General features: G+C 62.3%; 43 protein-coding genes, 2 tRNA genes and 1 pseudogene (1 of these 46 cut by a window edge). 24 read left to right on the forward strand and 22 right to left on the reverse strand.

The features are described 5' to 3' along the window. From Q0974_RS00310 to Q0974_RS00335, 6 genes are all read left to right on the forward strand, one after another. Window positions 1–364 carry the 3' portion of a hypothetical protein gene (locus Q0974_RS00310; protein ID WP_299321312.1) on the forward strand. 167 nt of this gene lie to the left of the window's left edge, so only the last 364 of its 531 coding nucleotides appear in the window; its start codon lies beyond the left edge, outside the window; the stop codon is at window positions 362–364. A gap of 104 nt (window positions 365–468) precedes the next feature. Next, window positions 469–1,338: an MBL fold metallo-hydrolase gene (locus Q0974_RS00315; protein ID WP_299321313.1), complete on the forward strand. Its 870-nt coding sequence runs from the start codon at window positions 469–471 to the stop codon at window positions 1,336–1,338. Beyond that, complete coding sequence (locus Q0974_RS00320) at window positions 1,317–2,090, forward strand: DUF4230 domain-containing protein (RefSeq protein ID WP_299321314.1); 774 nt, start codon at window positions 1,317–1,319, stop codon at window positions 2,088–2,090. Before Q0974_RS00315 ends, Q0974_RS00320 begins: the two co-directional genes overlap by 22 nt. Window positions 2,091–2,452: 362 nt before the next feature. After that, on the forward strand, window positions 2,453–3,463 hold the full coding sequence (gene nadA, locus Q0974_RS00325) for a quinolinate synthase NadA (protein WP_299321315.1): 1,011 nt from the start codon (window positions 2,453–2,455) through the stop codon (window positions 3,461–3,463). Further along, on the forward strand, window positions 3,463–4,311 hold the full coding sequence (gene nadC, locus Q0974_RS00330; RefSeq protein ID WP_299321316.1) for a carboxylating nicotinate-nucleotide diphosphorylase: 849 nt from the start codon (window positions 3,463–3,465) through the stop codon (window positions 4,309–4,311). Before nadA ends, nadC begins: the two co-directional genes overlap by 1 nt. Continuing rightward, entirely contained in the window at window positions 4,311–5,030 is a 720-nt protein-coding gene (locus tag Q0974_RS00335; protein ID WP_299321317.1) for a ribonuclease T, read from the forward strand. The genes nadC and Q0974_RS00335 overlap by 1 nt, the downstream gene beginning before the upstream one ends. Before the next feature lie 219 nt (window positions 5,031–5,249). Here Q0974_RS00335 and Q0974_RS00340 read toward each other — a convergent pair whose 3' ends face one another. From Q0974_RS00340 to aroA, 11 genes and pseudogenes are all read right to left on the reverse strand, one after another. Further along, window positions 5,250–5,684: a DUF4112 domain-containing protein gene (locus tag Q0974_RS00340; RefSeq protein ID WP_299321318.1), complete on the reverse strand. Its 435-nt coding sequence runs from the start codon at window positions 5,682–5,684 to the stop codon at window positions 5,250–5,252. 80 nt (window positions 5,685–5,764) lie between these two features. Next, on the reverse strand, window positions 5,765–7,234 hold the full coding sequence (locus tag Q0974_RS00345; protein ID WP_299321319.1) for an ABC transporter substrate-binding protein: 1,470 nt from the start codon (window positions 7,232–7,234) through the stop codon (window positions 5,765–5,767). Further along, window positions 7,231–8,778: an ABC transporter substrate-binding protein gene (locus Q0974_RS00350; protein ID WP_299321320.1), complete on the reverse strand. Its 1,548-nt coding sequence runs from the start codon at window positions 8,776–8,778 to the stop codon at window positions 7,231–7,233. The genes Q0974_RS00345 and Q0974_RS00350 overlap by 4 nt, the downstream gene beginning before the upstream one ends. 44 nt (window positions 8,779–8,822) lie before the next feature. Then, window positions 8,823–10,241, reverse strand: a complete 1,419-nt coding sequence (locus Q0974_RS00355) for an alkaline phosphatase PhoX (protein ID WP_299321321.1) — start codon at window positions 10,239–10,241, stop codon at window positions 8,823–8,825. Between the two features lie 142 nt (window positions 10,242–10,383). Continuing rightward, window positions 10,384–10,470 (reverse strand) — tRNA-Leu (locus Q0974_RS00360). A gap of 56 nt (window positions 10,471–10,526) precedes the next feature. Then, the gene (locus Q0974_RS00365; RefSeq protein ID WP_299321322.1) at window positions 10,527–10,805 is read right to left on the reverse strand and encodes an integration host factor subunit beta; all 279 of its coding nucleotides are present in this window, start codon (window positions 10,803–10,805) and stop codon (window positions 10,527–10,529) included. 295 nt (window positions 10,806–11,100) lie between these two features. Further along, window positions 11,101–12,801 carry a 30S ribosomal protein S1 gene (gene rpsA, locus Q0974_RS00370; RefSeq protein ID WP_299321323.1) on the reverse strand — a complete coding sequence of 567 codons (1,701 nt, stop codon included), beginning with the start codon at window positions 12,799–12,801 and terminating at the stop codon, window positions 11,101–11,103. Between the two features lie 206 nt (window positions 12,802–13,007). Further along, window positions 13,008–13,637 carry a d(CMP) kinase gene (locus tag Q0974_RS00375; RefSeq protein ID WP_299321325.1) on the reverse strand — a complete coding sequence of 210 codons (630 nt, stop codon included), beginning with the start codon at window positions 13,635–13,637 and terminating at the stop codon, window positions 13,008–13,010. Beyond that, window positions 13,634–14,578: a proline iminopeptidase-family hydrolase gene (locus Q0974_RS00380; protein WP_299321327.1), complete on the reverse strand. Its 945-nt coding sequence runs from the start codon at window positions 14,576–14,578 to the stop codon at window positions 13,634–13,636. The genes Q0974_RS00375 and Q0974_RS00380 overlap by 4 nt, the downstream gene beginning before the upstream one ends. Window positions 14,579–14,848: 270 nt before the next feature. After that, window positions 14,849–14,950, reverse strand: a pseudogene (locus tag Q0974_RS00385) ((d)CMP kinase); the annotation flags it as partial. Further along, window positions 14,947–16,290, reverse strand: a complete 1,344-nt coding sequence (gene aroA, locus Q0974_RS00390; RefSeq protein ID WP_299321328.1) for a 3-phosphoshikimate 1-carboxyvinyltransferase — start codon at window positions 16,288–16,290, stop codon at window positions 14,947–14,949. The pseudogene Q0974_RS00385 and the gene aroA, both read right to left, overlap by 4 nt. Window positions 16,291–16,472: 182 nt before the next feature. Here aroA and Q0974_RS00395 point away from each other — a divergent pair, with 182 nt between their 5' ends. From Q0974_RS00395 to Q0974_RS00410, 4 genes are all read left to right on the forward strand, one after another. Next, window positions 16,473–16,823: a TIGR02300 family protein gene (locus tag Q0974_RS00395; protein WP_299321330.1), complete on the forward strand. Its 351-nt coding sequence runs from the start codon at window positions 16,473–16,475 to the stop codon at window positions 16,821–16,823. Between the two features lie 61 nt (window positions 16,824–16,884). Continuing rightward, window positions 16,885–16,960: transfer RNA gene (locus Q0974_RS00400), tRNA-Ala, on the forward strand. Window positions 16,961–17,380: 420 nt separating this feature from the next. After that, window positions 17,381–18,037 (forward strand): DJ-1/PfpI family protein, encoded by a 657-nt coding sequence (locus Q0974_RS00405; protein WP_299321331.1) that lies wholly within the window; start codon window positions 17,381–17,383, stop codon window positions 18,035–18,037. A 205-nt stretch (window positions 18,038–18,242) separates the two neighbouring features. Next, window positions 18,243–18,794: a PadR family transcriptional regulator gene (locus Q0974_RS00410; protein WP_299321333.1), complete on the forward strand. Its 552-nt coding sequence runs from the start codon at window positions 18,243–18,245 to the stop codon at window positions 18,792–18,794. A 97-nt stretch (window positions 18,795–18,891) separates the two neighbouring features. On the opposite strand, the gene Q0974_RS00415 is transcribed toward Q0974_RS00410, so the two are convergent. Then, window positions 18,892–21,846, reverse strand: coding sequence for a TonB-dependent siderophore receptor (locus tag Q0974_RS00415; RefSeq protein WP_299321335.1), 2,955 nt, complete (start codon window positions 21,844–21,846; stop codon window positions 18,892–18,894). Window positions 21,847–22,172: 326 nt separating this feature from the next. On the opposite strand from Q0974_RS00415, the gene Q0974_RS00420 reads away from it, so the two are divergent. From Q0974_RS00420 to Q0974_RS00430, 3 genes are all read left to right on the forward strand, one after another. Next, window positions 22,173–22,871 carry a TetR/AcrR family transcriptional regulator gene (locus Q0974_RS00420; RefSeq protein WP_299321336.1) on the forward strand — a complete coding sequence of 233 codons (699 nt, stop codon included), beginning with the start codon at window positions 22,173–22,175 and terminating at the stop codon, window positions 22,869–22,871. 130 nt (window positions 22,872–23,001) lie between these two features. Continuing rightward, window positions 23,002–23,766, forward strand: a complete 765-nt coding sequence (locus Q0974_RS00425) for a hypothetical protein (protein ID WP_299321338.1) — start codon at window positions 23,002–23,004, stop codon at window positions 23,764–23,766. A 113-nt stretch (window positions 23,767–23,879) separates the two neighbouring features. Then, on the forward strand, window positions 23,880–24,962 hold the full coding sequence (locus Q0974_RS00430) for a hypothetical protein (protein WP_299321339.1): 1,083 nt from the start codon (window positions 23,880–23,882) through the stop codon (window positions 24,960–24,962). Between the two features lie 9 nt (window positions 24,963–24,971). On the opposite strand, the gene Q0974_RS00435 is transcribed toward Q0974_RS00430, so the two are convergent. Continuing rightward, window positions 24,972–25,949 (reverse strand): nitronate monooxygenase family protein, encoded by a 978-nt coding sequence (locus Q0974_RS00435; RefSeq protein ID WP_299321341.1) that lies wholly within the window; start codon window positions 25,947–25,949, stop codon window positions 24,972–24,974. A 161-nt stretch (window positions 25,950–26,110) separates the two neighbouring features. Between Q0974_RS00435 and Q0974_RS00440 the strand changes: the two genes are divergently transcribed. The 3 genes from Q0974_RS00440 (at window position 26,111) to Q0974_RS00450 (ending at window position 31,380) form a co-directional block, all read left to right on the forward strand. Next, window positions 26,111–26,416, forward strand: coding sequence for an antibiotic biosynthesis monooxygenase (locus Q0974_RS00440; protein ID WP_299321342.1), 306 nt, complete (start codon window positions 26,111–26,113; stop codon window positions 26,414–26,416). 77 nt (window positions 26,417–26,493) lie between these two features. Continuing rightward, window positions 26,494–27,741, forward strand: a complete 1,248-nt coding sequence (locus Q0974_RS00445; protein WP_299321344.1) for an aspartate aminotransferase family protein — start codon at window positions 26,494–26,496, stop codon at window positions 27,739–27,741. Window positions 27,742–27,945: 204 nt separating this feature from the next. Beyond that, the gene (locus Q0974_RS00450) at window positions 27,946–31,380 is read left to right on the forward strand and encodes an autotransporter domain-containing protein (protein ID WP_299321346.1); all 3,435 of its coding nucleotides are present in this window, start codon (window positions 27,946–27,948) and stop codon (window positions 31,378–31,380) included. A gap of 46 nt (window positions 31,381–31,426) precedes the next feature. On the opposite strand, the gene Q0974_RS00455 is transcribed toward Q0974_RS00450, so the two are convergent. The 4 genes from Q0974_RS00455 to Q0974_RS00470 all read right to left on the reverse strand — a co-directional run bounded on the left by Q0974_RS00455 (window position 31,427) and on the right by Q0974_RS00470 (window position 36,198). Next, complete coding sequence (locus Q0974_RS00455; protein ID WP_299321347.1) at window positions 31,427–32,740, reverse strand: NAD(P)/FAD-dependent oxidoreductase; 1,314 nt, start codon at window positions 32,738–32,740, stop codon at window positions 31,427–31,429. Between the two features lie 122 nt (window positions 32,741–32,862). Continuing rightward, a complete protein-coding gene (locus tag Q0974_RS00460; protein ID WP_299321349.1) occupies window positions 32,863–33,579 on the reverse strand; it encodes a CPBP family intramembrane glutamic endopeptidase in 717 nt (238 codons plus the stop codon). Between the two features lie 77 nt (window positions 33,580–33,656). Continuing rightward, on the reverse strand, window positions 33,657–35,210 hold the full coding sequence (locus Q0974_RS00465) for an NAD(P)/FAD-dependent oxidoreductase (RefSeq protein ID WP_299321351.1): 1,554 nt from the start codon (window positions 35,208–35,210) through the stop codon (window positions 33,657–33,659). Between the two features lie 226 nt (window positions 35,211–35,436). Continuing rightward, window positions 35,437–36,198, reverse strand: coding sequence for a crotonase/enoyl-CoA hydratase family protein (locus tag Q0974_RS00470; protein WP_299321352.1), 762 nt, complete (start codon window positions 36,196–36,198; stop codon window positions 35,437–35,439). 249 nt (window positions 36,199–36,447) lie between these two features. On the opposite strand from Q0974_RS00470, the gene Q0974_RS00475 reads away from it, so the two are divergent. Then, entirely contained in the window at window positions 36,448–37,299 is an 852-nt protein-coding gene (locus tag Q0974_RS00475) for a CoA ester lyase (RefSeq protein ID WP_299321354.1), read from the forward strand. 139 nt (window positions 37,300–37,438) lie between these two features. After that, window positions 37,439–37,633 carry a hypothetical protein gene (locus Q0974_RS00480; RefSeq protein ID WP_299321355.1) on the forward strand — a complete coding sequence of 65 codons (195 nt, stop codon included), beginning with the start codon at window positions 37,439–37,441 and terminating at the stop codon, window positions 37,631–37,633. A gap of 17 nt (window positions 37,634–37,650) precedes the next feature. On the opposite strand, the gene Q0974_RS00485 is transcribed toward Q0974_RS00480, so the two are convergent. Continuing rightward, window positions 37,651–38,952, reverse strand: coding sequence for an MFS transporter (locus Q0974_RS00485; protein ID WP_299321357.1), 1,302 nt, complete (start codon window positions 38,950–38,952; stop codon window positions 37,651–37,653). 145 nt (window positions 38,953–39,097) lie between these two features. On the opposite strand from Q0974_RS00485, the gene pgsA reads away from it, so the two are divergent. The 3 genes from pgsA to Q0974_RS00500 are packed head-to-tail and all read left to right on the forward strand — an operon-like array spanning window position 39,098 to window position 40,367. Then, the gene (gene pgsA / locus Q0974_RS00490) at window positions 39,098–39,661 is read left to right on the forward strand and encodes a CDP-diacylglycerol--glycerol-3-phosphate 3-phosphatidyltransferase (protein ID WP_299321358.1); all 564 of its coding nucleotides are present in this window, start codon (window positions 39,098–39,100) and stop codon (window positions 39,659–39,661) included. Window positions 39,662–39,666: 5 nt separating this feature from the next. After that, window positions 39,667–39,924 carry a molybdopterin converting factor subunit 1 gene (moaD, locus tag Q0974_RS00495; RefSeq protein WP_299321360.1) on the forward strand — a complete coding sequence of 86 codons (258 nt, stop codon included), beginning with the start codon at window positions 39,667–39,669 and terminating at the stop codon, window positions 39,922–39,924. After that, window positions 39,921–40,367: a molybdenum cofactor biosynthesis protein MoaE gene (locus Q0974_RS00500; RefSeq protein ID WP_299321362.1), complete on the forward strand. Its 447-nt coding sequence runs from the start codon at window positions 39,921–39,923 to the stop codon at window positions 40,365–40,367. The genes moaD and Q0974_RS00500 overlap by 4 nt, the downstream gene beginning before the upstream one ends. A gap of 60 nt (window positions 40,368–40,427) precedes the next feature. Here Q0974_RS00500 and Q0974_RS00505 read toward each other — a convergent pair whose 3' ends face one another. Together Q0974_RS00505 and Q0974_RS00510 are read right to left on the reverse strand one after the other, a co-directional pair. Further along, window positions 40,428–41,069, reverse strand: coding sequence for a fasciclin domain-containing protein (locus tag Q0974_RS00505; RefSeq protein WP_366943533.1), 642 nt, complete (start codon window positions 41,067–41,069; stop codon window positions 40,428–40,430). A gap of 102 nt (window positions 41,070–41,171) precedes the next feature. After that, complete coding sequence (locus tag Q0974_RS00510) at window positions 41,172–42,074, reverse strand: hydrogen peroxide-inducible genes activator (RefSeq protein ID WP_299321363.1); 903 nt, start codon at window positions 42,072–42,074, stop codon at window positions 41,172–41,174. Between the two features lie 174 nt (window positions 42,075–42,248). Between Q0974_RS00510 and cysE the strand changes: the two genes are divergently transcribed. Both cysE and Q0974_RS00520 read left to right on the forward strand, forming a co-directional pair. Further along, on the forward strand, window positions 42,249–42,947 hold the full coding sequence (cysE, locus tag Q0974_RS00515; RefSeq protein ID WP_299321365.1) for a serine O-acetyltransferase: 699 nt from the start codon (window positions 42,249–42,251) through the stop codon (window positions 42,945–42,947). Next, window positions 42,947–43,300, forward strand: a complete 354-nt coding sequence (locus Q0974_RS00520) for a DUF2794 domain-containing protein (protein WP_299321366.1) — start codon at window positions 42,947–42,949, stop codon at window positions 43,298–43,300. Before cysE ends, Q0974_RS00520 begins: the two co-directional genes overlap by 1 nt. Window positions 43,301–43,446: 146 nt before the next feature. Here the strand turns inward: Q0974_RS00520 and Q0974_RS00525 are convergent, their stop codons facing one another. Continuing rightward, window positions 43,447–44,499 (reverse strand): hypothetical protein, encoded by a 1,053-nt coding sequence (locus Q0974_RS00525; RefSeq protein WP_299321368.1) that lies wholly within the window; start codon window positions 44,497–44,499, stop codon window positions 43,447–43,449. A 393-nt stretch (window positions 44,500–44,892) separates the two neighbouring features. Between Q0974_RS00525 and Q0974_RS00530 the strand changes: the two genes are divergently transcribed. Then, a complete protein-coding gene (locus Q0974_RS00530; RefSeq protein WP_299321369.1) occupies window positions 44,893–46,740 on the forward strand; it encodes a GGDEF domain-containing protein in 1,848 nt (615 codons plus the stop codon). On the opposite strand, the gene Q0974_RS00535 is transcribed toward Q0974_RS00530, so the two are convergent. Next, a complete protein-coding gene (locus Q0974_RS00535; protein WP_299321371.1) occupies window positions 46,737–47,642 on the reverse strand; it encodes an SDR family NAD(P)-dependent oxidoreductase in 906 nt (301 codons plus the stop codon). The genes Q0974_RS00530 and Q0974_RS00535 overlap by 4 nt on opposite strands. Between the last annotated feature and the right edge of the window lie 246 nt (window positions 47,643–47,888).

The following is a 47,888-nucleotide window of genomic DNA, read 5'->3' on the forward strand; positions in this document are numbered from 1 at the left end:
TCGCGCCATGATCCCCAGCGAAGCCGAGATACGCGCGATGATTCCGAGTGAGGCTGCGATCCGGGCGATGGTGCCCAGCGAGGCGGAAATCCGCGCGATGATCCCGGACATCCAATCGGTCGAGCAATGCCATGCGAGCGGGGAGGCCGTGTATAGCGAGGAAAGCACCGATCCGGCGACGGGCCGGGAACGGGTGCGCCTGATGATCTGCCGGGATCGGCTGGTCGAGGATGCGCGCAGCGGCGCGCTTGAGGGGCTGCGCGAGGCACGCGCAGAAGTCGCGGCGGATGCCGATATCCCGGATTCCGTCCGCGTCGACGTTCTTGCTACGCTCGACGACCGTATCGCCAGTCTGAGCCACTAGACGCGCCAAGTCCCCGCGGCGAGGAAAGGTACGGGAGCGCTTTTCCGCCCCTTTTTCGCAGCCGGCCCTTTCGCGACGCGCGCCAACTTGCCACATGGGTGGGCATGGAATTGCCCGAAGACCTGCCGACCGGCCTGACGATGGAGCTGCACCCGCAGGTGCGCCGCGTGCTCGCGCCGAACCCGTCGCCCTTCACCTATACTGGCACGCAGACTTACATCGTCGGCCATGGCGATGTCGCGCTGATCGACCCGGGGCCGAAGGACAAACGCCATATCGACGCCATCCTCGCTGGGACCGAAGGCGAGACGATCCGCTATATCATCTGCACCCACACCCATCGCGATCACAGCCCGGCCGCCGCACCGCTTAAGGACGCGACGGGCGCGGAAATTACCGGTTGCGCTTTTCTCGCGATCGAGGATGGCGGTCCGCGTGCGGACGCGGCATTCGACAAAAGCTATGCGCCCGATCGCGTCCTCGAAGACGGCGACATCCTGTCCGGCGACGGCTGGACCTTGGAAACGGTCGCGACGCCCGGCCACACCTCAAACCATCTCTGCTTTGCGCTGCACGAGGCCGAGGCGATCTTCACCGGTGATCATATCATGGGCTGGTCGACGACCGTGATCGCGCCGCCGGATGGCGACATGAAGGCCTATATGGAAAGCCTCACCAAGCTGCTGGAGCGCGAGGAAACGCTCTATTATCCGGCCCATGGCGAGCCGATCCAGAAGGCGCGCCGCTATACGCGCGGCCTGATGGGCCATCGCAAGCAGCGCGAGGGCCAGATACTGCGCGCCATCGACGAAGGGCTGACCGCGATCCCGGATATGGTGCAGAAAATGTACAAAGGCATCGATCCGCGGTTGCACGGTGCAGCCGGCCGGTCGGTCCTCGCGCATCTGATCGACCTGCGCGACCGGGGTATGGTGAAAGAAAAAGACGAGACATGGTCGAAGACAGCCGCATAGAAATCGATCCACCCGGCGGGCCTAACGAGCCGCCGCCGCGCGAGCCGCCGGTGATCATGATCCGGCAGGGGTCGGGCAAGTGGTTCGCGCTCGGCTGCCTGCTGTCCATTGTCCTGATTATCACCGTCTTCGTTGTCGGCGTTGGTAGCATCACGCGCAGCATCTTTGGCAGCGGGCCCGATCCCGAGACCATTGCCAGCGCCAGCCTAGAGGGCTTGCGCGAGCAAAATGTGCTGATCCCGTTCGAGGCGCGTTTCGTGGCGGTCATCACCTCGACCCAGCGGCGCTTCGGTCTGTCTGCCCGCAAGACGCTGATCATGCCGGGCAATGTCCGCTATGAACTCGATCTCGGCGCGCTCGGCGATGACGATGTGGACTGGGACGCGTCGACCAATACGCTGACCGTCACCATGCCTGACCTCACAATCTCCGACCCGGATATCGATATCGACGGACTCCGCGAATATGACAGCGGCGGCATCCTGATCGCCGTGACTGATGCCGAGGAGGCGCTGGACGCGGCCAACCGCGCCGAGGGGCAGCGCTCGCTGATGCGCCAGGCGCGTGCTGCGCCGACGATGCGGCTCGCGCAGGATGCGGCGCGCCGGGCGGTCGAGAATAATTTCGAGCTACCGCTGCGCGCCGCCGGCATCGACGCGACCGTCCGCGCGCAATTCCGTAACGAGGTCAATCCCAACCAGATGGACCGCTCGCGAGACGTGCTGGGCGAAAGGCGGGAGGGAGAGAATTAGAAAGTAGTGGAACTAGTTCGTCATCCCAGCGAAGGCTGGGATCTCAGGCGGATAGGCAATGCGCCAACAGCCAGAGATCCCAGCCTTCGCTGGGATGACGCCCTGGGGCTGTCGAGCGCACTGTTTGGACGAAAGCTCTTCCAGAATAGGAAAAACGCGGCGACACTCCCACTCAGCTCGATTGCTCAGCCGACCGACTTGTAATTATATTACGCGAATAGGAAATGATCTGCTTCGACACGCCGTAAGCCGTGTCATCTTTGAGCGGCGGAAAGCCGGGATACGCCAATCGCGCTGCACAGGCCGCCCCGACCGAGACATTCGCCGTCCGAGTTCCTATATTACCTCAAAGGAGCAGAATCATGGACGCACGCAAGGGGATCGGCGGGTCGCTCGCCGGGGTCGATATCAAGGAAGAGATTAACCGGCTGCGTAAAGAGCGCAACGCGGTGATCCTCGCCCATTATTATCAGGACCCGGAGATTCAAGACATTGCCGATTTTGTCGGCGACAGCCTTGATCTTTCGCGCAAGGCGGCGGAGACGGATGCGGATGTGATCGCCTTTTGCGGCGTTAAATTCATGGCGGAAACGGCGAAGATTCTCTCGCCGGACAAGATTGTCGTGTTGCCGGACCTCAACGCCGGGTGCAGCCTCGAAGACAGTTGCCCACCCGACAAGTTCAAGGAATTCCGCGACGCGCATCCCGATCATATCGCGCTGACCTACATCAACTGTTCGGCGGCCGTGAAAGCGCTGTCGGATATCATCGTCACCTCGTCGTCGGCGGAAAAAATCCTCAACCAGATTCCCAAGGACCAGAAGATCATCTTCGCGCCCGACAAGCATCTGGGCGCCTATATGGCGCGCAAGACGGGGCGCGAGATGCTGTTATGGCCGGGCGTCTGCATCGTCCATGAGGCGTTCTCGGAGACCGAGCTCCTGAAGCTCAAGGCCAAGCATCCGGGCGCGCCCGTGCTCGCCCATCCCGAATGCCCGGCTGCGATCCTCGATCATGCCGATCATGTCGGCTCGACGAGCTCGATCCTGAAAGCGGCGAAGGAAACGGAGAGCGATACTGTGATCGTCGCGACCGAGCCGCATATCATGCACCAGATGGAAAAGGCGCTGCCCGAGGTGACTTTCATCGGCGCGCCGGGCGCGGACGGCAACTGCAACTGCAATATCTGCCCCTATATGGCGCTCAATACGATGGAGAAGCTCTACATCGCGCTCCGCGATCTCGAACCGCAAATTGAGCTCGACGAAGAGCTGCGCGTGCAGGCGAAAAAGAGCCTCGACAGGATGCTCGAGATGGCGGGGAATACCGTGGGACAGGGGGATGTCGGCGATCCGGGAGCCGGCAGCAGCTAATGGGGTTCACCCTCGACCGTTTCGATCTCGACGCCTTTGTCGCGGACACCCTTGCCGAAGATTTGGGCGAGGGCGGGGATATCACGTCGGCGGCCGTGATCTCCGAAGACGCGCGGTTTCGTGGGGCGATGGACAGCCGGGATGCCATTGTCGTGGCGGGGTTGCCGATTGCCGAGGCCTTTTTCCGGGCGCTCGACTCCGATGTCGAAATCGAAACGCGGGTGGCGGATGGCGATAGCGTGTCCGGCGGAACGGATCTGATGCGGCTGACGGGGCGCGCCCGCGCGATGCTGACGGCGGAGCGCTCGGCGCTGAACACGATCCAGCATCTTTCCGGAATCGCGACGATGACGCGCGCCTATGTCGACGAGATTGCCGGGACGGGCGCGACGTTGCTCGATACGCGCAAGACGATCCCCGGCCTGCGCGCGCTCGAAAAATATGCGACGCGTATGGGCGGCGCGCAGAACCATCGCATGGGCCTGTGGGACGCGGCGATGATCAAGGATAACCATGTGGCGGTCGCGGGCAGTGTCGGCGAGGCGGTGCGCCGGGCCGTCGATGCGGGAATCGCTGATGTTATCGTCGAGGTCGATCGGGTCGATCAGATTGAACCGGCGCTGGAAGCCGGGGCGACGCATCTGCTGCTCGACAATATGCCGCCCGAAATGCTGCGCCGCGCGGTGAAATTGATCGGCGATCGCGTGGCGACCGAAGCGTCCGGCGGCGTTTCGCTGAACAGCATCAACGAGATCGCGAAAACCGGTGTCGATTTCATTTCCGTGGGCCGGCTGACCCAGTCCGCGCCTGCCGCCGATATCGGCCTCGATTTCGCCGAGATCGACTGATGCGGCTTTGGGTAGCTGCTTTGGCGCTGCTCCTGTTGCCATCCATTCTCCATGCTCAGGCCCGCGAATGCCGGGTGCCGGATCGGATCGAGGCCCCGCGCGCCAGCCCCATTCCCCCGGGCGAGCGGCGAGTTGCGCCGGTCACATGGCACATTCTCGCGCTGAGCTGGTCGCCCGAATTCTGCCGAACACGGCGCGGCGACCGGCGGCATCGTATGCAGTGCGGCGGGATTGCCAATGGCGGGGCCGGGCGGTTCGGCTTTATCCTGCACGGGTTATGGCCGGAAACGAACGGGCCGCGCTGGCCGCAATGGTGCCGCCCGGTGACGGCGCTGCCGCGCGCGCTGGTGCGCGAGCATTTGTGCACCACGCCGTCCGTCAGTCTGATCCAGCATGAATGGGCCAAGCATGGCAGCTGCATGACGCGCGATCCGGGCCGCTATCTGCGCGCGGGCACAATCCTCTACCGGGCCGTGCGCTATCCGGACATGAACGCGCTGTCGCGCCGGTCGCTGACGGTTGGCCAGTTCACCCGGGCCTTCGCCGCCGCCAATCGCGGCGTCTCGGCGGATATGATCCGCGTGCAAAGCAATGCGCGGGGCTGGCTGACGGAAGTGCGGATATGCCTGGCGCGCAATTTCCGGCCGCGGCGCTGCCCGAGCTGGCAGCGCGGCGCGCGGGCTAACGAACGGCTCAGGATATGGAGAGGGCGCGGATAGGGCTTCTTTGGTCAGATCTTCGGCTTCGCCGGATTCAGTTTGTCAGAACATTGCTGTCGCAATGTCGCCGCACCGGCCCACTCCCCCTCCCGACCTCCCATAGGGTACAATAAGTGGGAGGTCGGGAGGGGGAGTGGGTCGGTGCCGCGCCGAGCCAAAAGCGAGGTCTGACAAAGACTCACCGGTGCCGCGATTTTCCGTCAGGAAAATTCTGACAGACTAACGCCTTACTTCGCCCTCGATCACCATCGTTTCGGGATGATGCTTGTCGAGATGCTTGCGGATGATCCGCAGGTTGCGCGTGTTGGAGCGGAAGACGAAGTCGACCGCGTCGCCGACAAAGGGTACGGCACCGACCGCGAGGTCGACGCCGATATTGCCGAACATCCGGGCGATTTTCCATTTCGACATGCCGAGATTGCGGGCTTCCCAAACCAGCCATGTGCCCATGGTCGCGGCGATGATGTCACCGATAACCGGAACCAGGCCGAGGATGAAATCCAGCCCGAATTCGCGGTTGACAATCGGCATGGTGAAACCGCGTTCCAGCACCCGTTCCATCGCCTCGATCCGCTGCCGTACCGACGCCGGATCGCGCCCGATTTCGGGAAAACTGTCGGCGATACGATCGAGATGTTCTGAGTTAAGAGCCATGAGTAACCTTTTGTAGTTAAACGCTTTCCTGCCGGAAAACGTCGATCCTCTCACTCTTTATGTAGGAAGCCGGACGGCTTTTAGCTAGGTGGCGCGAGCCGGTCGAGCGGATGGCTGGCGAACCGGTTCGCCATGAAGCCCGAAATCCGGGGAGAGACGAGCGACCAACGGACCGGACGCAGCAGCGGAATGAAGGGCGTGACACTCTGCAATTCCGTTGCCGCTTCGCTGATGCGGATTGCGCGGACGCGGTCGGAACGCACCTCCTGTATCTGGTCCAGCAGGTCGGCATAATCCTCGCTGCAGGGAAGCCCCTGATTGCAGCGAAACTGTTCGAGGAACCAGGTCGCGCTTTCGGTTGCCGCAACCCGGTCGATAAGCCGCAAATCGGCATCCGCGGCCCATTCCACCCGCTCGACCGGCACGCCGACCGCCGCCCAATTGGTCCGCAACACGGCGAAGACGATCCGGCTGCCGGCATCGTCGGGCAGGGCGATCCGCAGCGGTGCGATATCGCCATTCTCCGCCTGCCATTCGGCGACCGCCGTGATTGCGAAAGCGCGCCGCAGATCCATCGTGCTGTTCGCCCATGGCGGGTTGACCGGCACGGCCATGCCCTGCGCATCCGCCGAGACGATGGCGAGCCGGGCTTCGGCCCGGTTCGCGCCGAAATAGCCGGCGAGCTGCCCGCGATCGATCGCGAGCGACAGGATTTCCCGGTTCCGCGGATCGGCCAGAAAGCCGGTCTCCTCGACAATGGCGAGCCCGAACAATCCGTCGACCGGATCGAGCTGCAGCCGGGCCGAATTCGGCTCGACGACATCGGCATAGATCAGAGTGCTCCATCCGCCGCCGAGCACGACATCGGTCTGGCCATTTTCGAACCGCGCCACGGCTTCGGCCGCGCCGCGAAATCGCAATTCGACGGTTTCGGCGGGCGATATGGGCGGCGGTGCGACGATCTCGCCGTCCACATCCTCGGGCGGTTCGCGTCGCGGCGCGAGAAGCACCATCTCGCCATCCGGTTCGTAGCCATCGGCGATCACGAACGGGCCGAGGCCGATATTTTCCACGCGTATCGCGAGTTCGGGCGCGGCGAGCAGTTGCAGGAAATCGAGCTGGGGACGGGCGAGATTGATCTCGATGACCTGTGGCGTAACCGCCTCGATCGCCTCGATATCGGCGAGCAGCGGCGCAAGCCGGCTGTTGCGCTGCGCATTGCGGAGCTGCTGGACGATCTGCCGGGCCGTCACCGCCGTTCCGTCGTCCCAGGTCATGGCGTTCAGGCGGAACACATAGGTTTCGCCCTCGTCGAGCACGATCCAGCGTTGGGCGAGCGCGGGTTCGATCTGCCCTTCCTCGTCGAAGCGCACGAGCCCCTGTGCGGTCGCCGAGAGCAACAAGGCGTCGGATGGCGAGGGGAGGGCGGCGAGCGGTTGGTCGAATGGTGTCGGTTCGCCGATAAAGTCGGCGCGGATCGGGCCGGCATCCTCGCCATCCGTGCAGGCGGCGAACAGCAGGGCCAGAATCGGGAGCGAGGCGCGGATCATTGCGCAGTCGAGAGTAGCAGCGTGCGGCTTGGATGGACATTGGCCGCATTGTCGACCCAGCCCGATACGCGCGGGCTTACGAGCGCGCGGCTGACATAGAAATAGATTGGCAGGATCGGCGCATCGGCGACGAGAATGGCTTCCGCATCCCGCATCAGTTGCGCCCGCCGCGCGGGCTCGGGCTCGGCCAGCGCGGCGTCGAGCGCGGCGTCATAGGCGGGATTCGCATAGCCCGAATAGTTGATCGCGCCGGCGTCCGAGCGGTGGACTGCGAGAAAATTCTCCGGTGCTGAAATATCGCCGATCCAGCCGGACCGGGCGAGCGTGAAATCGGCGCGCCGTAACGCCGCGAAATGCAGCGTCGCCTCGCTGTTGAACAGTTGCGCCTCGACGCCGAGCGGCTCCCACATCGCGGCGAGCGCGACCGACACGCGGCGATGCTCTGCCGTGCTATTGAACCGGATATCGAAAGTGAGGGGATTGTCTGGGCCGTATCCGGCGCCGGCAAGCAACGCCCGCGCCTGATCGCGCCGATCCTCGCGCGACGAATCCACCCATGCGGGCCGTAGCCGATCGAGCCCGGACAGACCCGGCGGGATGATGCCCCATGCCGGGGCCGTCCCGATGGCAAGCAATTCTTCGGATATCCAGCGTCGGTCGACGGCGAGGCTGAGTGCGCGGCGCACGCGGATATCGTCGAACGGCGGCTCGCGCGTATTGAAGGCGAAATAATAGGCGCCGCGATAGGGCGCGATCCGCGTTGCGTCGGGGCGATTGGTTTGCAACCATGCGAGCCGCGTCGAAGGGAATTCGCCTGCGATATCCGCGCCGCCAGCCAGGAATATACGCATCGCCGTCAGGCTATCGTCAACCGGCCGCCATTCGATCTGCGGGATCGGCGCTGCGCCTTCGTGCCATTGCGGGTTGCGTTCGAGCAGCGCCCGGTCGTTCAGCGTCCAGTCGGTCAGACGATAGGCGCCCGACGTCACCAGCGGCCGTTCGCTCGTCCAGTCATCGCCGGCATCGGTGATCCGATGCAGCGGCAGCGCGGCCATCGCCGGATGGGCGAGCAGTTCGAGCAGCGCCGGATAGGGATAGGCGAGCGCGATGTGTACGCGATCCGCCGTAGGCGCCTCCACGGCCGCGATGGCGTCGAATAGCGACGCCGTCGGCGCGGCCGTTGCGGGATCGCGAAGCCGTTCGAAGACGGCCGCGAACAGGGGGGCGGCAATCGGCGCACCATCGGAAAAGGTGAGGTTCGGACGGAGAGTGAATTCCCATTCCAGCCCGTCTTCGGACACCGACCAACGTTCGGCCAGCCCCGGTTCGATCTCAGCATTGGCGGCATAGCGGGTCAGCCCCTCGAACTGGTCGGCCGCTACGCGCAGCGAGGCGAGATCGGATACCGCGTGCGGATCGAGCGACTTGATCTCGTCATCGGCCAGCCGGACCAGGACGTCCTCGGGCGGCGCATTGGCGGTTGGCCCGCCACAGGCCGCTAGGACAAGCGCCCATAGGCAGAATATCGCGCGGAACGGACTCACGTGGCCATGTTAGGCGAAGGTCGCGACCGATACCAAGCGCCGGTTCAGGCGCGCAGCGTTTCCCACGGTCCGGTCACGGCGAGCGTGATGCCGGGCTCCTGAATGTTGACGAACATGATCTGCCCGTCCGGGGAGAAACAGGCACCGCAGAACTCGCTTTTGTCCGCATGCGCGTTACGGGCGAAATCGTAGATCTGCCCCGATGGCGTGAGCCCGCGCAGATAATTTTCATTCTGCCCGTCCTCGCACAGGATCAGATCGCCCCAGGGCGCGACTGCGATATTGTCGCACATGTCGAGCGCATCGGCGCCGGGCGATTCGTAAACTAACGTCAGCGTGCCCGGGTCGGCCGCTTCGCCACTTTGACCTTCGGATACGCTCGGGCTGTATTTCCAGACTTGGCCCGCGCGTTGCACGCCGCCCTGGGTGCAAGTGAAGAAGATGTCGCCGCCGCTACCATCGGGCCGCACGCCATAGTCCATGCCTTCGCCACGATAAAAGCGCGCCGCGCCGGCTGCATAGCCGCGATCGGGCAGGTCGGCGTCGGTCGATTCCACATTGTCGAGATCGATCCAGTCGACGGCGAAGGACCGGCCCTGTTCGATCATGCCGAGCCCGGCGCCGCCCCAGTCGCGCGGCCAGTTGCTGGTCACGGCCGATGGCCATTCGCGGATCGCGAGCGCCTGGAGCTTGCCGCCGCGATGCAGTTCGCCCGGCGTGTCCGGGAGGAAGCGGTAGAACAGGCCCGTGCGGCTGTCCTCGGTCAGATAGATGATGCCGGTATCGGGATCGACGGCCACGGCCTCATGCACGAAGCGACCCATGGCGGTCAGCGGCACCGGCTCGATCAGGCCATTTGCCGAAGACGGCGTCTCGAAAACGAAGCCGTGATAGCGCTGCGACTCTTCGGGCGGCTTGCGCATCGATTCTTCGCAGGTCAGCCAGGACCCCCAAGGGGTGCGCCCGCCAGCGCAATTGGCCGACGTCCCGATCAGCACGAGATAATCCTCGACGAGCTGGCCCGCGCGCATATCGTAAACGACCTTGCTGACGCCGCCGTAAAACGGACTACCGTCCGGCTTCAGCCCGTAGAGCCTGCCGTCGGGCACGCGGTCGAGCAGTGCGTTGTTCGCCCCGAACGGGCTGCCATGTGTCGTGTCCGGCCAAATTTCGTGATTGCGCATCAGGATGCAGCGGTCGGCGCTCGTCGGATCGGCGAAACAGGCCATGCCGTCGGGCCGGCCGGGACGGAAGAAACCATCGGCCATCGCGTCGCCCGTCCGCGAAACGACCGAATAGGCGAAGCCGTCGGGCAGATCGAGCAGCCCGGCCGGGTCGGTGGTCAGGCTGGTCGGCCGCTGCGCCGAGGGGGTGACGGCGGTCAAGCCGCCCAGCGCGATTGTGGAATAGAACAGGCCGGCCGCCTGTCCATATCGGAGGAAGCTACGACGGGAGAGTGTCATGAGGGGAACATCCACGCTAATTTATCGAACGAAACAATATAGTAGCGCGGAAATATGACAGGGAAAACAGTCCTGCGGCCCTTCACTGTCGCTACGGAAGCTTCGGGGAAAAAAGGCGCCCCGCGCCTTTTTTCCGTGAGACTGGTGCGGACGGCGGGACTCGAACCCGCACTCCCTTACGGGAAGCAGATTTTAAGTCTGCAGCGTCTACCGGTTTCGCCACGTCCGCATGGCGCGCAGGGGTGGCCGAACTCGCCGGTTCTTACAAGCGCAAATACGCCGCGCTTAGAAGTTGAGACGCTCGCGCATCTCCTTGCCCGGCTTGAAATAGGGCACGCGCTTGGCGGGCACGGCGACCGACTCGCCGGTGCGCGGATTGCGACCGATGCGCGCCTTGCGCTGACGGGTCGAAAAAGCGCCGAAGCCGCGCAGCTCGACACGGCCTCCATTCGCCAGTTGTTCGGTAATGGCGTTGAAAAAACAGTTGACCAGGCGTTCGATATCCTTGGTCGACAAGTCCGGATTCTCCGCCGCGATCTTCTGAACAAGTTCGGATCGGATCATAATGGCATTCCCCCAAAGGCCAATCGTTGCGACACATACGCATGACTTTTGTCATTGCAGCACCGCCGTGCATATATATTCATGCTTGCGGCAAATGCCTGTTGGTAATGTTCCGCTTTCGTAATTTTTTCAAGGCGAACGGCGCGGATTCGCGGTGGATCGGTGCCAATATCGCATGATTCCGTAGCATTTTGACACGGATCGGCGAAAAAAACAGGCCCGCGCTCGCAAATCCGGTGTGAAACCGAGCTTCGAGTCGCGGGCCTGATTTTCGCCTGACAGTCAGGCGGCGAGACTATTTCTCGTCGCCGTCCTTCTGCTTGAGCGCCTCGCCGAGAATGTCGCCAAGGCTGGCGCCAGAGTCCGTCGAACCATATTGCTTCACGGCCTGCTTCTCTTCGGCAACCTGCAGCGCCTTGATCGAGAAGTTCGGCTTCTTGGAGCGATCGAAACCGACAACCATCGCGTCGAACTTCTGGCCGACCTGGAACCGGTCCGGACGCTGCTCGTCGCGGTCGCGGCCAAGATCGGCGCGCTTGACGAAGCCTGTCGGGCCATCGTCGCCGACCTGAACATCAAGGCCGCCGTCGCGCACGTCGAGAACGGTGACCGTCGCCACCTTGCCCTTGCGCAGATCGCCGCTGTCGGTCGTCGCGCCGCCGCGTTCGAGCTGCTTGATGCCGAGGCTGATGCGTTCCTTTTCCGGATCGACATCGAGGACCACGGCTTTGACCGTTTCGCCCTTGTGATGCAGGTCGAGCGCTTCTTCGCCCGAAACGCCCCAGCTGATGTCCGACATGTGAACCATGCCGTCGACATCGCCGTCGAGACCGATGAACAGGCCGAATTCGGTGGCGTTCTTGACTTCGCCTTCGACTTCGGTGCCGACCGGATAGCGCTCGGCGAAGCTGTCCCACGGATTGTCCTGCGCCTGTTTGAGACCAAGGCTGATCCGGCGCTTCTCTTCATCGACTTCGAGAACGACAACTTCGACCTGCTCCGAGGTCGAGACGATCTTGCCCGGATGGACGTTCTTTTTCGTCCAGCTCATCTCGGAAACGTGAACCAGGCCTTCGATGCCCGATTCCAGCTCGACGAACGCGCCATATTCGGTGATGTTCGTGACCCGGCCGGTGAAGCGGGCATCGACCGGATATTTGGCCGAAGCGCCTTCCCACGGATCGGTTTCGAGCTGCTTCATGCCGAGGCTGATGCGCTGCGTCTCGCGGTTGATGCGGACGATCTGTACGGTGACCTTGTCGCCGATATTCACCATCTCGGACGGGTGGTTGATCCGCTTGTAGCTCATGTCGGTGACATGCAGCAAACCGTCGATGCCTCCGAGATCAACGAACGCACCATAATCGGTGATGTTCTTGACGACGCCCTCGATCACCTGGCCCTCGGTAAGGCTCTGGATCAGATCGCTGCGCTGTTCGGCGCGCGTCTCTTCGAGAACGGCGCGGCGAGAAACGACGATATTGCCGCGGCGGCGATCCATCTTCAGAATCTGGAACGGCTGCGGAATGTCCATCAGCGGAGTGACGTCGCGCACGGGGCGGATATCGACCTGGCTGCCGGGCAGGAAGGCCACGGCGCCGCCGAGATCGACCGTGAAGCCGCCTTTGACGCGGCCAAAGATCGTACCCTCGACGCGGGCTTCCTTGTCATATTCGGCTTCTAGCCGATCCCAGGCGGCTTCGCGACGGGCGCGGTCGCGGCTCAGCATCGCTTCGCCATTGGCGTTCTCGACGCGGTCGACATAGACTTCGACCTCGTCGCCGACATTCAGTTCGGCCTTCTGGCCCGGGCTCGCAAATTCGCGCAGCGGCACACGGCCTTCGGATTTCAGGCCGACATCGATGACGGCCAGATCATTTTCGATACCGGTGACGGTCCCTTTGACGACGCGGCCTTCGAAGCCGTCGGAATCGCCCAGGGTCTCGTTGAGCAGTTTTTCAAAATCGTCCCGCGTGGGGTTCGGCGCAGTTGCCATGGATAAACAGTCCTTCAATTTTTCGTTTCAGGCCATCCGGTTGTCTCCGGAGGTCTTGGAACAAAGCTGCGGCGCCGGCCTCATGCCGGCCCCGCATCCATCGGCCGTTTCGTTCGCAAAAGCCCGCCTCATGCTAGACGCACAAAACGCACCAGAGCCGCGGCGCATGCGCCGCTGCCTGATACGTTGCTGGGTGGATGCGGTTCTTACCGCTTACCCGTCCGAGCTTCTACGAGCGCAATCGCCCGCTGGACGGCCGCGGATATAGTCAGGTTCGTCGTGTCGAGCAAGTCCGCATCGTCCGCGCGTTTCAGGGGCGCGCTGGCGCGTTCGGAGTCGCGGCGGTCGCGGGCTTCGATATCGGCGAGAATGGCGGCGCGATCGGCATCGGGATTGTCCTGCACCTCGTCCCTGTACCGACGGTCGGCGCGGGCCTCCGCGCTCGCTTCGACGAACAGCTTGGCATGGGCGTGCGGCGCGATCACCGTGCCGATATCGCGCCCGTCGAGCACCGCGCCGCCCGGTTGGTCGGCGAACGCCTTTTGCCGCTCGATCAGCGCCGCGCGTACGACCGGATGGACCGACACGCGCGAGGCGTATGTGCCCGCCGTTTCGCTGCGCAGCTCCGGATCGTCGAGCAATATATCCGGAAAATCGCAGCCGGCGAGCGCGTCCACCGGATCGTCCGGATCGCCGTCCGCGCGCAATACGCTGACGCCGACGGCGCGGTAGAGCAGCCCAGTATCGAGCCATGGCAGGCCAAAATGGGCCGCGAGCGCGCGGGCGATCGTGCCCTTGCCGGATGCGGCGGGTCCGTCGACGGCGATCACGGTCATGGGATATCGTTCCGAGCGAGCCAGCCGCTCAATATCGCTTCGGTTTCCAGCGGTCGGTCGCTCATAAATCCATGTGATCCGCCCGGAACGACTGCCAGCTCCGCACCGGGCGCGAGTCGCACAAAATCCTGCACGGTATCGATGCGCGCGGAATCATATTGGCCGATCAGAAAAAGGATGCGTGTCCCATCCACGTCGCGCAGCAAATGGGTGGCGTCATAGGTGCGCAGCGTGCCGGTCGAGCTGAATTCGCTCGGTCCCCACATGCCGCGATAGATGACCGGATTGGGGCCATTGCCGCCAACCCGCGCGGCATAAGCGCGCGCCGCCTCGCTGGATGGGACACGCTCATAATAGCGCGAATAGAGCATAGTGAAGACCGCAATGCATTGTTCCGGTGATGGCGGATCATCGCTTTCACAGGCTTCCAACACAGGGTGCATCTCTTCTGGCAAGTCGGCGATCAGCAGGTTAGCATCGGTGATCCAGTGCGGTGTCGAGATGAAAGTGCCGCCCAGCACCGTCGATGCGCTATGCTGCGAATAGCGGGCGGTATACTCAAGCGCGATTGCAGAGCCCCAGCTCATACCAACAATGTGCCACCGATCCACGCCTAGCGTCTGTCGGATCGTCTCCAGCGTATCGACAAAGCGTTCGACGCGCCAATTGGCCGGATCATTGGGCCGGTCGGAACGCCCGCTGTCCAACTGGTCATACATGATGACAGGGCGGTCACTGGCGAGGCCGAGCATTGCCGCAAAGCCGTTATGGATGCCACCCGGGCCGCCGTGGAGAAAGATGGCCGGTATGGCGTCAGACGCTAGATCGCCATTGATCCGCACATAAACGCGCCCCCCCTCTACCGGGATCATCACTTCGCGGTCGGGATCGGCATAAGGTTGGACCGGGCGCGCTTGCCCGGCCTGTCCGGGGCCTGCCACAAACAGGGCTAGCGCGCCAAAAAATAGGGCTAGTATGCGCAGGGAAGCGTTTGCGACTATCATACTGTATCCCGAGCTCTCTTCCGCTGTTTAGCACGCGCCATATGCCGAACAACGATATTACATTCCAGACATTTTGCAGCGAAAAGCTGGCCCAGTTCACATTGACCATCAGCGACTAGGCAAGCAGCAGCGAGCCGGCAATATTCATGCAGTTATAGAAAATCCCAATGGCTTGTTGAGCGCATTGGTGTAGAAATCGGCGAACACAATCCGCCCGGTATCGAGCCAGGGCAGGCCGAAATGCGCCGCAAGCGCCCGGGCGATCGTGCCCTTGCCCGATGCGGCGGGTCCGTCGACGGCGATGATCATGCGACCGTCGCTCCCAGATCCTCCAACATCGGCGGAAAGCTTGGAAAACTCGTGGCGATCGGCCGGATATCGTCGATCTTCACGCCATGCGCCGAGACGAGACCCGCAACGGCGAAGCTCATCGCGATCCGGTGATCAAGCTCGGCGGCGATGGTCGGGGTTGCATAATCGCCGCGCAGTTTCTCGCCGCCCGAGCCGGTGATCGTCAGCCCGTCCTCGCTTTCCTCGACCGGCACACCCAGTTGCTTAAGCCCGCGTGCCATGACCGCGAGTCTGTCCGATTCCTTGTGGCGAAGCTCGCCAAGACCCGTGCAGACGGTCTTCCCTTCCGCCAGTGCGGCGGCGATGAACAGAATCGGGAATTCGTCGATCATCCGCGGTGCGATGTCCGGCGGGACTTCGATGCCGGTCAATGCGCTGTGTTTGACATGGATATCAGCCACAGGCTCGCCGCCGACATCGCGCTCATTACCATAGCTGATATCGGCGCCCATTTCGCGCAGAACCTCAATCAGCCCGGCGCGCGTTTCGTTGATGCCGACATGCCGGACCCAGATATCGGAATCCGGCACCAGCAGCGCCGCAACCATCGGAAAGGCGGCGGAGGAGGGGTCGCCGGGAACGCTCATCATCGGTTGCGGGTGCAGTTCCGCTTCGCCCGTCACGGCGATGACCCGCTCGCCATCGACCTCTTCGATGTTCACCTCTGCGCCAAAGCCGTTCAGCATCCGTTCGCTATGGTCGCGCGTGCGCTCAGGCTCGATCACCTTGGTGATGCCGGGCGTGTTGAGCGCGGCCAGCATGATCGCGGATTTCACCTGTGCCGAAGCGACGGGCAGACGATATTCGATCGGCACGGCCGGCACGCGGCCATGCACCATCAGCGGCATTCTGTTCTCCGGCGTCACCGAGAAATCCGCGCCCATGGTCGAGAGCGGCGTGATCACGCGGCCCATCGGACGCTTCGACAAGGATGGGTCGCCGATAAATGTCGCGGTGATCGCATGGCTCGCGACCAAGCCCATCAGCAGCCGCGCGCTCGTGCCCGAATTGCCCATATCGAGCGCTGTTTCCGGCTGGAGAAGCCCGCCCACGCCGACGCCGTTCACCACCCAGTTGCCGTTCGAATCCTGGCCGATCTGCGCGCCCATCGACCAGAGCGCGGCGACGGTTGCGAGCACATCCTCGCTTTCCAGCAGTCCTTCGATCCGGCTCTCGCCGACCGCCATGGCCGAGAGGATCAGGGCGCGGTGGCTGATTGATTTGTCGCCCGGCACGCGGGCATAGCCGCGCAGCGGCCCATGCGCGGAAAAAGTGCGGGAAATCGGCGTTTCTGACATGTTGGTCCTTGCTTTGGACGGAGAGGCATGGTCTGACATTCCTGCGCAATATGGTCGCACGGGCCGGACCCTGTTCAAACGGGACTTGGCTTTTGACAGTGGCAATCCCATGTGGCAAGCGCGCGCCCGATCCGGGCAATAGACGCCCGAATATTTTCCGAAGAGATGAGAGACAATATCCAATGGTGAAGCCAGAATGGGGCACGAAGCGGACCTGTCCGAAATGCGGCGCCCGCTTTTACGATCTCGGCGAAGACGATCCCGTTACCTGCATCGAATGCGGGGCGGAATGGGAGCCCGAACCCGTGCTGAAGTCCAAACAGCCGGTCATTTTCGACGACGATAAAAAGGACGACAAGGACAAGAAGGACGATGCCGATCTGTCCGGCGACGATGACGACGATGAGGATCTCGTCGCCGATGTTGATGAAGATGCGGACATCAATCCGGACGATGAGGTCGATCTGGGCGGGGACGACGATATTCAGGTCGACACCAGCTCCAGCGACGATGACAAGGAAGACGATAGCTAGAAATTAAGCTATCTTGCGTATTGCGGGCGGCGGCGTTACATGCGCCGCTCCCGCATCTGATGGGGCCGTAGCTCAGCTGGGAGAGCGCTACACTGGCAGTGTAGAGGTCAGGGGTTCGATCCCCCTCGGCTCCACCAGTTTTCGGAGAAAGAAATCGTCCGGGGGGACGATTTCCCGAAAACTCCCCAAGCGATAGCGAGGGGCATTCCACCAACTCATCCGAAACTTTTCACCCGCCTGCCTGCGCGACGGACGTTTATCCGATCGCGCGTGCCGTCATGCGCTAACATCCGCACGGGCCGCTAATCGATTATTGCCCTCTACCGCCAGAAAATAAGCGTTTTCGGGGCTTTTTTGCGCTTTCACGACGCTTGTCGATGCTCACGCCGCCTTCGCCGAAAACGGGAACATTGTTTTCGCGGCATGGCATATACCGCTCTCCATAAACCGATTTGGTGAAATTATCGAATGCAGGGGCACGGCATTCGGACCTAGCTGGCGAACCTCGCTGGCACGGTTCGGAGATGGGAGTTTGTCGGAGAGTCCAGGGAGGCTGCATGAGGATCGGTTTTGTGCTGTTCGAGAACAGCTTCGAGCGCGACATCGCCTTGCCGCGCCAATATCTATCGAAATTTCAGGGTGTTGAAATCGATCTTGTGGCGCCTCGCCCAAGCCGCGTCGAGCTGGATTGCGGCTGTGCGGTGATGCCGGATATGGCGTTCGATGATGCGGCGGATTTTGACATCCTCTGCGTGCCGGGCGGCAGCGGTGTCGTTCAGGGCCTGGCCGCGCCCGAACTGCTCGATTTTTTGGCCGCGCGGGCGGAACAGGCGCAGATCGTCGCCGCGGTTGGCACCGGCACCTTTCTGCTCGGCGGGGCCGGGCTTCTGGTCGGCAAATCGGCGACGACTCACCCGGCTTATGGCGATCTTCTGGAAGAGATGGGCGGCCGCTACGTCCAGCAGGATGTGGTCGCCGATGGCAATGTGATCACAGCCAGCGTCGCCGATGCCGCGCCGGCCTTCGTAGCAGCAATAGCCGAACGCGCAGGGCTGGCCGAGGCAAATGGCGCGCCGAGATTGCCAGCCGCGCTGGACCGGCAAGAGGAATGCGCCTGCCTGCCGAGCAAGGCCGAGGCCGTCTATGCGTCTCGCGTGGCCGAAGTCCGAACCGCGATCGAGACAGAGATGCCCGACGGGCAATATACCTTCTAGCCGCTGAAAATATTTGAAAAAACAAATAGATATGCCGTGGTGTGAGCGCGCCGGGGCAACGTGTTACGCACATGCAGATAAGTCGCACACACGATCTAATCCCGGAGCCATGCTTGTGAAAATGTCAGGAAAGTGACAAGAGGCGCCTTGTCCACGTCTCTGGTCGAATGTCGGCGTGGCGCAAAAGGGGCTAAAACGACTGACTATGGCTGCCAAGGGTTCGCCGAAATCACTCTCGGATCACGAGGGCTCGTTGCTCTCGCTCGTCTATCGTTTCCAGCCGATTACGGCCTATAAGGTCGCGAAATATTATCAATCCTCGCCGGTCGCGACGTTCAACAAAAGCATGGGGCAGGTGTATCCGATGATAAACCGGTTCGCGAAGGACGGTCTGATCACGGGCCGGCAGATCGAGGACGATGCTCGGGGCACCGAAGTCTGGTCGATCACCGAAAAAGGCGAGGAAATCCTCAAGGACTGGATCACTACTTTTCGCCCCGCACAGCTCATCGCGGCCGATTCCCTCGGCACGAAGGTCATGGCGTTCGGGCTTTTAACGCACGAAGAGCGCGTCGATTGGGTGGTCGCCGCAAAAGCGGAGCTGGAAAAGAAGCGGGTCGAGCTCGACGCATATAATGCCGAGACCGATCTGCCGTTCCAGGCCTATGCCTATGACAATGCGACCAGCACGCTGAAGGCGCGGCTCGACTGGCTCGATCGGGTGATGTTCGATCTCGTCACGAACAAGCCGGAATAGACTGAATTCCCGAAAAAAATGGCGAGGGTGGGACTTCCAAAACCACCCTCGCCATCAGACTAGAACGTGACCAAACGTTCTAACTTGTGCTGTTCCGCTAGAAGCGCAGCCGGCCTGTGACCGAGTAGCGCCGGCCCAGCGTGTCGTACGTCGACGGGAATGTATTGCCCGCATTCTGGGAGCTGGTGCCAACCGAGTTGCCGACGATCGGCGGATCGCGATCGAGCAGGTTGAATATCGACAGTGTAACGTCGAAATTCTCGCTGACATTCGAGCGAATTGAGAGATCGAAATAGTTCGCCTCGTCGATCGATTCGAATTCAGGATTGAGGCCAGCCCGGCTCAGAATGCGCTCGTAATCTACGCTGTCGATCCAGCGCCAAAGCAGCGAGATGTCGGCCAGATCGTCGATGCTGAGTGTCGTACGCAGATTGAACGTCCATTCCGGCGTAATTGCACCGCCCTGGGTTTGCGACGGGAAGCCGCAGTTCGCGCTGTATTGGCCGACGCATTCGCGGTTGATCCCGCCCGGCACGGCCTGGAATTTGAGCGTGTCCGTCCAGTTGCCGTTGAGGTCGAAATTCAGCGAACCGAAATTCAGCGGCACGCGATAGGCGACGCGGAAATCGATGCCGCGGGTGAGCAACGTACCCTGGTTGGTCAACGGGGGCGCGAAACCCGGCGTATCCCCGCCGCCGTTCAGCGAACCGTTGAGCGGATTGCGTATGAGCAGCGAGCAGACCGACGGATCGCTGCCGCCGACCCCGTCGAGGTTCGGGCCGAAACAGGGCGTCAGGATATCGTCCGGCGTACGCTGTGTGATCGCGTCGGTGATCTCGATATCGTAATAGTCGACGGTTACCGTCAGTCCGGGAACCTGCGGCGGCGTCAACACCAGGCCGATCGTGAAGCTATCCGCAATTTCGGGATCGAGGTTCGGATTGCCGCCGGTGGTGAGGTTCGCCTGTTCGGCGGACGGCTGCTGGATCACGCCGGCATTGACCAGCGCCGCCGGCGCGCCCTGCGCGATGCAGATTGCCGTAAGCGCCGCGTTGCCGACCGGAGCGGTGCCGGCGCATGGGTCTACGGCGAGTCCGGTCAGCCCGGTCGTGACCGGCAGGAACAGCTCGCCGATGTTCGGCGAGCGGACGGAGCGCTGGTAGATGCCGCGGACGCGGAAGCCCCGGAACGGTTCCCAGCTGCCGCCTGCTTTCCATGTTACGGACGTGCCCGTGTTGGAATAGTCCGACACGCGGATGCCGGCCTCTGCCGTGAGGCTGTAAAAGCCCGGAACGTCTTCGAGGATCGGCACGATCAGTTCGGCAAAGCCCTCGATTACGTCATAGCCGCCCCCGAATGATGGCGATGGCGCGCCGGTGCCGAGCACTTCGTCCTGCGTACCTGCCGGAAGGTCGGCGACGCGGCTGGCCGTATAATCGCGGTACTCGGTACCGATCGCGAAGCCCACCGGCGTGTCGGTGAAGAAGCCGGTTTCGCCGAGGTCGCCGGACAGCGATGCGTTTACGACGGCAAGCGACGTCGTGTCGGCGAAGCCCGAAGGCTGGTTGAAGAAAGCCACCGAGCGCGGATCGATATTCGTGCCCACGCCGCCGCCGAACAGGTTGATCGGGAAACAGCCGTTGGACGGGTCCTGGCATTGCGTCGGGCTGTCCGCGAGAAGCGCCTGCTGTACGCGCGATTTCAGGCCCCAGCCGAGCCGCACATTGTTGCGCTGCGATTCGCCGTACGACGCGTAGATGTCGTAGTCGATGGAGTCGGTAATATCGCCGCGGACACCCGCCCAGATCTGGAACTGATTGAAGGTGTTGTCCGTCCGCCGCGGTCCCTGTTCGACCAGACGGCGGTTGATGGTGACCGGCACCTCGAGATAGTTGGGATCGGTCGGCCCGGTTGCGGCGCCCGCCGCCGTGCAGGTTGCCGCATCGACATTGACGACGGGTGAGGCGCAAATCTGCTGCCGGATCGTCTCGTTGATGAACGGATTGTTGAGCGGAAACTGCCACGTATCGCCGAACAGGCCGGACGGCGCCAACTGCAGGTTGACTGTCGTCTTGTTGTACATGGCGCGCGAATAGACTTCGATGCCCGGCGTGATCTCATAATTGGCCGAGGCGTATACATTGTAGCGCTGGAACGGCGTTTGGAGATAGTTGAACGGCGAGAAGTTGAACGTGTTGTAGGTCGGAACCAGCGAAGTGCCGTCCGGATTGAGCTGGTTGACCCCGCCACCACCGTCAACCGTGCTCGAAATGCGCGTCGGCACGGATGTGCCCGAGCCACCGGTCGCACCAGCTCGGTTCAGGCCGTTCTGCGAGAAGAGGCGGCTCGCCATGATGATGTCGTCCAGTTCCTGATAGCCGACACTCAACACGGCATTGCCGCGGCCGTCGTCGAAATTGGCGCCAATCGTCAGATCGACCCGGAAACGTTCGCCGTCGCCGCGTTCGGTGATGCCGAACGTTGCGGCTGCTTCCATGCCTTCGAAATCGCGCCGCGTGACGAAGTTGGCGACGCCCGCGATGGCGTCGGCGCCGTACACGGACGAGGCGCCACCGGTGACGATTTCGACTCGCTCTACCAAGGCGACCGGAATTGTGTTGAGGTCGGTTTCGCTGAAGAGTGACGCGGGGACGATGCGCGTGCCATCGAGCAGCACGATGTTACGCCGTGAGTCGAGGCCGCGCAGGTTGAGCGTACCGATACCGGCGCTGCCGTTATTGACCGAGTTGCTGACGCCGGGAGTGATGCCCGGCAGTTCACCGATCAGGTCTTCGGCGTTGGTCGCCTGACGCAGGTCGATCTCGTCCTGACCGACAACCTGCACCGGGCTCGACTGATCGAGATTGGGATTGGCGATGCGCGAGCCGGTGACGACGATTGCGGGTTGATCGGTATTGACCGCCGCAAGCTGGTCGCCGTCCTGCGCGGCGGCTGGAGCCCAAGCGAAAGTCGTTGCGGCCGTCCCCACCATCAAGCTGGCAATTGCGCGCCTGCGCGACGAAGAACCGGTGCCGGAGATCTGTTCAGTCATTGAAATCTAACCCTTTCAAAATGTCAGCGATGCCGATTGGTCCCCTGTCGGCCATGGGCCGGAATCGCTTCCCCAAAATCGATCGACGGGTTTGCCATTCGGCGTTCCGCCATGGCCGGGCTTATGCCGATGCACGGATTTCCATACAACGCCTTTTTATATCGAATCGTAGTTCTTGAGGATAATGTTGCGTCTATGACACACCTATAAAGCCTGAAATTAAGGATTTATGACGCCGAACCTCGCCGATATCCGTTACTTGCTATTGCGGATCGATCTATTATATTTCGAAACGAAATAAATATGGAGCGCCGCAGGAGGCCGATATGGAGCAGGTTGCAAAACGACCCCGGGGAACCGCCATCGACTGGCGCAAGCGCCGGGACGAAATCGCGGCGGCGGTACTGCCTCTCTATATGGAGCGGCATTGGGACAGCTTTCCACTCGACGAGATCGCCGAGCGGTTGGATATCGGCTATTGGCAAATCTATTATTCGTTCGACGGCAAGGAAGAGATGTATCGCGCGGCCGTGAACCGGCTCGTCGAGCGTCTGACAGCGCATTTGGCGACGGCGCCTAAAATCCTGTCCTCGGTCAATGGCACTGCGCGCGCCTATATCGCCCAGGCTGCGGAGATCATCGGCAGCGAGGATTATGCCCGGCTACTCTTTTTCGCGATGCGCGACAGTCATAGCGATCCATGGGTCCATCGCGCCTATGAGGCAAAAATCGCCGACCCGCTGCGCAGCGGACTGGAAAAGGCGGTGCGTGACGCGGGAAAGGCGGCGGGGCTTGATCTGATCTTGCTCAAAGGCGCTGCGGAACAGTTTCTCACCACGCTCGAGTCCGCGCTGGCCCTGCCGCGCTTACTCGGCCGGGATGGGTTTGCAGACCAGAATGGTGAACGCGCCGTGGCAGCAGTGGTGCGGGACATATCCGCCGCGACCTGCAATTTCGACGGTCTTGCAGGCGGCGTCCCGGCTGGAACCCCAGGCACCGGATATCCAGCCGCGCTTTCGGCCTGATGCGATTCAGCGACGGCGACACGGTCCAGCGGTCGCAATAGCAAGAAGCCTGTCGACCGTTCGTCGAAGCCCGTTTCCCTGACCTTTGCCGTCCTGATAGGCGATTAATCGCGAAACAGGGGGGATCGTTATGCAGATTTTCCATCGACAGATTGCGCGCGCATGGTCGGCGCTCATGATTGCGCTGGCGGCGCTGATCCTTGCGCCAGCCACGGTCGCGCAAGCGCAATATGGTGTCGGCGCGCGCACTGCCGCAGCCTTGCCCGAACGCGGCGAGTTCTTTCTCGGCCTGTTTAACGACGGCGAGCGGGATGGGTTTATGCGGCTCGGCTGGATCAAACAGGAAGACGGCGTGATCCTCTACGACCGCACGATGATGCCGAGCACGGAGGTCTATGAGACGCTGGCCTTCAATCTGGCGCCCGACCTGCAGTTCGAAACCATCCATCTCGAATTCCATCGCGGCACGAGTTACATGAATCTCGATCTCGAATTTGCGGACGGACGGGCGACCGGCAATCGCGTGATATTGCGCCTCGAAGATGTCGAGGTGCAGCCGGTCGACGAAGCGATTCCCGAGGGCACGCTGCCGCGCCCCATCGCCTTCATCATGCCGCTCGTGATGGGCGAGGAAGAGGGAGTCCAGGAGAGCTTCCACTGGTACGGTCCGCTCGGCAATGCGTTTGCCGATGTCACGGTCACCGCCTATCCGGGCGGTATGATCGATACGCCCGCCGGCCGGTTCGATACGGTGCGTTACGAGATACGCGGCGGCACACCCGATAATGATGTCTATGTCACGCGCGGCGATGATCGCCGGGTCGTCCGCATCGATGTCATCGGTCAGGATGTGCAGTTTCTCGCTGTGTCCGAGAGCGAGGCCGCCGGCTCATAACGCCCGGTCCGGCGGCACCCCGTCCCTTCTGTCCAATACGGTCCGGATCGTTCGCGATACTGTCCCGATTCTGTTGCATAGTCGCGCTATGCGAAAAGGCAGGGGAGGGCGATATGACGGATATTCGTTTGGCAGTCTGGAATATGGAGTGGCTGAACAATCTGTTCACCACGGACGATGGCGGCGCGATCGTTTTTAAAGCGGATGATGAAGCGGGCGACCGTTCGGGCGACCATACGGTCGGCGAGCGCAAGGCGCTGATCGGATCGGGTCTTACCCATATAGATGCCGATCTGATCGTGGTCGTCGAGGGACCGAACAAGACCGAGGAACTCCAACTGCTCTTCGACGAACTCGCGCCGGGCGACTGGACGACCTACATCCAGGTTTCGAAATCCATCAACGGGCCCGGGCGCACCGATGTCTGGTCGTCCTCGCAATGCGTCGGCATCGCGGTGCGGACCGACCGGGGCAAGTTCGCGGCCGACCCGATGCAGATTTTCGATTCGATGGACCCGGCCGCGGGCGCGATCTTCGAAGCCAGCGAACCCTTCTGGATGGATACGGGCAATGACAAGATTCCGGAATGGTATCGTTTCGAGCGGCGCCCGGCCTATGCCGAGATCACGCTAGAGAATGATGCGAAATTCCGCATCATGGGCGTGCATCTGAAGAGCAAGGGCATTTTCTCCGCGCATGAATGGTCGCGCTGGTGGGCGATGGCGGACGCCAATCGCGAGCGGCTGGTTGCTCAATGCCGCCGCGTGCGCGAGGCCTTTATCGAACCCTATCTGACCGACGATGCGACCAAGGACATCCCTCTGATCGTCTGCGGCGACATCAATGACGGGCCCGGTTTCGACACGAGCGAGATGAAATTGAAGGCGAGCGGCGTGGAAACGCTGATGGGTTCGGTCTGGCGGCCCTATCTCACGCTCGGCAACGCGCTCTACGATCGTCTCTCCGACAAGGACAAGGCGGCGCTCAATTTCGAGGATAATTCGACGACGTCATTCGCCGATCCGATCTTCAACCGCACCTATCACCGCGTCTGGATCGACCACATCCTCTATTCGCTCAACGCGGCCGAGGGCTGGGTCCATGACGCGGATATCCTGCGCAAGGTCGGGGACGATGGACCGCCTTACTATAGGATTTCCGACCATTTTCCGGTCGTGGCCATCGTCACGCTTTAGGGCGCCGGATCACGCCGCGCGGAAGCCCTCGAGCCGCTGCGTGATGATCGCGTCGGCTTCGGCCATGATGCCGTCGATCAGCTCCTTGCAGGTCGGGACATCGTTGATGAGGCCGGCGACCATGCCACAGCTCCACGCGCCGCGATCCATCTCGCCTTCCATCATGATCTCGGGGTAGACGCCCGCGACCTGATCGAGAATGTCGGTGATCTGGAGGTCGGCGCCTTTCTCGCGCTCGATCTTGAGGATTTCATCGACCGCCTCATTCTTCAGCACGCGTTCCGTATTGCGCAGCGGCCGCATGACGAGCGCGGTATCGAGTTCGCTCGCCGCGACGATCGCCTGCTTCACATTCTCATGCACCGGCGCCTCTTTCGTCGCGATGAAGCGCGTGCCCATATTGATGCCTTCCGCGCCCATGGCGAGGCTGGCGACAAGGCTGCGCGCATCGGCCTGGCCGCCCGAGGCGACGAACGGGATGTCCAGCTCGTCGGCGGCGCGGGGCAGCAGGATCATGTTCGGGATATCGTCTTCGCCGGGATGCCCGCCGCATTCGAAACCGTCGACCGAAACCGCGTCGCAGCCGATCGACTGCGCTTTGAGTGAGTGCCGCACACTCGTGCATTTATGGATGATCTTGATCCCCGCCTCTTGCATCTTGGGCAGATGTTCCTGCGGGTTGCGCCCGGCCGTCTCGACCACGGTGATGCCGTTCGAAATGATCGCGTCGATATATTCGGGATAGGGCGGGGTGGTGAAGGCGGGCAGGAAGGTCAGGTTCACGCCGATCGGCTTGTCGGTCATCTCCTTCGCTTTCTTGATCTCCTTGTCGAGATCTTCCGGCGTCTTCTGCGTCAGGCCCGTGATGATGCCGAGCCCGCCCGCTTCGGACACCGCCGCGGCCAGCTCCGCAAAGCCGACATAATGCATGCCGCCCTGGATGATCGGATGTTCGATGCCGAACAGTTCGGTGATGCGGGTCTTCATGGCGGTCTCCCTGATTCTGGCCCTGATTCTCGTTCTGGCGGACTGTTGCTGTGCTTGACGTTCGCGTCAACCTCGCGGCGATGAGAATCGTTGCGCTCGATGTGCGCCGCGCCGTCGGGGCATATTGACATCGCCACGGCGCGACAGTCTGTGTGGCGGTCATGATGATGCGTGTCATCTACCGCTGGAAAGTGCCCGAAAGCCGGATCGAAGAGTTTCGCGATGCGTGGCGCGAAGTGACCACCGGCATCCATGCGCGGACGGAGGGTGCGCGCGGCAGTTTCTGCATCCAGAGCATCGACGATCCGAGCGAGGTGCTAACGATTGCCTTGTGGGATGACGAGCAGGACTGGCGCGCCTTCATCAAGACGGCGAAGGCGATGAGCATGAAAGCGCTGCATGAGATTGGCGAACAGCTCTCGGCCACGCCCTATGTCCAGCTCGGCGACGAGACGGTGCGCGACTGAACAATCCCGACAGGCGATTGTCTGCCCGCCGGAAATCCCGCAAAGTAACCCTCCGAAGACGGTTACGGAGAGACAATATGGAGATGCCGACCAAGGGGCGCGCATGGGATACGGTAAAGACGGATCTCATCAATCGCGGCGGCAATGATGCGAAATGGCGGGACGGGAAGACGGCCGTTTATGTCTTCAATGCCGGCGAGGATATCGCGGCGGTGCAGAAGGAGGCCTATACCGCCTATATGTCCGAGAACGGGCTCGGCCCGGCCGCCTTTCCGTCGCTCGCGCAAATGGAAAAGGATGTCATCGCCATGGCGCTGGGCCTGCTCCATGGGCCGGAGGGCGCGACGGGCGCGATGACATCCGGCGGGACGGATTCCATCACCATGGCGATCAAGGCCGCGCGCGATCATGCACGCGCCGAGGGGAGGGCGCAGGAGAAGGCCAATGTAGTGCTGCCGCAATCGGCGCATCTGGCCTTCGACAAGGCGTGTCATTTGATGGACATCGAAGTCCGCCGCATTCCGCTGCGCGATGACGGCAGCTACGAAGCCGATGTCCCGGCCATGGAAGCGGCCTGCGACGCCGATACGATTATGATGGTCGGCTCCGCGCCGAACTTTCCGCACGGGATCATCGATCCGATTGCGGAACTGGGCGAGGCGGCCGAACGCAAGGGCGCGTGGCTCCATGTCGATGCCTGTGTCGGCGGCTATTTCGCGCCTTTTGCCAGGATGAACGGCGTGCCCGTGCCGCCCTTCGATTTCGCGGTGCCGGCGGTCCAGTCGATGAGCGCCGATCTCCACAAATATGGCTATGCGGCCAAGGGCGCCTCGACCGTGCTGTTTCGCTCTGAAGCGCGGTACCAGCATATGCCGTTCGATTTTTCCTGCTGGTCGGGCGCACCGATGACCACGCCGACGCTGGCCGGGACGCGGCCGGGTGGGGCGATCGCGGCGGCCTGGGCCGTGATGAACTATCTGGGGGTGGACGGGTATCGCCGTTTGCAGGGCGAGGTCTGCGCGACGCGCGAACGGGTAGAGGAGGGCGTCAAGGCGCTGGGCTTCGAAATCCTCGGCAATCCGCTGCTCGGCCTGATCGCCTTTGCGCATCCCGACCATCATGCCCTCGCGCTCTATGGCGAAATCTATCGCCGCGGCTGGTTCACCTCGGTCACGATCGAACCGCCAAGCCTGCACCTGATGCTCTCGCCCAAACATTCAGAATTTATCGACGCCTATCTCGAGGACCTCGCGGATTCCGTGAAGGCCGTGGCGGCGGGCGATGATGCGAAGGCGGCCGAAAAAGTCGAGGCCCGGTACAGCTAGCCATTATCGCACTGACCATGCGTGGCCCTGCGCATGCCCTAAACTGTACTTACCCATTTAAATCACAACTTTTCTTGATCCGTTTCCGCGAAAAATCACGCTTTCCTTTTTGAGCACCGGTTTCGGCGGTGACGGACAAGGGGAAATGCGATGCAATCTGGCGGCAATGGGGACTACCGAAACACGCTGCGGCAGGGGGCAGCCTTGGCGGCGATAGGGATCGCCGTGCTCCATGCGTCTCCGGCCCGCGCCGAATGCGACAATAATGCGCCGGCAAGCGGGGACACGGTCACGTGCGACGACACCGGTTCGAATCCCGACACCAATGGCGTGCGCAATGGCGGCGCCGACAATGTGACCGTCAACATTCTTGCCGGTGCCGGCATCCAGACCGATACCACCGTGACGGATGGCATCAGGCTTCGCGACAATGCGACGATCAATATGGCTGCGGGGTCGAGCATCTTGACGACCGCGGACGGCAGTTACGGCATTCGCGTCGGCGACAATGCGGTTATCGATCTCGACAATGCGTCGGTCACCGCCGATGGCGTTTTTGGCCGCGGCGGAAGTATAGCCGCACTGCCCGCCGCGATCAGCGTAGGCGAGAGTGCTGACATCCGGTTGCGCAACGGGTCGATCGTCACGGCGGGCAACATCGGTATCGAACTGGGCGACAATTCATCTGTGCTGGTCGGTGAAAATTCGCAGATCATCACGACTGGCGGAGCAACGTCTAACGGCGAACGCGCGGTTGCGATCGACGGTGGACGGTTCGCGGCGGACGGTGTCGCCGTCGATATGCGTCAAGGCTCGCTGATCAGCATTCAGGGCAATGGCGGCGGTGCGATGTTCCTCGGTGACGATGCGATGATTACCGTCGATGGCGGCACAATCGAGGTCTTGCAGGATTTCACCGGATCGGGCGCCACAAACAGCATTCTCGGCGGGATCCAGGTCCGCGATAATGCGAATATCAGCCTGACCGACGCGACGATCACGACCTTCAACCAGATCGCGATCAGCGCGATCGACAATCTGACGCTTGAGATCGGCGAAGGAACGGTGCTTTCGGCCACCGATGATGTGCAGGCTCAGGGCTTTATCGAGTTTCTCGACAATGCCACGATAACGATGCGGTCAGGGTCGCTGGTGCGGGCAAATGACATCAACATTTTTCAGAATGGCAGAAGCGTGAACGACGATCGGGGCGGCCTGCTTTCTAGCGGTCTCACATTCGTCATGGAAGAGGGCGCGCGTATCGAAGGCACGGGCAGCCTTAGCATCGCTATCAACGCCGCATCGAATGCCGATATTACGATCAATGGCGAGATAGAGGCGCGATCCGGCGTGCAAGTAAGGCAGCTCGAGGCCGGCACCGTCAATATCGATGTCGGCGGATCGATAATTGCGGAGAGCTTTGCGATCCTGATAAGCGACATCTATTTCGATGGTGCAGTGACCGGAGATCGGTTCGGTTTCATCAACATCGCCGAGGGCGCGCGGGTCGTTTCGGACGGCTTTCCGACGATCAGCCACAGCCAGGGCAATGACGATCCGAACTTCCGTGATCCGGCGATCAACCCTTGGATGGAGCTGACCGTGACGATTGCCGGCGAGGTGACGAACGAGGATGAAAACGGTTTCGCCTTCAGGGGCGCGAGCGGCAACGATATCCTCGTTCTGCTGCCCACCGCGCAGATCACAGGTATTCTGGCCGGCAGTTTCTTCGTCGAAGAGCGCACCGAAGATGTCGATCAGATTTTCTTCCGCGGCGATGCCGGAACGAACGGACTGCTCGATCTCGACATCACGCCGGTTGCGCTGTTCGAGGAGCTGATCAAGGAGGGCGAAGGCACCTGGACGATCCGCGGCACGCCGCTTGCGCCCGACAATTTCACCGTAGATCGCACGGGCGGGCCGATCATCAACGTCATTGCTCTCGAAAACGAACCGGTTTTCGATATTCGCGAAGGCACGGTGATCTTCGACGATGTCGATCTCGATACGGTGGCCGTCACGGTACGCCCCGGCGCGTTCCTCGAAGGGTTCGGGACGTTCGGCAATCTCGACGTGCAGGGTGCGGCGACCATCTCGCCGACCGGCGCCAATGGCGGGCCCGGCCTGTTCGATATCGGCGATCTGACTCTGACCGATCAGGCCATATTCGTTGTCGATGCGAACGATCAGGGCGAGGCCGACCGGATCGACGTAACGGGCACCGTCACGCTTGGCGGTGCCTCGCTCAGCGTGCGCGATATGGCGGGCGGCGCTTTCGCGGGCGACGATCCGTTTACGTACATCATCATAGGCAATGACGGGATGGACGCTATCAACGGCACATTCGGCTCGGTGATGAACGAACTCGCCTTCCTGACGCCGAGCGTCGACTATGCGGGTGGCGATGGCAATGATGCGGTGCTCTCGCTGACGCCGAACAATATGACGCCACCCCCGCCGCCCCCGCCACCGCCTCCTCCTCCTCCTCCGGGGCCGCCTCCGCCGCCTCCACCACCGCCGCCCCCGCCAACGGGCGGACCGGGGCCGGTGCCCGGCGGTCTGTTTCAGACGGCGGCGCTGACCTATAATCAGCTCGGATCGGCGAGCCGCCTCGATCGTCTCGATCAGATTCCCGGTACCGATGCGGCCAGCGTCTATATGCAGATCCTGTTTATGAGCGCGCCCAACGCCCGCGCCGCCTTCGATATCAGCTCGGGCGAAATCTACGCATCATTGCTCGCGGACGGGCTCGATCGCGCCATGACCATCACCGACCGGCTCGCCGCGCGCGCGCACGAACAATCCGGCGAAGGCTGGGGGATATGGACCGGCGTCGGCGGCCGGACCGGATCGGCCGATGCCGACGGCAATGCCGCGACGGCAGACAATGATTCCGTCCGCTTCGATCTCGGCATCGACTATCGCGGACCCGGCAATGGCTGGGCACTCGGCGCGGCGATCAGCTATTTCGATGGCGGTCTCGATGTCGACGCGCGGCGGTCCCGCGCCGAATATGATGGCTGGAGTTTCGGCGCCTATGGCCGGTACGGCTCCGGCAATGCCGGGCCGACGATCACCGGCGCAATCAGCTATAGCGACGGCGAAGCCGATGTCCGCCGTGCCATCGCCTTCGGCACGATATCGCGTACGACCCGTGCCGCCGTCGATACCGAAGCGATCGGCCTGTCCGGCGAAGCGCGCTACGGCTTTCCGGTCGGAAACAACTGGGCTCTGGGTCCGGTCGCGTCGATACTCTATGCCGATGGCGATCTGGGCCGCTATGCCGAAACCGGTGCCAATGCGCTGAACCTCTCGAGCAATGGCGCATCGGACGATGTTACGCGGTTCGGCGGCGGTCTCTTCGCCAACTGGCAGGGCGCGCGCGGCGGCGTCGATTTCAGCGCGCAATATGTCGACGGGCATTCCAATGTCAGCCAGGTCTCGATGACGCTCGATGGCGCCCCGACGGCCGTCTTCCCCGTACGCAGCCCGCGGACGAACGGCTCGGCCGGCTTGTTTACCGTAGCGGGTCGCTACGACCTCGGTGATGGATGGACGTTGAGCGGCGAAACGCGGGCGTTACTCGGCTCGAGCGAGCAATCGGCCGCCGGAAGTATCGCCATCGGGTGGCGCTTCTAACAAGAGCGACCCAGCCTCCAACTGACGCGGCTGTTCGGGCATGTGCTCAATGCAATTTCAGCTTGGGCCGCACGACGCGGTTGACATGGCCGAGCAGGATCATTGCGATGCCGCGGCGCCAGCCATGGATGGCGATGATGTGGAGCCGGTATAGCGAGAGATAGGCGATACGCGCGAGGCGGCCCTCGATCGCCATCCGGCCGCCGATCAGATTGCCCATGAGGCTGCCGACGGTCGAGAAGCGGCTGAGCGAGACGAGCGAGCCATGATCGCGATAGCGGAAGGGCTTGAGCTCCTTTCCGCGCCGCAGCCGTTCGAGATTGTCCAGCACGCTATCGGCCATCTGGTGCGCGGCCTGCGCGCGCGGCGGCACCGGGCGGTCCTCGCCGGGCAGCAGGCAGCTCGCGCAATCCCCGATCGCGAAAATCCGGTCGTCTTTCGATGTCTGCAGCGTCGGCTTCACGACGAATGTGTTGAGCGATGTCGTTTCCAGATCGCTTTCGAAGGGCAATTCGTCGGCACCCTTTACGCCGGCCGCCCAGACGGTGATTTCCGCCGCGAGCCGGTTCCCCTCGGCGGTTTCGATGCCATCCTCCTCGACCCGCACGACCTGCGTATCGGTCTTCACCGCAACGCCGAGCGCCTCCAGCTCTTCGCGCGCCGTAGTGGCGAGTTCGGGATCGAGCGCGGGAAGGATGCGCGGCCCGGCTTCGACCAGCGTCACCTCGAGCTTGCTTTCATCGAACACTTCGAGCCCGTAATGCCGCAGCGCCTTGGCGGCGTTGTAGAGCTCGGCCGCAAGCTCGACGCCAGTGGCGCCGCCGCCGACGATCGCCACGCGGACTCTGGCGTCCTGTTTCCCCCGGCGATTCTCATCGTTCGTCCGCAAACAGGCGTTCAGCAGGCGCTGCCGGAATTGATCGGCCTGACCGCGATGCTCGAGAAACATCGCATGTTCGCGCACGCCGGCGACGCCGAAATCGTTCGAGATGCCGCCGACCGCCAACACCAGATAATCGTAACGGATATTGTGCCGGCTCGTGATCAGCCGGCCGCGATCGTCATAGCTGGGCGCGGTGACGATCTGGCGCTTTTCGCGGTCGATCTTCTCCAATGCGCCGTGGAAGAAACGATAGTTCCAGCGGGCGGCATGCCCGCCATAGCCGACCTCGTCGAGATTGGCGTCGAGCGATCCTGCGGCGACCTCATGGAGCAGCGGCTTCCAGATATGCGAGACATTCCTGTCGACGAGAATGATGTCGTGATCGCGATTGCCGTATCGCGCGGCTAGCCGGCGGACCAGTTCGAGCCCGCCCGCGCCGCCGCCGACCACGACAATCTGTCTCTTCTTGTCGCTCAAATACGCCCCCAATCACCGCCCGAACGGCGGTCACGCCAGCGTGATGAACCAAGCGCGGGCGTCTTTCAATCGGGGTGGCCTAAAGCGCGTGTCGGCCGTAGCGGTCTGGCCGGTACAGCTTGTCAGTCCCGGATGCCCAGGAAACGGAGCGTCTGCGCCAGCGAATTGAAGATTCCGTGGGCGAAGACAAGCGGCAGGATATTGCTGCGCCCGAACCAGATGTAGAGCAGCGCGAACGCCAGCCCTCCTGCTCCGGAGATCAGCGCGCCGTGCATGCCCTGATAGTAATAGTGCCGATATCCGAAGAAGATCGAAGAGACGATGGCGGCTACGAGGTCCGCACGCAATCCGCCGCCGCCAAAGCGGCTCGCATGATCGATGACGAAGGCCCGGAACAGCAGCTCTTCAAAAAAGGACCCGTGCGTCCAGACGAGCGCCATGATGCCGATATAGGCCGCGAGATTCCCTTCGACATGGTCGAACCGCCCGCTCGCCCCGACATCCTCGAACAACAGGTCCGCGACCAGCTGCATCGATTGTGTTGCCGCGATAAAAGCCGCCATCGTCAGCAGCGTCAGGCCGATGGTTTTCAGCCAGCTTTGCGGCCAGCGCAATCCAAGGTCGCGCCAGCCCGACCCGCGGCGCCAGAGCAGATAGGAGCCGACCGCCATCGCGCTGAACGTCGAAGCGGGGCCGGCATAGAGATAGGTGAAAGGTAATAGCGATTGCTTCACGACCACCAGGGTCGCGACAACGATCAGCAGGTCCCGTAGCGCGCTCCAGTCCCATCGGGCGGACCGTTGCGATGCCGCTTCATGTGAGCTGATAGTGTTTTGCAAGACTTCGTTCCGTAGCTATTGTGTATTATTGAGATAATACACTGGCCCATCACGGGCAACCCCGAAACTGAACGCCTTTACCCTTTGATCTTGGGGAGCACTTTGGGGTCGACGCTGGCCGCGGCAAGCAGACCGCCCATCAGCGCGCCGGGAATGCCGGGGCTCACCACATCCTGACCCGCAAGATAAAGGCCGGGAATGGGCGTCTTGGCCCGGAGCGCATCGCACAGGACCCGCTCCGGCGTTACGTCGAGCCCATAGAAAGCGCCCTCGCGATGCTCGGTGAATGTTACGGTCGATAGCGGCGTGGCCAGTTCGCGATACACAACAAGCTTGGCAAGGTCGGGAAAGTAACGCTCGAACTGCGCCATCAGCGTTTCCTCGGCGCGCCGCTTGAAGTTCGCATAGTCCTCGCCACGCGCGCCGGCGGGCCGGTCCGCCCATCGCGCGACGGAGTCCCAGTCGGACCAGACCAGAAATTGTCCCATATGTTTCTGGTGCGGACCCGGATCATGGTTCGGGTCCTTCAGCGAACCGAATGAGGCCGTCATGTGCGGTGGCTCGCCATCGGGTGCGGTCGTCCAGAGGACGTCGACCTCGCCGGCGGGATAAATCCAATGGTTCGCCTTTGTCGCGCCGGCGGCTTCGATATCGCCCTCAAACCCAAGGAACAGCGTGTAATTCGCGATGCTGGACGGCAGCGCACGAATTTCCGCGACCCAGTCGTCGTGTCCGTGATCTGCGGGCAAGAGCGCATCGATGGTTTCCCGCGCGCCGATATCGGAGATGACGGTCTGTGCCCGGATATCGGTACCGTCATCGGTCTGCACGCCGACGACAGCGCCGTTCTCGAACAGCAGCTTTTCGACGCGAACGCCCGCGCGGGCTTCGCCCCCGTTTTTGGTAATGGTGGGAACGATATGCTCGGCAAAGGCGGTGCTGCCCCCGACCGGGTACCAGGATCCGCTCCACAGATAGGACGCCGAAATCAGGGCATGCATCCCAAAGCTTGCCTTGCTCGGCCGTCCGCCGTGATCGCCCCATTGCGCGGCCATTGCGGCCGCAAGCTCGGGATCGTCGGTGATATCGTCGATGACCTCTTGCGTCGTCCGCGCGCACCATTTTGCGATGGCCTGCCGGTTCCACCAGTTGAGCATGTCGCCCGCAACTTTCGGCATTGCGCGGGTCGGAAAGGTCTTCAAGATCGTCTCACGGCCCTCGCGCAGCGCGTGGGTCCATGCTTCGATCGCCTCCGCCTGATCCGGGAAGCGGTCCTTCAGATCCCGTTCCTGGGCTTCGTAGGGCCGTGAGAGCGATAGCGCTTCCGCCGATCCGATGTGCAGCGTGTCGTATATCGATCCCAAGGACACGAAATCGATAGGCGTATCGGCCAGCCAGTCGATCATCGCGCGAGCGTGATCGCCGGGCGCCACGCCACTCAGATAATGAACGCCTACATCCCAGGTGAACCCGTCGCGGGAGAAGCTGTGCGTCAATCCTCCAAGGGTCTGATGCTGCTCGAGCAAGAGCACCTTGTGCCCGACCTTGGACAGAGCAGCGGCTGCGGCCATGCCGCCCATGCCCGAACCGATGACGATGGCGTCCCAATCGGCCTGTTCCGTATCCGCCATAGGTAACTCCTTGGCTGTCGAAGCAAACATCTGATGTTTCGTGCGCGTTCAACCGTCCGGCCAAGCCGGGACGGGCACCGCATTTCACACGCGTAACGAGTCGCCTTGCCCGGCGCATTGACGTGGATCAATCGCGCGCGGGCCAATGTTCGTGGTTCTGCTGTCACCCAATCCAAAGCGGACCGGTGCTTGGTGTGCTATCTGTCGTGACGCGACGACAGGTGGTCTACTTCCCTTTCCACACCGGCTTGCGCTTCTGGGCAAAGGCCATGGCGCCTTCGCGGGCGTCTTCGGACTGGAAAATGCCGCCGATGATCTTTTGCTGTTCGGCCCACATTTCGTCATGCGACCAGTCTTCGGTTTTGACGATCACTTCCTTGCTCGCGCGGACGGCGAGGGGGCCGTTTTCGGCGATCTTGGCGGCGAGTTCCTTCGCGCCGTCCAGCGCCGGGCCGTCTACGACGCGGTTGACGAAGCCCATTTCGGCGGCGCGCCCCGCGGAGACGAAATCGCCGGTCAGCGCGAGTTCCATCGCATAGCGCTGCGGGATCAGGCGGGGGAGGCGGAGCAGGGCGCCCGCGCCGGCGGCAAGGCCGCGCTTCGCTTCGGGAATGCCGAATTGCGCATCGGTGTTGGCGACGACGAGATCGCAGGCGATGGCGACCTCCATACCGCCGGCGAGCGCGTAACCGTCCACGGCTGCGATCAGCGGTTTGGCGGGCGGGGCCTCGACGAACCCGGCGAAACCCTTGCCGCTGACGACGGGCAGCTCGCCCTGCAGAAAGGCCTTGAGATCCATACCCGAGCAGAAGGTGCCGCCCGCGCCGGTGATAATGCCGATGACGAGGCTGTCATCGGTTTCCAACGTTTCGATGGCTGCGGCGATGCCTTCGGCGACCGCGCGGTTGACGGCGTTCTTCGCGTCGGGGCGGTTGATAGTGATGGTGAGAATGCCATCGCTGGCTTCGGTGAGGACTTCTTCGGACATGCTCGCTTCTCCCGTGATTCTGTTTGGCCCTACCTTCGCGTCGCTTTACGTGAACGTCAACCTTCCTCTCCCCGGCAAAGGGGAGAGGATAGCGAGGCTTGCTCTCGCAATTGCGAGAGCTTAGCCGAGATTGGAGAGGGGGTCGGCGGATAGTGGCCACCCCCTCTCCAATTTCGCCTAAGGCCCGGCATGGCCGGACCAAGGCTGCATATCCTCTCCCCCTGACCGGGGAGAGGAGGGGAGATTTGCATGACCGAACTTTCCTTCCGTCCCCGCCGATCCTGCCTCTATATGCCCGGCGCGAATGAACGCGCGCTGGAAAAGGCGCGGAGCCTGCCGGCCGATGTGTTGATCCTTGATCTTGAGGACGCCGTGGCGCCGCGCGAGAAGCCAGCGGCGCGCGATCAGGTGGCCGAAGCGGTGAAGGAGGGCGGCTATGGCCCGCGCGAGGTCGTGATCCGCGTCAATGGCGCGGACACCGAATGGGGCGCGGACGATATCGCGATGGTGAAAGCCGTGCGGCCCGATGGCGTGCTGATCCCGAAAGTCTCGCAGGCCGCCGATATCGGGTTTGGCGCGGAGACGGAGCTGCCGGTCTGGGCGATGATCGAGACGCCGCTTGCCATTCTCAACATTGCCGAGATCGCGGCGACGCCGGAGCTGGCGGCGATGGTGATGGGGACCAACGATCTGGCGAAGGAGATGCAGGCGAAGTTGCGGCAGGCGCGGCTGGGCTTCGTCACCGCCCTGTCGATGACGGTGATGGCGGGGCGGTCGCATGGCAAGATCGTCATCGACGGCGTGTTCAACACGATAAGTGATAATGCCGGGCTGGCGGCGGAATGCGAGCAGGGCAAGGCATTCGGTTTCGATGGAAAGACGCTGATCCATCCCGATCAGATCGAGGCGGCCAATCGTATCTTCGCGCCCTCGCGCAATGCGTTGCAGGATGCCGAGGCGATTATCGCGGCGTTCGCAGACCCGGAGAATGCGGACAAGGGCGTGATCGATCTCGACGGTGTGATGGTCGAGCGGCTGCATCTGGCCGAAGCGGAGAAGCTCGTCGCCATGGCCGAGGCAATCGCCGCGCGCGCCGAATAGGACATCTCCAACATCGCCGGAACGGGATGTGGCCGGAACAGAATTCGCGCTGTCCCGATAGGAGACAGCTGGGCCCTATCCCCATCTTAACCCTCTTTGGGTGTAAACGAGATGGTAAACGAAATGTTAACGCCGGGGCATGGCAACTGCTCCGACCGACTCGCGTTATGCGCCGCTGACCGCCGATCTGATCCGCCGCGAGCGCGATATGGACAGTGTGATCGTGCTCCGTCGCCCACCTTTTCCCCGGCGTTCGGAACTGGCGGAAAACGCCAAGCTCTTCACGATGACCTGGGCCGGCGGCTTCGTCTTCTTCCTGACTTTTATCGGCTAGCCGCCAGGCAGAAGCGGTTATTGGATCGGCTGGGGCAGCGGGTCCTTGGTTTCGCGGTGGAGCACAAAGCCCAGCCATGCCGATGTCGCGCACATGGCAACCACGACGAGCAGAAGTTCCGTCACGGTGAAGAAATTGCTCAGCACGAGCGCGACAACCGAACCCAGAACCATGCAGCCCGAATTGACGACATTGTTCGCCGCGATCGCCCGCGCGGTCATGCTGGGATCGACCGTAGTCGTCAGAAAGGCGTAGAGCGGGACCACAAACATGCCGCCCGCGACGGCCACACCAAACAGCACGCCGAGCACCAGCCAGGCATTGTCGAGCATCATGAACGTGCCAAGAGTGAACAGGGCGCCATCGGGCAAGCCTTCCCAGCCCAATGCGATGAAATAGAGGATCAAAACAAAGCCCCCCATCAGGATAACGCTGAACGGTGAAAAGCGCGCGGAGACCTCGCCTTTCAAAAGACGGTTGATCAGGATCGAACCCACAGCGATGCCGATAGAGAATACACCCAGAAACAGGCTTGCCACTATGGGGTCCGATGTCAGGACATTTTTGACGAGCGGCGGAAACAGGATCGTCAGCACCGCCGCGATCGTCCAGAAAAAGCTGATGCAAATAATCGTGTGCCGAAGATGCGCGACATGCATGATATCGCCGATGACGCGCCGGGTTGCGCGCAAAATGTTATAGTCGACAGGTTCGGGATCTTTCTGCGGCGGTGCGGGTAACACCTGCCGCCCTGCATACCAGCCGATCAGCGCAATAGTAATGACGATCGCGGATGCCCATTCGGCGCCGAGCTCGTTGATGATGACGCCGCCCAGGATCGTGCCCAGCAGGATCGCCACATAGGTGCCGGCTTCGACAAGGCCGGTGCCGCCCAGAACTTCGTCTTTTTTCAGTTGCTGCGGCAGGATCGCATATTTGATCGGGCCGAAAAATGTCGACTGCACGCCGAGCGCGAAAAGCGCCAGCAGCATCAGCGGGATGGATTCAAGGATCAGGCCGAGCGCGCCGGTCAGCGCTATCACGATCTCTGCCGTCTTCACGATCCTGACGATTTTGGCCTTGTCATTATTGTCGGCCAATTGTCCGGAAACCGCCGAAAACAGAAAGAACGGGAGAATGAATATCCCGGTCGCCAACGCGCTGAACTGGGTTTCCGTGTCAGGGTCGTCATAGATATTGTAAACGACCAAGATCACCATCGCGAATTTGAAGAGATTGTCGTTCACCGCGCCGAGGAACTGCGTCACGAAAATCGGCGCAAAGCGGCGCTTGTTCAGAAGTGCGAGCGACATTTTCATGAGTTTGGGAGATGGCCCCTGTTTGCCGAGAACAGCGATATGCCACTTCCGCATAACCAAGCGAAGGGGCAGCGCCAAGGCTGCGGTCAAAGGATTGCGGGCATATAGATTGCCGGAACTGCAGAAATCGTTAGGACAAGTCGGCATGTTAACCCTGCCCAACCTTCTGACCCTGTCGCGCATATTCGCCGTGCCGGTGCTCGTGGCGCTGCTGTGGGATTCAGGCTGGCTCGGCTATATCTGCGCTTTCGTCCTCTACTGTACGGTCGGCGCGACCGACTATCTCGACGGCTATCTCGCGCGTTCCCAGGGCACGGTCTCGAAACTCGGGATCTTCCTCGATCCGATCGCCGACAAGATCATGGTCGCGTCCGTCATTCTCATGCTCGTCTTCACGCGCGATATCGAAAGCTGGCATGTGATCGCGGCGCTGGTGATCCTGTTGCGCGAGATCATCGTATCGGGCTTGCGCGAGTTTCTCGCCGGCCTCAGCGTGTCGGTGCCGGTGAGCCAGCTCGCCAAATGGAAGACGGCGTTCCAGATGGTAGCGCTCGGCGCATTGATTCTGGCGGGCGCCGTCCATCATGGCGGTTGGGAAGCATTCGACTGGGTCAAGCTGGTTGGTCTTATCTGTCTGTGGATGGCGGCGCTGCTCACACTGATCACCGGCTGGGATTATCTGCGCGCCGGTCTCAAACATATGGACTGAACATTGTGGCGATTGAACTGCTCTATTTTGCCTGGGTCCGGGAAGCGGTCGGCCGGGACGGCGAGACGGTCGATCCGCCCGCGGATGTCGATACGGTCGCTGCGCTCGTCGATTGGCTCGAGAGCAGAGGCGGGGGCTATGCGGAAGCCTTTGCGGATCGGTCCCGCTTGCGGGTTGCCGTCGATCAGGAGTTCACCGGGTTCGATGCGTCCCTCGCCGACGTTCACGAGGTTGCGCTGTTTCCGCCGGTGACGGGCGGATGACGCCCGATATTCGCGTCCATGCAGACGATTTCGATCCGGTTACCGAGGCCGCGCGGCTCGAAAGCGGCGGCGCCGGGGGCGTAGCCACATTTACCGGTATCGTCCGCGGCGAGAATGGTCTCGTCGCGCTGGAGCTCGAACATTATCCGGCGATGTCCGAACGGGCACTGGCCGGGATCGCCGATCGCGCCGCCAAGCGCTGGACGCTGACGGCACTGACGATCGTTCACCGTGTGGGCCGGCTTGGCCCGGGCGCGCGGATCGTCTTCGTCGGCGCGGCGTCAAAGCATCGGGCGGACGCCATCGAAGCGATGCACTTCGTGATCGACTGGCTGAAGACCGATGCGCCGTTCTGGAAACGGGAACAGTTCGGTGATGGCCGATCTCAGTGGGTCGAATTGCGGGACACGGATGTCGCCGCGAAAGACCGCTGGGAGTCGTAAGAAAAGGGGCACCGCATCGCTGCAGCGCCCCCGTTTTCGTATCGCTATGTGCGTGACGCATTAGTCGCCAGCAGCGGCCGTCTCCGGTTCCGGAACCAGCACGCCGTTGATGACATGAATGATCCCGTTCGACTGGGTGACGTCGGTCTGCGTGACGTAGGAAATGCCGCCGATCTCGTCGCGCAGCGCCACGATGCCGTTATCGATCGTCGCTACCAGCGGCGAGCCTTCGACCGTGGTCAGCGTCAATTCGCCGCCCGCTTCCTCGATCATCCCGACCAGCGTCTCGGCATCAACCGCGCCTGATACGACATGATAGGTCAAAATCTGCGTCAGCTGAGCCTGGGCGCTGTCGGCCATCAGCGCATCGACGGTCCCGGCAGGCAGCAAACCGAAAGCTTCGTCGGTCGGCGCAAAGACGGTGAACGGTCCCGGGCTCGACAGCGTGTCGACCAGACCCGCCTGCGCGACGGCCGCGACGAGCGTCGTGTGGATCGGTGAATTGGATGCATTTTCGACGATGTTGCGCGTCGGCAGCATCTCCGCTCCGCCAACCGTGACCGGTTCCGTCGCTGCGGCGGTCGTTTCCGCGTCTGCCGCGCTGGCGTGATGATCGGCAAGGGCGGGCGCACTGCCCATTGCGAACAGGGCCATACCCATCGCTACGCCGGTATTCTTGGCCAATCGCTTCGTCTTCAACACAATTACTCTCCTCATTGAATGGTTGGGGGCTAAACTACCTTTGCCTACGCATAGAGCGGGCAAAGTTTTCCATCGACCTGCCTTTTCGGACAGGACATATGGTCAGGTTGCGGCCTCGCGCATGGCGTCGGCCAATAGTCGGAAATCCTTTTCGCGCGGGCTGTTCTTGCGCCAGACGAGCGCGATGGTGCGCGCCGGATGATCGGCATCGAGCGGTCGCGCGACGATATTCGTATCGCGCAATATCCCGGCTTGAATCGCCATTTCGGGCAGCATCGTCGTGCCCAGCCCATTATCAACCATCTGGACGAGCGTGTGCAACGATGTGCCCATCATGGTTGCCTCCGCGCGCAGCTCGGGCCGATTACAGGCGGCGAGCGCATGGTCTTTCAGGCAATGGCCGTCTTCGAGCAGTAGCAGGCGGCCTTCGTCGATGATCTCGGGAACGATCTCTTTCGGCGGATCGGCCGGCTCGCCCTCGGGGAAGGCGACGAACAGACGGTCGTCGAATAGCTCCGCCGAGTCCACCTCGCCGCAGGCATAGGGCAGCGCAAGCAGGATGCAGTCGATCTGGCCGCGTTGCAGGGAATCGCAGGCGGCGGGGCTGGTTTCCTCGCGCAGGAAGAGTTTGAGATCGGGCCAGTCGGCGCGCAGCTTCGGCAGAATCTGGGGAAGCAGGAACGGCGCGATGGTCGGGATGACGCCCATCCGCATTTCGCCCGACAGCGGCTTGCCGGCCGCGCGCGCCATTTCGGACAGTTCCTCGGCTTCGCGCAGCACGCGCTGCGCCTTGTCGGCAATGCTGAGCCCGAGCGGCGTAAAGCGGACGACGCGGCGCGTGCGTTCCACGAGTGTGATGCCCAGCAAGGATTCCAGTTCGCGCAGACCCGCCGACAATGTCGACTGGGTCACGAAACAGGCTTCGGCGGCCTTGCCGAAATGGCCATGATCGCGCAGCGCGATCAGATATTGTAGCTGTTTCAGCGTCGGCAGATAGGTCGCCATGCGTAGGGCACTTCCTGAATTATCGATCAGATTGCTAAATAATCTGCAATTGATCGATTTCAACGCTCAATATGTCGAAAAGCTGTGCTTGCCCGGGGCATAGCGGGTCAAACTGGCGTTTTTCCGCGCGACGCATTATTACGTTGCGAAACGCCACTGGTGCGGGAGACGCATATGCCAGGCAGACTGGTTGCCTATATCGATTCGATACGCTCCCGCGATCCCGCGCCGCGCTCGCGGATGGAAGTGCTGCTCTATCCCGGTGTCTGGGCCTTCGCCTATCACCGGCTGGCGCACCGGCTGTTCCGCTGGCGCCTCTTCTTCCTCGCCCGGTTCGTCAATCACTGGTCGCGCTTTCTCACGGCTATCGACATTCATCCCGGGGCGAAGATCGGCCGGCATCTGTTCATCGATCACGGTTTCAGCGTGATCGGCGAGACGGCCGAGATCGGCGACAATGTCACCATCTACCAGAATGTCACGCTCGGCGGCACCAATCCCGCTGACGGCGTTGCTGGCAAACGGCATCCTACAATTCAAGACGATGTCATCATCGGTTCGGGCGCGCAGATCCTTGGCCCGATCACGGTGGGCAAAGGCGCGCGGATCGGCGCCAATGCCGTCGTTACCAAGGATGTGCCCGAAGGCGCCGTGATGGTCGGCATTCCGGCCAAGCCGACGCTGATGGACGCCGACGCCAAGCCGGAAGGCTTCGTGCCCTATGGCACGCCGTGCAGCGATATGTTCGATCCCTCGACCCAGCGGCTCGAACTGATGCGCTGCGAGCTGGAACAGCTGCACAAGCAGATCGACGCGCTGATCGCCGAACGCGACGGCGAAGATCCGACCGTTCAGGAGAGCGATTGCGCCTGATGGGCACTGTTACGCCGTTCCCCAATGCCAACAATTCTGGCCGCAAGCCCAACCAGATCGGCTTCGAGCGTGCGGAGCTCAACCGTATCCTCGATCTCTATGGCCGCATGGTCGCGGCGGGCCATTGGCGCGATTATGCGATGAATTTCGAGAAGGATTTCGCTTCCTTCTCCGCCTTCCGCCGCACGGCCGAGCGCCCCGAATACCGGATCGAAAAGCGGCCCGCCCTGCGCAACCGGCAGGGCATGTGGGCACTCCTCAACGAGGCCGGCATGGTGCTCAAGCGCGGGCATGAGCTGGCGCCGGTACTGGCGCCTGTCGAGCGGCGCTTGCTCAAGATTGTGAGCGATTAGGGACTCTATTTGTCAGAACATTGCTTTCGCAATGTCGCGGCACCAGCCCGCTCCCCCTCCCGACCTCCCACAGGGTACACTTATTGGGAGGTCGGGAGGGGGAGCGGGCCGGTGCCGCGCCTGAGCGTTAGCGAAGGTCTGACGAATTACGCCGCAACCGTCTCCTCTTTCCCGATCACCGGGAGCCGCTTGGTGATCGCTTCGGGCAGCGGCTTCACCACGAGCCCGCGGGCCGTGTGCCAGAAGGCGGAGAGCAGCAGCAGGGCCGACCCGATAACCAGCGCGGCGAGCGCGACATTGGTTTCGACCGCCCCGAAGCGCTCGAACAGCCCGTTGAGCGCCCAGAGCACATAGACGAGGCTCGACACCATCAGCGCGCGCCGGTCGATCGCGAGCGCGATTCCGGCCATCGCGATATAGAGCGCTATCACGAGCGCCGCGCCGGCCACGGTCAGCGTACCTTCGAGCACGCCGATCTCGGCGAAGATCGGATGCACGATCAGCGGCGCGGCCAGCAGGTGCAGCCAGAAGGCGACGTCCGACCGCCGCGTTTCGCGGACCGGATCGCTTATGTCCCAGCGCATCGCCAGCGCGAACACGCCTAGGCCAGCGACGAGGAGCAGAGGGTGCAGAAAGGGCTCGACCTGTCCTTCCGTCACGATGGCGAGCAGACCGACGATCGACGCGACGACCGCCGCCGCGCCGGCCGCGATGGTGATCGGCACGCGGAACCGCCGCCAGTGAAAGAAAGCGCCAATCGCGGCCACCGCGCCGGCGATCGAGATATAGGTCGCGACGATCGCTTCGTCGCCCGGGCCATAGCGGTTGTCATCGCCGATCAGGCCCGACGCGACGGCCCCGAAAAGCCCGCCGACAAAGGCGAGCAGCAACAGGATCGAGGGGAAAGCCATGCGGCGTACTTTGGTGAAATATTCGGCGAGACCCCAGGCGGCGGCTGCGACGCCGAGCGCGCCGATCCAGGGTTGAATCTCCCCGCCCAGCCAGGCGATGGCGACGAGCAGGAGCACGCTCGCGATTGCCACGAAAATATCGTTGAACCCGCTGACGAGCCGGAAATGCTCCTCATCGACCAAAGCGGTCGAGCGGTCGGCCGCCATAAACCGCCGGAATTTCGCCACATCGGCTTCCTTCAATGCCCCCGCGTCGATCGCCGCTTCGAGATCGCTATCGCTATACATTCGGCAACCCTCCTGTTGTGCCTTTATACGCACCGGGTAGCATAGGTGTATTGGTGATGCAATACGGCATGACGATTGACAGTAGTTGACACGCGGCCGGGGTGAGGGGTGGGGCTTAAGTTGACACAGTAGACGTACAGACGCCGGTGTCGGCAATACGAAAAGTCACAAAAGCCTCACCCCCAAGCGCGGAAACGTTGGCCGGCGCGAAACCGGCGGTTCGCGGAGCCATGGAGATGCTGGGGGGCAGGATATGCATCACGACGCGATCATAGCGTATCGGCGGGGCTGTAGGACAGCGTCGTCATGGTAATGCTACAATCCCATGACATGAAACTTCACGGATCGTTGACCCGTTGCCGCTATTCTGCCCGCTTATAACGGAGCGCAAATGTGGCAGAACTCGCGGCTAGACGGCACGGCGACGTCCAGTTTTGGGCGGAATCCGTCGAGCATAGCTTCCAGCCGATCGTCAGCGCGAAGACTCTGAAAGTCCATGGGTTCGAAGCGCTGGGACGGCTGCCTGCTGACGCGCCTTTCCGTTCGATCATCGATCTGCTCGATACGGCCGACGAGGCCGGACAGTTACGAAGCTGCGAGCGGACGCTGCTGACCGGAGCGATCTCAAAGTTTGCCCGTTTCGAACATGCTGCCGAAGCCCGTCTCTTCTGCAACATCGACAATCGCGTCGTCGACTATAAGGACACTTCGCCGCAGGCGATCGTCGATCATGTCCGGAAGGTCGGCCTGCGTCCCGCCAATCTTTGCCTCGAACTGTCGGAGCGCACGGCGCCGGAATCCGAGGAGCGGCTCGCCGAGATCGTCGACTATTATCTCAGGCACAATGTCCGCATCGCGATCGACGATTTCGGACGCGGCTTTTCGGGGCTCGAGACGCTGCTCCTCGTCAATCCGCATTATCTGAAGCTCGACCAGGCGTTCGTCACCGGGATCGACCGCAATCGCCGCGCGCGTGCGATCGCCCAGCATATGATCCGCATGGCGCATTCGCTCGGCCTACTTGTCGTCGGCGAGGGAGTCGAAACCGAGAAGGAGCTGCAGATACTGCAGGAATTCGGCTGCGATTTTGTGCAGGGCTTTCTCATTGCCCGCCCGTCCAGCGATCCGCGCGATCTCAAGCGCTTGTACGGCGAGCGTAAGGAGAAGAGTCGATCGGAGAGCGGTATCATGCCGCGGATCAAGGGGTTGATCGAAAAGGTCGAGCCGCTGCGTATCGACAGTCCGCTGTCCGACGCGGTCGAGCGCGTAAAGAAAGAGGGCAGCGAGGCCTTCATCCCCGTCATCGACGCTAATCTCTATGTCCATGGCGCGATCTATTATGATGATCTGCGGCCCTATCTGTTCGGCGATTTCGGCAAGGCGCTGCTCGAAAACCGGGGCATCGATCATTCGCTCGAACCCGTTCTACGCCGCTGCGAAGTGAGCGAGGCGACCTCGACAATCGATGCGCTGGTCGACAGCTATCTAGTGGCTTCGTCGAACAAGGGCGTCGTCGTGACGCTGGACGGCGAATATCTGGGCGTGCTCGACAATCAGGCGATGTTGCAACTGGCCTCCGATCGGGCGGTCGAAACGGCGCGCGACCAAAACCCGCTGACCCATCTGCCCGGCAATGGATCGATCACCAAATATGTCGAACGCCAGCTGAAATCCGATGCGCCGATCACGCTCTGCTTCTTCGACTTCGACAATTTCAAGGCGTTCAACGACAAATACGGCTTTGCAGTCGGCGACCGGGCGATCCTCATGTTCGCCGATCTGCTCAAGAAATCCGCGAACGAGCAAGACGCCTTTGCCGGGCATGTCGGTGGCGACGATTTCTTCGCGGCGATGCCGAGCGCCATCGATGCCGCGGAATCGCGTCTGCGCGATCTGCAATCATCCTTTTCGCACAATATCGAAAGCCTCTACCGGCCTGAAGACCGCCGCCAGGGCGGGATCTGGTCGCACGACCGGTTCGGCGAGGACCGTTTCTTCCCGTTGCTCAAAGCCTCGATGGTGTTGCTCGAAATACCCGCCGCGCGCGGGCATCTGACGTGTCAGCAGGTGCTGACGGTGCTTGCCGAGGGCAAGAAGGCGGCCAAAGAGGCGGAAGCGGGTGTCGTGCGGGTCGCACTGCCGCCGACCGGCGTACACGCGTCGCGCGGCGATCTGGAACACCGGCTATCCGGCAATTCCGACGGCCCGACGGGTGGGCCGGACCGCGAAACCGGCAGCTAGCCCCCCAATCCCTGCAGCTTCTTCATCGCCTGCATGCCCTGTTCCGCGCCGCTCTGCGGCACGAACTCTTCCGCGCGGTCGATGATCTGGTCCCAGACCGCGGCGACGCCTTCGGCCGTGCGCTCGCCTTCGGGGAGCGCGACGCCCTGGGTGTGGGTCACGTAAGAGGCATGGAAGAAGCCGCCGCCTGCGCCGACGATCATATTGGTCGGCGCGTCTTCGGCAACGAGATAGACCGCCGCCGGTACGACATTGTCGGGGGACAGCGCCTTGAACATCTCCGGCGGCATGATGTCTTCGGTCATGCGCGTGCCGGCGATCGGGGCCAGCGTGTTGCACTTGATGTTGTATTTTGCGCCTTCGATCGCGAGCGTCTTGGTGAGGCCGGCAAGGCCGAGTTTGGCCGCGCCATAATTGGCCTGACCGAAATTGCCGAACAGCCCGGTCGAGGAGGCCGTCATCAGCAGGCGCCCATAGGCCTGTTCGCGCATCGTTTCCCACACGGCCTTGGTAACGTTGGCCGAACCGTTGAGATGGACTTCCACAACCAGGCGGAAATCGTCCATCGTCATTTTCGCGAAGCTCTTGTCGCGCAGGATGCCGGCATTGTTGATGACGACATGGACGCCGCCCCAGGCTTCCTTGGTCTTGGCGACCATCTCGACCATCTGCTCTTCGTCGGTGACCGAGCCGCCATTGGCCATTGCCGTGCCGCCGGTCGCTTCGATCTCCTCGACGACTTTCGCCGCCGCGTCCGACGAGCCCGTGCCGTCGCGCGCGCCGCCCAGATCGTTGACCACGACCTTCGCGCCGCGCCGCGCGAGATCGAGCGCATAAGCCCGGCCCAGCCCGCCGCCCGCGCCCGTGACGATGGCGATTTTGTCTTCGAAGGAAATGGTCATGATCGGGACTCCGTATTGGGATGTATCTGGTTGACGTGCGCGTTAACCCGGTGGCGGGGACGGTTCAAGCGGGTTTCTTTTTCGTCAGACGTTCGGGTTTGCCTCAGGCGCGATGTATTCCTTTGTCAGAATTTTCCTGGCGGAAAATCGCGGCACCGGCCCGCTCCCCCTCCCGACCTCCCAATAAGTGTACCCTGTGGGAGGTCGGGAGGGGGAGCGGCCCGGTGCCGCGCCTGAGGCGAAAGC

It is taken from the genome of Parasphingopyxis sp. (assembly GCF_028279465.1).
In the GTDB taxonomy this organism is placed as follows: Bacteria; Pseudomonadota; Alphaproteobacteria; order Sphingomonadales; family Sphingomonadaceae; genus Parasphingopyxis.

What these genes read in the sequence shown, in the direction of transcription:
- Q0974_RS00430 (WP_299321339.1), top strand. Translation starts at nt 23,880, where the DNA reads ATGACGGATATTCGTTTGGCAGTCTGGAATATGGAGTGGCTGAACAAT.
- cysE (WP_299321365.1), top strand. Translation starts at nt 42,249, where the DNA reads ATGCCAGGCAGACTGGTTGCCTATATCGATTCGATACGCTCCCGCGAT.
- Q0974_RS00510 (WP_299321363.1), bottom strand. Translation starts at nt 42,074, where the DNA reads ATGGCGACCTATCTGCCGACGCTGAAACAGCTACAATATCTGATCGCG.
- aroA (WP_299321328.1), bottom strand. Translation starts at nt 16,290, where the DNA reads ATGTCAGAAACGCCGATTTCCCGCACTTTTTCCGCGCATGGGCCGCTG.
- Q0974_RS00480 (WP_299321355.1), top strand. Translation starts at nt 37,439, where the DNA reads ATGGCAACTGCTCCGACCGACTCGCGTTATGCGCCGCTGACCGCCGAT.
- Q0974_RS00365 (WP_299321322.1), bottom strand. Translation starts at nt 10,805, where the DNA reads ATGATCCGATCCGAACTTGTTCAGAAGATCGCGGCGGAGAATCCGGAC.
- nadC (WP_299321316.1), top strand. Translation starts at nt 3,463, where the DNA reads ATGGGGTTCACCCTCGACCGTTTCGATCTCGACGCCTTTGTCGCGGAC.
- Q0974_RS00520 (WP_299321366.1), top strand. Translation starts at nt 42,947, where the DNA reads ATGGGCACTGTTACGCCGTTCCCCAATGCCAACAATTCTGGCCGCAAG.
- Q0974_RS00410 (WP_299321333.1), top strand. Translation starts at nt 18,243, where the DNA reads ATGGCTGCCAAGGGTTCGCCGAAATCACTCTCGGATCACGAGGGCTCG.
- Q0974_RS00345 (WP_299321319.1), bottom strand. Translation starts at nt 7,234, where the DNA reads ATGATCCGCGCCTCGCTCCCGATTCTGGCCCTGCTGTTCGCCGCCTGC.
- Q0974_RS00525 (WP_299321368.1), bottom strand. Translation starts at nt 44,499, where the DNA reads ATGTATAGCGATAGCGATCTCGAAGCGGCGATCGACGCGGGGGCATTG.
- Q0974_RS00500 (WP_299321362.1), top strand. Translation starts at nt 39,921, where the DNA reads ATGACGCCCGATATTCGCGTCCATGCAGACGATTTCGATCCGGTTACC.
- rpsA (WP_299321323.1), bottom strand. Translation starts at nt 12,801, where the DNA reads ATGGCAACTGCGCCGAACCCCACGCGGGACGATTTTGAAAAACTGCTC.
- Q0974_RS00470 (WP_299321352.1), bottom strand. Translation starts at nt 36,198, where the DNA reads ATGTCCGAAGAAGTCCTCACCGAAGCCAGCGATGGCATTCTCACCATC.
- Q0974_RS00405 (WP_299321331.1), top strand. Translation starts at nt 17,381, where the DNA reads ATGAGGATCGGTTTTGTGCTGTTCGAGAACAGCTTCGAGCGCGACATC.
- Q0974_RS00475 (WP_299321354.1), top strand. Translation starts at nt 36,448, where the DNA reads ATGACCGAACTTTCCTTCCGTCCCCGCCGATCCTGCCTCTATATGCCC.
- Q0974_RS00375 (WP_299321325.1), bottom strand. Translation starts at nt 13,637, where the DNA reads ATGACCGTGATCGCCGTCGACGGACCCGCCGCATCCGGCAAGGGCACG.
- Q0974_RS00440 (WP_299321342.1), top strand. Translation starts at nt 26,111, where the DNA reads ATGATGATGCGTGTCATCTACCGCTGGAAAGTGCCCGAAAGCCGGATC.
- Q0974_RS00465 (WP_299321351.1), bottom strand. Translation starts at nt 35,210, where the DNA reads ATGGCGGATACGGAACAGGCCGATTGGGACGCCATCGTCATCGGTTCG.
- Q0974_RS00320 (WP_299321314.1), top strand. Translation starts at nt 1,317, where the DNA reads ATGGTCGAAGACAGCCGCATAGAAATCGATCCACCCGGCGGGCCTAAC.
- Q0974_RS00420 (WP_299321336.1), top strand. Translation starts at nt 22,173, where the DNA reads ATGGAGCAGGTTGCAAAACGACCCCGGGGAACCGCCATCGACTGGCGC.
- pgsA (WP_299321358.1), top strand. Translation starts at nt 39,098, where the DNA reads ATGTTAACCCTGCCCAACCTTCTGACCCTGTCGCGCATATTCGCCGTG.
- Q0974_RS00335 (WP_299321317.1), top strand. Translation starts at nt 4,311, where the DNA reads ATGCGGCTTTGGGTAGCTGCTTTGGCGCTGCTCCTGTTGCCATCCATT.
- Q0974_RS00415 (WP_299321335.1), bottom strand. Translation starts at nt 21,846, where the DNA reads ATGACTGAACAGATCTCCGGCACCGGTTCTTCGTCGCGCAGGCGCGCA.
- Q0974_RS00425 (WP_299321338.1), top strand. Translation starts at nt 23,002, where the DNA reads ATGCAGATTTTCCATCGACAGATTGCGCGCGCATGGTCGGCGCTCATG.
- Q0974_RS00435 (WP_299321341.1), bottom strand. Translation starts at nt 25,949, where the DNA reads ATGAAGACCCGCATCACCGAACTGTTCGGCATCGAACATCCGATCATC.
- Q0974_RS00535 (WP_299321371.1), bottom strand. Translation starts at nt 47,642, where the DNA reads ATGACCATTTCCTTCGAAGACAAAATCGCCATCGTCACGGGCGCGGGC.
- Q0974_RS00485 (WP_299321357.1), bottom strand. Translation starts at nt 38,952, where the DNA reads ATGAAAATGTCGCTCGCACTTCTGAACAAGCGCCGCTTTGCGCCGATT.
- Q0974_RS00355 (WP_299321321.1), bottom strand. Translation starts at nt 10,241, where the DNA reads ATGACACTCTCCCGTCGTAGCTTCCTCCGATATGGACAGGCGGCCGGC.
- Q0974_RS00445 (WP_299321344.1), top strand. Translation starts at nt 26,494, where the DNA reads ATGGAGATGCCGACCAAGGGGCGCGCATGGGATACGGTAAAGACGGAT.
- Q0974_RS00340 (WP_299321318.1), bottom strand. Translation starts at nt 5,684, where the DNA reads ATGGCTCTTAACTCAGAACATCTCGATCGTATCGCCGACAGTTTTCCC.
- nadA (WP_299321315.1), top strand. Translation starts at nt 2,453, where the DNA reads ATGGACGCACGCAAGGGGATCGGCGGGTCGCTCGCCGGGGTCGATATC.
- Q0974_RS00315 (WP_299321313.1), top strand. Translation starts at nt 469, where the DNA reads ATGGAATTGCCCGAAGACCTGCCGACCGGCCTGACGATGGAGCTGCAC.
- Q0974_RS00395 (WP_299321330.1), top strand. Translation starts at nt 16,473, where the DNA reads ATGGTGAAGCCAGAATGGGGCACGAAGCGGACCTGTCCGAAATGCGGC.